Here is a 57671-nt window from a genome sequence, read left to right on the forward strand (position 1 = left end):
AAAGACTCCAACTTTTTATGACTTCTATGGTCTCAAAACTTGGTTGTAATCCTCGTAATGTGATTTTTACTTGTTATTACTAATATATGTAGGTTATTTTTAACCTTACCTGTTTAGTATAGCAGTTATATTTTACTTTTTTTCCAGATTAGATTTTTTGGCATTAATTAAGGAGAAAAGTAAAATATAAATTGGATTTTTTTGTATAAAATACATTCAGTAATCATGCAGCTTTCAATTTAATTTATGAGATAAATCTGTAGCAAGAAATACTATTTTTGAGAAAGTAGGCTATAGTGATGAATAGATTCCACAAACTAGGTAAAAACCTTGGCTGACATAATTGATACTGCCGTTAAGGCTGGTTCTTTCAATACCCTAGTTGCTGCAATCAAAGCTGCTAATCTGGTAGATACTCTCAAAGGTGCTGGGCCATTTACTGTTTTTGCACCTACTGATGAAGCATTTGCTAAACTGCCAGAAGGCACAGTAGATAAATTACTTCAAGACATTCCAAAACTTACGAAAATTCTGACTTACCATGTCGTTTCCGGCAAGGTGCTTTCGGGTGAAGTGGTTAAACTAAAGTCAGCTACTACAATTGAAGGCTCTGATGTGAAAATTGATGCTTCTCATGGTGTCAAAGTAAATGATGCAACTGTTGCCACAGCAGATGTTGCTGCTGATAATGGTGTGATTCACATTATTGATACTGTATTGATTCCTGCCTAAGTAAATGCTTAGATAGTAATGATGAATATGTGGGGCAGTGACTATTTATTTATGGTTACTGCCCCACATAGTTTTAGGTGTATTTTAGGCAAAATTTTTATACAACATCATATTTTCAATTGCATATTAGAGACTATGAAGCAGCAGAGAATTAAAATTATCCATCCCCAAAAGTAATTTTTTATCGCCTTATAACCGAGGAGTTTCTTTTGTAACTAATTTCCAACCTTCGGCTTGATCAATGACCTTCATGGATTTTAGCTGGAGGTTGCGAAGCGCATCTGCATTGAGTAAAAAGTATGGTTTGCTGTCGTAGTGCCAATAATATTGCAGTTCGCCCACATTAGCGGGAATAATAGTGCGATCGCTATAAAAATCTAAGGAAGAACGATGCTGGGGAAAAGATGTATAAATCTTTTTTACAGCGGGATTAACACGGGATATCATCGTCGCTACAGGTTTGACTGGATAAGCTTCGGATAATTCCCAAGCCCAATAATTAGATTTCACTAATAAAAATAGCGAAATATAACTTCCCCAAAATAAAATCTTCAAAAACTGGTTGTCACCGCGTTCTGCTAAAATCGCTGCCAAAATCATGGTGATACCAACTGCGGCAAAAATTAGTTGTAAATCAGTTTTTGGCGGTATACCCCAACTGAAATACATACTACTAGCAGAAGCAATCACAGCAAGAACAGATAAACCACCTACCCAACTACGGGGATAAGATGACAGTAAAGGTAAGTTTGCTGTCTCGGCTAACAGCGCCCCAAAAGCTAAAGCTAAACCTGGGTAAATGGGGAATATATACCAAGGTAGCTTGGCATCTATTAGGGAAATACTTAACAAGTAAACTCCACACCATACCTGAATTAATTTAGCCCAACTCAGGTTACGATTTTCCCAGATGTAACTTACAGTTTGTGGTAAAAACAGTAACCAAGGCCATGTCCACTTCAAAAGCTCAAGAATGTAATACCAGGGTGCTTGAGAACTTTTGATGACAAATGTCTCAACTTGGTTGCGAGATTGATTCTGTAAGCCAACTTCCACAAAAGCATAACCATAATGCCAGAGTTGGGCGGCATACCAACCCACAGCAGGCAAAATCCCGATGCAGATACCTGTCCAGAAATAATAACTGGTAAGCAATCTGGGGGTATCCCAAAACAAAAATATCACGGCGATCGCACCGAGAAAAATGCCTAAAAAACCTTGAGTTAGGCAAATCAAGCCGAAACTTACACCTACTCCCAAGCAATAACGCAAATCACGCCGCGATCGCAATACGCACAGCATCATTACTAGCAAAAAACAGGCTACCACCCCATCTATCATTGCTAATCTGCCATAACGCACCACAGGCAGCATCGTCAAATAAATTAAAGCACTATAAATCGCCGCCCAACGTTGGCGAAATATTTCTCGACCAATGCAGTAAAGCAAAGGTATAGACAGCGCTGTTAACATTGCGCTGGGTAAACGTGTTGTCCACTCATTTACACCAACAACAGAGTAAACCCCAGCAATTAACCAATGGGTCAGCGGTGGTTTGTTATAGTAAGGTTCGCCACCTAAAGTAGGATAAAGCCAACGCATGGAACCTGCGGGCGCACTCCAAATTTCGCGGGAAACTTGGGCGACAGTCCCTTCATCCCAATCTCGCAGCGGTAAGCCTCCCAAATTGATGCTAAACAGTAGCACCGCCGCCACCAGCAATACCAATATCCAGGCTCGATCAATCCATTTTTCCAGCGCACGATGCTGCTTTTCTCGATGACCCCAAATAAAGCTTCCTTGTTGCATATTCTACGATCATCATTTTACTTGCTAGTTTGACTGCATAGAGAGCAAAGTGCATCTCTAAATGTTGCACCCTATTACAACATTTGTCTTGACAATTACTAGATTCCCAGGTTAACTCAATTTTCTCTGATTAGCGATAATTTTTTTTGAGCAAGCATACAATTTTTTTCACTTTATTTAACACTCATTGGTTGATAAAAATGATACAACTGTTACCAAACAGGTGTGCAAATTACTCGTTAGGAAACATCAATGAATCTACCTTTTATACTAGATATAACAATTGGATTAATATTTATTTACTTAATATTAAGTTTATTAGCTTCAGAAATACAGGAACTAATTACAACAATCTTGCAATGGCGGGCTGTTCACTTAAAAAAATCCATCGAAATTCTCATAGCAGGCGATGTCAGTAAATCAGACGATGATAATGTACTTCAATTAGTCAACGACTTATATAATCATCCCTTACTGCAAAGCGTCAATCAAGAAGCAAAAGGATTTTTAACTGTATTACCTCGGAAGTTTATTTGGTTATTATCCTCTCTGCTAAATAAAATTACGCCCCCCGGAGAAAAAAGAACAAAAAGTATTTTTGGCTATATTAGAAATGGTAAAGAGGATGTGAGAAAGCAAAAGCACAGTGCGCCTTCTTATATACCTGCTGATACTTTTGCCACAACACTAATGGACACATTAGGATTGCCAAAATTAGTCCAAAAATTAACAGAATCAAGATTGATAAATTTTACACATCAGCAATTAGATGAAATTCAAACTATCTTATCAAGATTATCAGCAAAAATAGATAATACTGATGATCATATCCGACAGTTTTTAGAAAACACTCATAATGAGTTCAACAACACTGTAGAAGCTAGTTTTAAACTGATTATTGTCGATTTTCAGAAAGATAAAATAGATTTATTAACTAGTCTTAATCGCATGGCTAAGAGTTTTGATAAATATATCGGCTGTTTTGCAGCCGATATGCCCGATCATGAATTAATTAGTAATACTCTCCAGCGATTAAAAGTTTTAAGAACCGATATTTTTGATGATATTGAACAGACAATCTGTTTAAAAGGCTTGCGTCCGAATATTAACGAAGTTGTGCAATTAATTAGTGTTGGTAGTGACATTCAGCAAGAGTTTATCAATGAGTTTCAAGATAAAGATAGCGAAGCATACCAGACATTTCAATACATCAGCCAAAGATTAGAACAGTTCAGTCAAAAACTACCGCCGTCTGTTGTGGGTAACATGGCGACATTAGCAAGACGCGCTCAACTCAAAGCCAAGTCAACGGAGGACGGCGTTAATATATTACGTCGAGAAATTGAGCAAACCTTCAATAACTCAATGGAACGAGCCTCTGGTGTTTACAAGCGTAATGCTAAAGGTGTGGCGCTGTTAATTGGTTTTGCGATCGCAATTCTCGCCAATGCAGATACATTTCATATAGTCAGTAGATTATCGAAAGACACAGCTATCCGCACAGCCATTGTGAATAATGCAGGACAAATTGTAGAAGTTAATACATCGCAAGATTTACAATCACTCAAAAAAGCCACTGACGAAGTTTTGACAGATATCTCTCTACCAATTGGCTGGAACCCAGTTAACCTAGATCAACAACTGCCAAAAGCAACTGATAGCGGCAAATCTAGCATATCTTCGATCACAAACTACTTAACAATGGTTGCTGGTTGGTTCATCAGTGGAATTGCGATTTCGATGGGTGCGCCTTTTTGGTTCGACTTACTGAGTAAGGTTGTCAATGTACGTAATTCCGGTAAAAAACCCCCAGTGACTACTTCTAAACCGACTACTGAAGGAGAAAACACCTATTAGCACAGAATTGAAAAACATCAAACTTTAGAGCATCGATTCACTAATCAAAAACCTAACCCCCCACCCTCTTTCTTAGTAGGTAGGGTGGTTTCATACAACCAGAGAAAAAAATAAACCTAGCTTTCCAAACCTCTCCCACCGTGGGGGAGAGGTTTGGAGAGGGGTTAAAATCTCGGCTACACAACGAAAAATAAAAACGTATAGATTTGTCTTTTTTCGTATGAAACCACCCTGAGAGGGGTTGAGGAAGAGGTTATTCCAGGATTACTAAATTGGTGTTCTAGCAGTCAGATTTGATTTTTTCAAAAATCTGGGGCAACCGGCTGTACCCTGCGGGAACGCTAAGAGCGAACGCCCAGCCCATTTCTTTGGGAAACTATAGTGCAGAAAGTATTTAAAAAACATAAATTCCACTAATTTTAGTGAGAATTGGACAGATATAATACCAAAAATTTTGGTAATTTTAGTCTAGCCGAAGTAAATCTGGTCTTTTCGCTACATATAGTCATACTAGGCTAGACGTTTGATCATGTTTATAGGTAAAATACGGTAAACCAGTCGGCTTACAGTTCTTTGTTTAAAGCACTGTAAAAAATCTGTTCTTCATCTTCAACAAGGATTATCACTTACCACCAAGTGCTAGGCAAGGTACTTGGCGGTAGTTTCTCCTGCGCTGCTGTAGACAGATATGACTTGACTAGCAAACCGCATTTTTGGAAGGAGTATGGATTATTTATTACTGCCAGTATTAAGCTTCTTGGTGGGCATCATTGTGGGTTTAACAGGAATTGGTGGAGCCTCTCTCATTACCCCAATGTTGATATTTATTTTTCAGGTTCCACCATCAATTGCTGTCAGTTCCGACGTTGTAGCCGCCACCTTAATGAAGGTAGTTGGTAGCGTCAAGCATTGGCAACAACAAACTTTAGACACTGAAGTCGTCAAGTGGCTGGCATTAGGTAGCGTTCCTGGTTCGCTATTTGGTGTAGGGATACTACACTACATCAAGCACACTGGAGAGCAGAACCTAGATAGGATTTTGCTGCACTTATTAGGAGTGACAATTTTATTAATTACCGTACTGGCGCTGGTACAACTTTTACTCTTAACGTTCTTTCCTAAGCTCACTTTGCCAGAACTGCCAAAGCTAGACTTAAACACCAATGTAGGGCGTTTTTTAACAATGCTATTAGGGGCAATTTTAGGCTGTTTGGTAGGGCTGACGAGCGTCTCTTCTGGTTCTATGTTTGCCTTGGTACTAATAGGCTTTTTCCGTCTCGATGCACGTAAGTTAGTCGGTACAGATATTACACAAGCAGCAATTTTATTGTTTTTTACCTCCCTCGGACACCTTAGCTTAGGTACAGTTAATTGGAACTTAGTATTACCAATATGGTTAGGCTCTGTTCCTGGAGTATTATTAGGTGCAAAAATCTGCCAAATTACTCCTCAACGCCCACTGCGATTTATTATTTATGCAATATTGATGATGGTGAGTTGGAAGTTAGTTTATCAAGCTTAGTGAATGTAACCGAGACAATCACTATTAACTATTCACCCAAGGTAATAGGCTAAATGTACCTCTTTCGTACATAATGAATAAACCTAAGCCAATTAAAATAAAAGGTACAATAATTTTACCGTAGCGACTCAAGAAATAAGCAATGGTAGTATGTTGGCTTAACCAGTAAGCAACAGTACACCAAACTCCTACCATTAAAAAGAATACAGTTAAAATTACTCCCAAGCTGGCAACATTTTGACCAGCAAATAAGGGAATATAAATACTAATATTATCTCCACCATTGGCAATTGTTACCGCTGCAACTTTATAAGTTTGGGGATGCAGAATACTCAAAATTAAAGATAATACAGAATTAACTGGTGAATGCTGTTTAAACTCAGTGTTTACTGCTTGAATTTCGATAGCTTCTTGTTCTCGATTGAGCAATTGCATTAAACCGATCGCTATTGGTAATATGCCCAATAATCCTATCCATTCTCGTTGTACAACCAAACCACCAAAAAATCCTGGTAAGCTGGCAATGATAATAGCTAAAAACCCCAGATACTGACCAATTATGATATGCCGCCGTCGAAAATTAACATCTACCTGAGAGAAGAGAAGTAGCAAAATCATGATGTCATCGATATTGGTAGCTGTGAAGGCGATTATCCCTTCAATAAAAGATGTACCTAGATTACTCATGCTGAATTTTTCGTCAAAAGTAAATGAATGAGTTAATTACTGCAATTAGCACAGGTGTAGTTGCATTTATCGCCACTAATATTGATGATATTGTGATTTTGCTACTATTGTTTTCGCAAACTAATGCTAATTTTCGACCGGAACATATTTTTGTGGGGCAGTATTTAGGTTTTATTGTACTGATAATTTTGAGTTTATCTGGTTTATTTGGCGGTTTTGTTATAGGGGCAAATTGGACGGGTTTATTGGGATTAATTCCTATTGCTATCGGTATTAGCAGTTTGATTAATCCTGAAGATGAATTACCAGAAGAGTTTGTAGGGGAAAATCTTCTATCTTCAGATGAGTATATTCCTAGTTTTATTGCACCCCAGAGTTATACTGTAGCGGCAGTAACTATTGCTAACGGTAGTGATAATATTAGTGTGTATATACCTTTGTTTGCTAGTAGTCAATTAGCGAGTTTTTGGGTAATTATTGGAGTATTTTTTCTATTATTGGGAGTTTTATGTTACACAGCATATAAATTAACTCATCAAAAAGCGATCGCAGAAATTTTAACTCGCTATATTAATCATCTCATCCCTTTTATTTTAATGGGTTTAGGTATTTTTATTGTCTTAAATACTGGTGCTTTAAGTTTAATCAAATTAGCAGCAAGTTGTTGTTGCTTAATAGTTTTGCTAAGAAAAGACGAAGCAAAGTGAGACTTGACTTTATACCTAATACAATGAAACGAAAAATCAAGGGTTTAGAGCAGAATACAGGTGTATAAGTATGGTAAACCAGTACGCTCTAAACCCTGAAAACTATTATCAATAACTAACTTTGGTGCGTAAGTTCTAAACTTGTGATTAATCGGGAATTGGACAAAATTAAATTCATTGTTAGAGATATGGAACGAAGAAAAGTGTGTTTCATGAATTCTGTTGAATTATCGAGGGTAATTGTTTTAGATTTAGCCATTCCATACAGTTTTTAAATTGATCTAAAGATATTAAATCAGGCATGAAACTTGATTCCCCTATTCACTCTCATCTAATTGTTGAAATAGCGGGGTGCTGAGGTAACGTTCACCGAAGCTAGGCTGTACCATCACAATCAAACGCCCTGCATTTTCTGGTCGTTTGGCGATTTCAATTGCAGCATATAAAGCAGCGCCAGCAGAAATTCCTGAGAGTAATCCTTCTTCTTTGGCTAAACGTCGGCTATAAGCCATTGCTTGTTCATCGGTTACTTGAATAACTTCATCTACTAGTTCTAGGCGGAAAATTGCTGGGATAAATCCTGGGCCGATACCTTGAATTTTGTGTGGCCCTGGTTTTCCGCCAATGAGTACAGGACTGTTGCTTGGTTCAACGGCGATCGCCTGAAAAGTTGGCTTGCGCTTTTTAATTACTTCTGCAACTCCGGTAATTGTCCCACCAGTACCAACTCCCGCCACTAAGATATCTACTTTTCCGTCGGTATCAGCCCAAATTTCTGCGGCTGTGGTTTCGGCGTGGATTTTGGGGTTAGCAGGGTTGCGGAATTGTTGCAACATATAAGCATCGGGGGTTTTGGCGACAATTTCTTCCGCCAGAGCAATCGCGCCGCGCATTCCTTCTACACCAGGAGTTAACTCCAGTTGTGCGCCATAGGCTTTTAACATTGCCCGTCTTTCTTGGCTCATAGTGTCGGGCATCGTTAGAATAAGATGGTAGCCTTTAGCAGCCGCCACCATTGCCAACGCAATTCCTGTGTTACCAGAGGTAGGCTCAACTAAAGTAGTTTTTCCAGGATAAATTAAGCCTGCTTCCTCCGCTGCTGTCACCATACTGATGCCAATTCGGTCTTTTACAGAAGCAGACGGATTCATACTTTCTAGCTTCACGAGAATCTCTGCAACCGCACCAGCAGCTTGGGGAATCTTATTTAATCGGACTAAAGGTGTTCGTCCAATCAACTCCGTAATATCTTGCGCTATTCGCATAGGGACACTCCTTTTGTTAAAGACATTCAAAAATCAATGTTAGTGGTTAAAAAATTATTGACTCTGGACTATTGACCATTGACTATTGACTAGATGTAATACATTGGACTCTGCTGTAAACGAGCTTCTCTTTCTTGACATAAATCTTGGAGTGTATAGCGGCCTAAAACATCCATAGAAGCCACGTTAGCTTGATCCCAAATTTCATACACTAAACGTCTTTCTAATGTCGGCGCTTCAGAGTGTTCTTTCTCTTTGCGTTCGCCTTCTACTAAAGTGACAATCTCCAACACAGTAATTTGCCAAGGCTCACGAACCAAGACAAAACCACCTTTTGAGCCACGTTGACTTTGTACCACACCTGCACGCCGCAAATTGGTGAGAATTTGCTCTAAATAGCGCTCAGGTATAGGTTGTTTAGAGGTGATTTCGCTCATAGTCAGAGGTACTTTTTTTTCATGGTGGTTAGCCAGTTCTAAAAGTGCTAGGAGCGCGTATTCAACTTTGGAAGACAGATCCAGGAGAGCGTAATTTTGGCTATTCAAGATTTGTACTCAATCAAAATACTACGGTTAATCGATGGCTTTTTCGCATTTTATGCGAAATTAATTTTGTCTTGGTGTTGGATGTGATAGCATCCGATTTATCAAAGACTAATAACCATAAACCTATCGCCTTACCGTAGATTATCTTACAAAATGCGGCAAATGAGTTCATCTTTCACAGGAATTATTTTGGTTTCGTGATTTTTACCGCATCTACCCAAAATCGGCCTCAGCCTAGAACACCAATTTAGTAATCCTGGAAGAACCTCTCGCCCGACCCCTCTGTCTTGAAAAGTTTTGCGCCGGGAAACCCGGACGCGCAACGCCAGTTGCTTTATGCCGGGGAACCCGTCCAACGCACTGGCTCAACTTTTCGCTCCGATGCGGAGAGGGGAGTTGAGCTACCTCTTCCCTACTAGGGAAGGGGCTGGGGGTTAGGTTTTTGATTAGTGAATTGATGCTCTAGACAAACAAGCTGACCCTATTTCTTCTCCCACCAACTACAACCTCAAAAGAGTATGCTATTAACTGACTTGCGAACAATTTATGAGCGCGACCCCGCCGCCCGTAACTGGCTGGAAATATTATTTTGCTATCCTGGACTCCAAGCCCTAGTGTTGCATCGTTTATCCCACTGGCTGAATAAAAAAAATGTTCCTTTTTTTCCTAGGTTTATATCTCATCTCAGTCGGTTTTTTACGGGAATAGAGATACATCCTGGTGCAGTGATAGGCAAAGGAGTATTTATTGACCACGGAATGGGTGTAGTAATTGGTGAGACAGCAATTGTTGGTGATTATGCGTTAATTTATCAAGGTGTAACCCTTGGTGGTACTGGTAAAGAAAGCGGTAAACGCCATCCCACCATCGGTAGCCATGTAGTTGTCGGCGCTGGCGCGAAAGTTTTAGGCAATATTAATATAGGCGATCGCGTGCGGATTGGAGCCGGTTCTGTAGTGTTACGCGATGTGCCTAGTAACAGCACCGTTGTCGGGATTCCTGGACGGGTGACTCGGCAAAATAACCTCAATCTTGATGCACTGGCGCATAATAAAGTTCGAGACGTAGAAGCGGAAGTAATTCGAGCGCTATTTGAACGAGTCAAAAATCTCGAAAAACAGTTAGAACAATTAGAAACTCAGCCAGCATTAGAATTACCAACTGATGTACATAATGAACTGGAAATACTCTACAACAGTAAAATAAATAGCGATTCTGTAATTGAAGACTTTCTCGATGGTGCAGGCATTTAGTCAAAAGTAGAGGCGTGATTTATCACGTCTCTAAATATTTTCTGGCAAAAAATAAGGACGGGTAATCAAACCCATCCCATAAACATCACTCCTTAATTGTGCAAGACCAAATTTTAATTATCTCAATAACGCGATGTGCGACTTATTATCAAAACCCTTCTCCAAACCTCTCTCCGCAGCGGAGAGAGGCTTTGAGTATTACTCCCCTTCCCTGGTAGGGAAGAAGTTGGGGGTTAGGTTTGAAATAAAGTTGCACACCGCGTTAAATATTAATAAATTAGAAAATCTGGGCCATAATTACCACTACCATCAGGTAAGGGAATTTGCATAAGTTTAACAGCAGAACCTTGCAAATTATACATTAGACCAATTGCTTGACCAAGTTTAGATTCATCGCCATTAGTCCAGGCAAGTTCGAGGTTATCTAAGACTAATTTAAAAGCATGATTAAATTCATCTAAAAGTGTGCGGACTTCTTCAGATGGATTTGTCCAACCACCTTGAGGAACTTTTGCCATTGGGTATGTATCGGGAAAGGGAATAACCTCACCTGCATATTTCCACTGTCCATCAATTTGCTTTATTTCCCGACCCTGAAGAATTTCATCAAATTTATAATAATGGGCTAGTTGATCACCAAATCCTTCTGCATCTGGTGATAGAGAAGTTCCTTCTCCTTGTACCTTAATTTCAGTAATTGCTTTCTCTACATCAGCCAGTGTTTTTATTGCAAATAGTGCATGACCACCAACATCGTAACCACCATTAGTTAGCTGATTGTTGCCAGTCATTGTTGGCTGTAAATCTTGAAATGCTCCAAGGATGGCATCATAAAAAGCACCGATGGTAGCAAAGGTTTCTTTGGCAAAGCTAATAGGAATGGGATTTTCAGGAAGTTCAATTGGCTTACAAACTTCTTCTAAATAAGTTTTGCTTAAACCTGCTAAATATACAGTTAAACCAGGTCTTACACCTCCTGGTAAACCGCTGGGATAGCTTGGTAAAACTGTGCTGATTCTTGGTGTACCGCCAATAGTTGTTAACATATTGGCGACTAATCCCATGTGCAGCATTTCTTCCATCAAAATGCTGCGAATTAACCCAGCAGCAGACGCACCTAAATCTTTAATAGACCACCACGCACAAAGATATGGTGGTAAAGTAGCTAACTCTAGTTCTATAGCTGCATTTAAACTACTTTTGAGCCAATCAATATCTCTGTTTGCACTTTCAGTTTGTAAAAGCTCAGAAATTGAAGTGTTCTTGATTGTAGTGAAACTCATAGATGCGCCTTGGCTATTTATTGTAGGAAATCAGTCAATACACGGAAATTGCCGTATATTCCGGCTACAGGATAGCTTTAGCTTGATCATTCAGAGTTCAGTGATAGTACTGATAATTTGGTAGATTTAAAGTCAAGATTTATTGAGGAATGTGAATGTTATCGCACAAATGGCGATCGCTTTCTTGTACCGCCGGATTATTCTGGAGATAATCTTGCGCCAAGGGATTACCCCCGATTCACCTTGAACGTCATCAAGAATGGTGTTGCTTAACCCTGATTTAAAGCGCAAACTTACCTGTGCAGCTTGCATTTCCATTGCTTGTCGCAATTAGGCCCCATCCATTGATGACCAACTTTATTGAGCTAGAGAAATATCATTGCAGATTTTGCGATCGCTTCCTTCTACATCATCGCTATTAGCTAAGTAATCTTTTACCCATTCACAAGCACTAGCCAGCAACTTATTTAAGTCAGTTTCTTCAATATTCCACAATCGCACAGTGTTATCCCAACTACCAGAAGCCAGAGTTTTGCCATCGGGACTAAACGCCACAGTAGTAACAAGAGCCTCATGACCAAAATATGTGTTTAAGAGACGACCATCTAAATCCCAAAGTTTGACAGTTTTATCCTTGCTACTAGAAGCCAAAGTTTTACCATCAGGACTGAAAACCACACTTGTTACTTTAGATTCATGTCCTTTTAGAGTATGTAAAGGATTACCATTTAAATTCCAGAGTTTGATAGTTTTATCTTTACTAATAGAGGCGAGAATTTTACCATCAGGACTAAAGACTAGTTGTAGAATTTCACTTTTATCTGAAAATGTTTTTAACAGTTTACCATTTAAATCCCAGAGTTTAATAGTTTTATCTTTACTACCAGAAGCTAGAATGTTTTCCTTGGGACTAAATACGACTTGTGTAACTTCATTTTGATGTCCTATTAAGGTGTGCTTAAGATGACCATTTAAATCCCAAAGTTTGATAGTTTTATCCTTACTACTAGAAGCTAAAATATGACCATCGGAATTAAAGGCTACTTGTGTAACTTCATCTTGATGCCCTTTAAAAGGAGGCTTATCATTACCATTTAAATCCCAAAGTTTGATGGTTTTATCGCTACTACCAGAGGCAATGGTTTTACCATCAGGGCTGAGAGTAATGCTAGTAACCGTAGCTTCATGCTTGACGAGCTTTCCTATAGGTTCTTTAGCTTGTAAATTCCAGAAAATAATATTTCTCCCATTACTAGCAGCAACCAAATGTTTACCATCAGGACTCAATATTATTTTGGCAATGGGAACACCAAATAAATCAGTAAGTTCTTTAGAGTCTACTGATGCAGAATCAAGTTCTTGTGGATTTGATTTATTGCCATCTAGATTCCAAAGCTTGATGCTGCGATCGTAACTACCAGAGGCTAAAGTCTTACCATTACGACTGAAAGCCAAACTTGTAACTGTATCTGAATGCTGAAAGGTTTGCCCAAGTTTTTCAAGCTTCCAAATTTTAATAGTTTTATCTTTACTACCACTCATCAAGATATTACCATAAGGATTGAAAAATACACTAGTAACTGCGGCTTGATGTCCTCGAAAAGTTTGCAGTAGTGTGCCATTTAAGTTCCAATGTTTAATAGTGTTGTCTTCGCTTGTAGATGCAAAGGTATTAGTTTTGGAATTAAAAACAATGCTCGTTACAGCTGCTTGATGCGCTGTTAAAGTATGTAAATTTTTACCTTGGACATCCCAAATTTTAATAGTACCATCCGCACTGCCAAAGATAATCTTACTGTCATCAGGACTGAAAACTACACTTGTAACAGTCGCTGAATGATGTTGAGATTTAATAAATGATGGTGATAGTTTATTCTGCACATTCCAAAGTTTAAGTGTGCCATCTTCGCTACCAGAAGCCAAAATTTGATCATTGTGGCTAAAAGCAATATTTGTAACGGCTGCTTGATGACCTTCAATAGTTTTTAACAACTCGCCTTTAAAATTCCAGAGTTTAATAGTTTTGTCTTTGCTGGCTGTGGCTATAGTTCTATTTTTGTGACTAAAAACAATACTCGTAATTGCATATTTATGTCCTTTAAGAGTATACCGCAAATTACCATTTACATCCCAAAGATTAATAGTATTATCATTACTAGCAGCAGCTAAGATAGTACCACCAGGACTAAAAGCAATATTCGTCAGTGAATAGTTATTGTTTTTTATTGTATGTAATAATTTACCATCTAAGTTCCAGAGAATGATTGTATTATCATTGCTGATAGAAGCTAAAGTTTGATTATCGGGGCTGAAAGCAATATTTGTGACTGCATATTTGTGTCCTGTTAATGTATGTAAAAGTTTGCCATTTAAGTCCCAGAGTTTGACTGTATTATCATCGCTGGCAGAAGCTAAAATTTGACCATTAGGACTAAGAGCCAGACGATTAACTGCTGCTTCATGTCCTGTAAGAGTATTTAAAAGTTTTCCATCTAAATTCCAAAGGATAATAGTATTATCTCCACCTGCTGAGGCGAGAGTTCCAGTATTAGGGTTAAAAGCAACACTTGAGATATCAGCTTGATGACCATTTAAACTAGTTTGTAATTTTTTAGTATTTAAATCCAATATTTGAACAGTTTTATTATCACCATAAGCCAGAGTTTGACCATCTGGACTGAAGGCTAATAAATCTATAGATATATTAATATATTCATTTTTCTCTTGAGTATTACTTGATAGCTTGAATGTTTTTGGTTGCTTACTATTTAACTGCTTTAAATCCCAAATTTTCACTACATTATCAATACTTATCGAAGCCAAGGTTTTATTATCGGGGCTAAAAACTATACTTGAAATTGTATTTTTCTGCGCTGCAACAAATTGAGTAATTTTTTTTGGTTCATTTTCTACACTCCAAAATTCTATAATGCTATCTTTCAGAGGGCTACCATCGAAACGAAAATTTTCACTATTTGCCTTAGCGATCGCTAACATCTTACCATCTGGGCGTAAAGATATACTTGTAATAACATCATTCTCTGGATATTCTGTCAGTGGTATAAGTTCAGAGTTTTCTTTTCTTAAATCCTTAATTCCAACATAAAACAAACTAGCAATGATTAAATTCTGACTATCATGAGTAAAGATGATTTTTGTAACAGGCAATGGTGATTTTAAAACTGGTTTTGAAATTAATTTTTTATTTTTATCCTCCAAATACTCCACATTCCATATTTTTATATCACCATCTTCACTTGCAGAAGCAAGAGTTTTACCATCAGGACTAAAGGCAATGCTTGTAATAGTAGCTTGATGTTCTCTAAGAACTTTTAACTCCTTACCGTGCAAATCCCAAAGCCTAATAGTTTTATCAGCACTACCAGAGGCAATAATTTGGCCATTAGGGCTAAAAGCAATTGTTTGCACAGTAGCCTCATGTTTAATTAGGCGATTGCGTTCTTTAATTTGATATACGGCGTTTTGCAAAGCTTCTATAACTATAGGCTGTGATTGATCGAGTTTTTGCTTGCTCTTGCCGATATTAATTTTTTCTAGGATATCTTTTAATAGTTCAGGAGGATGAATCAGTGATAATGGTTCAGAAAAGAAGCGTTTAAAATTATTTTGTTCTTGTCGTTTTTTCCCTGCTTTAATTGCTAATATGACTGATTTTAACTCTTGATGGGAATTAAACATTGACAAAGAATTTAAACTACTAGCATTTGTTTCATTAACCTCTCCTGTACGCCATAGTTTCACTGCTCCGAATAATAAACCTGTAATAATTAAGGTAATTATTGTACCGCCACTCATGAGGAAAATTGTTGTAATATCACGACGGCGACGATTGATTTTTTCTTGTTCTTGGCGTAAGTGAAATGCTGCACAAGTGGAGATATACTCTGATTCAATTTGATTTAAAAATCCCGATTGTTGTAATAGTTCTTGGGCTTCTTGTAATCTACCGCCGCGATGGGCAAGATAATTTTCGTCTTTTTGTTGTTTATCCCACTCTAAAGCTGCTTGGCGAATTGTTTCGCGGATTTGCAAACTCACACGGTTTTCATCTAACCATGTAATCAACCTCGGCCAGTAGCGAATTAAGGCTTCGTGGGCGACTTCAACTTCTTCTTGAAATGTAGCTGAGTCTACGCTAACTACTATCAGTCGCGCACCTTCACCAGCTAACCGCTTCAAGAGATTTTTAGTTAATGCTTGTTTGTCACCTGCGGGAATTAATTCTTCTAAGCCAACTCTGCGGCGTGTGTCTCTGCGCCTTTCACCTTGAACGGCGTTTTCATCTAAGCGAGTTAACCGGATAAAGATATTTTTGACTTGTTCTTGTTCATCCGCTGACAAACTATTGTAAACTTCATCGGCAGTTTGAGCGATCGCTTTCTGCACTCCCCCAATCGCTTCATATTCAAAAACCCGCAACCACCGCCCATGTCGGCGTTTCCACAACTCTAATAAGGCGTGTTGCAACAATGGCATTGCCCCTGGTTCGCCTTGCACATCATCTAAAATGGTATTACTCAAGCCAGCTTCAAAGCGTAAACCTACTTGCGCGGCTTGCATTTCCATCGCTTTTCGCAATTCCGCCAAGTCCATCGTCCCAATTAACTTTTGGTGAGACTCCATTAACTCTTTAAGTTGGCGGTAATTTGCACATTCACCCCAAAAATCTGCCCGCATGGTGACAATTACGGGTTGTTGCTTGGTTAAGTTTAATAATTGCTGGATAAATTCTAGGCGCTGAGTTTCATCGCTACACAGAGTAAAAAGTTCTTCAAATTGGTCAACTACAATAATTGACGGTTGATTCTGCACCGCTGCTAAACTGACCTGTAATTGTTCCGTGGGGTTATTACTGGGGGTAAGATAAGCCAGGGCTAAACCAGGTTGCTTTTCTTGCAGAGTGGGAATTAACCCCGCCAACACAACTGATGATTTACCACTACCCGACGCACCCAACACCGCCAAAAAGTTATGTTCAGTTAGTTTTTGTTGGAGTTGGGAAATTAATTGTTCTCGCCCAAAAAAGAACTCACGGTTTTGTTGACGGAAAGGATACAAACCCAAAAATGGACAGCGGCTATCGTAAACAGGTAATTGCTTATTTAAAGCAACAGCATTAAAACTCAAATCGAGAACTTCTAACGCCAAGTTGTTAACTTCAATTAAAGCCTGTTCGCGTTCTTGGTTAGCTTGGGGACTTAAAGTTGTGTTATCTGTGCCAAAAGTGTTGATTAATTGTTGTGCTGGGGTGTGCAGCTTGGGGTAAAGTATAGGCGATCGCTCTAACAATAATTTTTTTAATTGTTCTAAACCAAACTCAATTTCTGCCGTTGTCAAGTTTCTATCAAGTTGGTCACTAAATAACGGTCTTCCGCCCAACCGACTAAACAAAGCCGGAACTGTTACGTCTTGTCTTTCTGCTAAAGAAGCCGCCGCCTCTTGTAGCGCCGTGTCTACTTCCCCAGACTCTCGCAGTTGTTTATAAAAATGTTCTCCTAAAGCTTGGGCTGTCTTAACAGTGACTTTCTCTGTCATTGCTATCACTGCCGGCATACCCAAGTCTCGCACCAAACGCTGCCCTAAACCACCTAATCCTGCTTCTGCATCTGGATGGGCGCTTTCGCAAGTACAAAGAAAAGCAAAATGCGGTAGTCCCTTCGCGCCGCGTAATAAGCGCATTCTATCTAACAAGCGTGTGGCTGTAACTGGCTCAACTGTATCATCAGCTTTTGACCAATACAGAACTGTTTCGCCATTATCCAACAATTTGCCGTGACTAACAAAGTGTAGTAATGTATACTGCTTTGTTCTATCAGTTAATTGAGTACAAAGTTCATCTAAAGTAGGTAAACCAATCGCCCCATCAACATTTGCCAAGACATCAGCAGGAATATCACCTAAGGCAGAACGCACACTTTTTACAGTAGCTTCCACATCAAACAAATCTAATTGATACTTTTTAGAATCCGAGGGACTCGCTACTAACACTAAAGCGCGTAAATCTCGCCGTCCAATAGGCGGAAAGCGGCGGTCTGTAGTGGCGGGAATATATAAAGAAAAAGGCACTCGCTGATCAAGTGCTAACATTTGCCAACCTTCGTCTAAAGGAGCGCATAACCTTTCCCAGCGCAGAGTTCGCAGTTCTTTATCTACAGCTTCAATAAACAGCAAAACCCGCAAACAGTCGTCACTCTCGCGGATAGCAGCAGTAAAAGCATCACGGATTTCATCTTGGAATAAAGCTTTCCCCAAGAATGTGCCGTATTTTTGTGGTTGTCCCTGTAAGCTTAGTAGTTGTTGTAAATCTGTCTCAGTTAGCTGGAGATTACCTTCTGCACGCAGTGGTAAAAGTATCCCTGGCCGACTATATTCGACCACAATCGGCCAGCTATCGCCTGATTTACGTTGAATGATAATTTCAAAAGTGTTCATTGGAAGTATGAAGTATGAAATGTGAAGCGCAACCTAAGATTTATCTTGGTGTTAGGTAAAACAATTTGGAGCATTTTAGCTCTGTCGTGCAACTAAAAAAGCTAGAGACAAAGAAATTATCTAGCCCCTAGCTTTAGCCCCTAATACCATTTCTTGATAAAGATGCAATTTATTGGTTGTTGTAGAGACGTTGTATACAACGTCTCTACAATAGAATTGGGATCACTAACGCGATGTGCGACTTACTTTTGAAACCCCTCTCCAAACCTCTCCCCGCAACGGAGAGAGGCTTTGATTCTTGCTCCCCTTCCCTTGTAGGGGAGCCAGTGCGTTGCGGGGGTTCCCCCCGTTGTAGCAACTGGCGTAAGGGGTTGGGGGTTAGGTTTGAGATAAAGTTGCACACGGCATTAACTTCTGAATTAACCCAATTTCTTCAGAGTCTCTAGTAAACTCATCACCGTGGAAACTGTGACTTGGAGTTTTTGAGTGCGATCGCCTGAAGTTTGATCAACGGCTTTGACAAACTGTTCTAGGGCTTGAGTTAAGTTTGTCTGAGCTTGTTGAAGTGCAGGTGTATCAGTTGATGTCTGCGGTGTTGCTGGTGCAGCAGGTAATTTAATGGATTCAATGACAGAGCGATCGCCTGTAGAATTATTACCAACAACCAGCCTAACTGCGGGGTCGCCAATAATTGCATAACTACGAGCATCGTTGTTAGCTGTCCACATTCCCGATAAACTTACGGGATTCGCCATCGCCCCATATTTAATCTCTTCCAGTTCCGTACTTAAATCAGAAGAAAGTTCAGCATAGCGTTCGTTGAAATATTCGACCGCTGAACCAACTGGATGCCCATCTAGCAATCGCTTGAGTGTACTTTGAAAAACAGCCAACTGTTTACCAGTTTTTTCCCAAACGAACGAACAACCCCAAGCGCGTTCTACGTGACCAATGACAGCCAAAGCGCCGCCGTTAGGATGACTGAGTAACCGTCGGGGTAGAGGAGCGATGAAAGATTTAGGTGCGATCTCTAATCTTTGATTAGAATTTTTTTGATGAGCAAATTCATCTAGCTTAGGAGTCCCTGCACCATAACAAGCAAAGTGAAAAGCAATCAACCCTAATAAACGTGCATCTTTGCCAATATCATCAGCAGAGAAGTAAAAATCTTCGGGAATTGCTTCACGCCAAGTCAACGGGCCGGGCCAATCTTGGCACAATAACGCTCCTTGGTGGCGGAGTTGCTTTTCATGACCGTTGGGAAAACCCATACCATGACTAGCAGTAAACAACAGGGCTGGTGTTTCTTCCCCACCTAATAATCTACCTAACCTAGCTTTAGTCGCTTCTTCAGCAAGAATACTATTAACTGTCCACTCATTATCTTTTTGCTCATTTAGCATCCACTCAGCTAAAGGCTGAACCAGATTTTCGGCACTGAGTTGTGTAGCTTGGTCAGCGGCGTTACGTACCCCAAAAAAGCTGGCGCGGCGAGGTAAAGATAAATTAGTGGTTTCTGCTTGGACTACACTCCGGGCATACTGAGCATATTCTTCTGGCGTATCAAAGTAAATTCGACCTACCGCATACTGCACATCCAGTTGATATTGAAAACGATAGGGAATCGCTTCTGGATCACCCACAATTAATAGATAATAAGGCATCTTGTCTGGGTCGGCTGGGCCTGGGCCAACGCCATGACGGGATAAAAATTGATTCTTCGATTCCCCTGGACGATAACCTTTGGGGCCTATGTATTCTTGATAATAATGCTCATGTTTTTGCGTCGCTTGTCTTTGACGATGCTGTAATAATTCTTTGAGAGCTTCTTTAATAGCTGGGTCAGCATTAAAAGCAAAAATTACGCCCCAACCTGTTTCTGCTAGGTTTTTGGGGTCTACCCCTTCCATTGGGGCAAAATGACCCTCTTGATAGCGCGGATCTTTTTGCTGAAGTTCGCTCAGTTCCAAGGGATCAAACTCTTCACCCTGAGCAATTCTCGCTACCTGTTCCGGTGTTAATGGCGGCAATAAATAACTACCAGAAGCCCCATCAATACCGTTGAAATATAGTTCTTCAGTGAGTTGTTCTACACTCATGTTAAGTACACCCTGTGATTTTTATTGTTGAATTAACTACCAAAAGCCGCAGCCCAAACAGCATGAGCTACTTCCGGTTTATCAATGCTGTTGTGAGCGTCGTCATCTTTACCGTCTTTGAAGTTACGGATAAATTCACTGCTTTCTAAGTTGTAAATTTTACCTGCCTGGAAATTGTATGGCTTGTCACAGTTGTACATTTTGAGACTGATACTTTCGTTGATTCCTTGAATGCCAAAAGTACCAATACTGCCATACTCAGGAAATTCTGATTGAGTCTCAGCAAAGTTAATATCTTGACCTTGAAACCTACCTAGTACGCTGGCTGCTGGATACAGTTTGGTGACAGAACTATCGTGAATAGACCGAGTAGTGACAATTGGGCCTGTGACTTTGCGGTCTTTGAGGATAGAGGAAAAACAACCAGGTAAATTTTTGCGGCGGGGAATATCAGGACAGTAAGACCAAAGTGATAAAGCACCTTGAATCAACACTAAAGAATCAACTGGGCGAATTAGCTGATTATTATCTTTCCCGTTGACAATCGAAGAAACCACAATACATCCAAAACTATGTCCCACTAAATGAAATCGGACTGTTTTAGCTGCGGCTTTTTGCAGTTGAGTTAATAACTTAAAGCCACTAGTACTACCAATTTCCCGCGCCCGCGCTTTCATCTTCCAATAAGAGACATAACCTAATACATCCAGAATTTTATTGTCAGCAGCATCACCAATTCCAAAACTAATTTCTTGGGTTTCTGGTTCTTGTGCTATCAAAGATTGATAAATATTTTCTGGGTTTAAGTTTAAGGATGCACCATCTTCTGCATCTTCGTTTAAAGAGGCTTCTTTGATTAACACCTCATAAGCTTGGTTTACTTGCGGCGGTAATGTTTCTGGTGGATTGGCATATTCTATGGAAGCTGCAAAAATTGTTCTCAGTGCATCACGCGCTACTTCCGTATCAGCCACATCTTGAGCATATTCGTCAATTAAATGATTTAACTCTGACCCTGATGTGTCGTAGGAGGTGGTTTTAGGTTGAGCATTTAAGTCTTCATTACCCCAAGGTTTACTCGGCCAATGCAACCCAATTAATAAGGGGCGAAATTCTTGGTTTTGTGACTGGCGTAATTCTTTGATTTTTTGGATATCAGCAGCCCTACTCCCCATAGCTGTTATCCATTTGGTGTATTGTTCTTTCGCCGCGGGAATGTCGCCCATCCATCCGTGGCTAATAAAAAAGACATCTGTGATGGGTTGAGTAGCTAGTATATTTGCTAACTTTTCGCTCATGAAACCAGTCGGTTCAAGACGTTCATTACCGTTAGCGTCAAAAGCAACGAGATAATAGTCTAGCGATAAGGTAGTAGTAGTAATGTTTACAGTTTCAATTGGCATGAAAAAATTTTGGTGTGGGTGTAATTTTGATGTACTGCACCAAGAAAATGAGTTAGCGATCGCAAACTCTCAACGCAGACTCACAAGTGTTGAATGCACCGCATAAGTACAATCTGAATACTCATCTACTTATTAGTCTTGTACTTCATACATACTTAGTTATGCTTACACACTTGAATACACATTAACCATAAAAAAACTGTAAATCCTCAGTGATAATACGTGCTTTTTTGGGAGAGAAAATCAGAAAAAATATTATGTTTGGTTAAGATTTATACACTTAAATTTTATACATAGATCAAAATCTATGTATACTAATTTGTATGAACCAAAAGATACCCGACTTTTTTAAGAAGTCGGGTATCTGCGCCGCTTAATTTGCAAAAATCTAATTAGATGCTTAGACTTGACCTTTTTGCAGGTTATACCGTTTCACTTTAAGGTTGATACATTTAGAGGAGCAGGGGAGCAGAGGGGAAAGAATTTGTATCAGGATTTTAGTAAAATGGTATTACAAGCATTCGCTCCTACTAAAGACAAATCACATCTAAGAGGTTGTTTTAAAAGTGATTTGTCGTAATTTTAAGCACCTATCGATCCCCCCTGCCAGGGAAGAGGGGATCTCAATCGAACTGTATTTCATACACCCCTACACCTGTCAACTGCTCTTCTGCGGCCTCAATTTGCTTTCTTATATGCTGAACAGCTTACTTCCTAATTTCTCAATGTCCAGCCACCATTGCAGGTATGAGAACGGCATCAATTACATGAATCACACCATTGTCTGCCAAAATATCTGTTTGTAGGATATTGGCATCATTGACTTTAAATCCTCCGTTAGCAGACTCAATGGCTAAAACAGATCCTTCCAGAGTCTCTGCTTCTTGAATCTGCACTAAGTCATCAGACCTAACATCGCCAAAAGCAATATGATAGCTAATAATTTTCTTCAGTTTGGCAGTATCTTGCAGTAGTTCATCTAAGGTTCCTTCTGGTAGTTGAGCAAATGCCTCATCTGTAGGTGCAAAGAGTGTAAAAATGTTAAGGCTTTGCAGAGTATCTATAATTTGTGCAGCCTTAGCCGCTTCTATTAAAGTGGTGAAATTGCCTGCATTCACAGCAGTTTCTAAAAGATTAGTCATTATGATATTGAGGTAGTCTGACAAATTAGTTATAAATTGATACAAATTTATCAACCTCTATCAAGGGAGAGGCCGCTGACAATATATATACAAAGCCGTATTTTGTTTAGTACTGCTAAACTGGGGAATGTCCCCAAGAACCATTAATTATGCTCAAGCGTTCTAAGTTCGAGACAACCCAATCTCAGATTATGCACCGTGCCGAGGATTTAATTAGTGCGGCCTCGAATCGCTACCGCATCACGGTTCAGGTGGCAAATCGAGCCAAACGTCGGCGTTACGAAGATTTTGAAAGTTCTGAAGATATTATGATGAAGCCTGTTTTAAGAGCAATCATCGAAATGTCTGATGAATTAACTCAGCCAGAAATTATTGGGGAAATGTAAAAGTAGTCCAGCATTACAGCCTAACGACTAAAGTCGCGGCTAAACGAACAAAACCCGCCTGCGCGGGTTTGAATGCACTTATTGCTGATGGTAAAAGAATAATTCTGCGTTGCTCAATTATCCCGCTGATGGTTGTGAAGTTTAATTCAGCATTAATCGCTGCTTTGGTTATGGGTGGACTTGTTGTGAGTTTAGGCACAAGTCAATTACACCATTCTAGTTTCTTTGGCATTCAGCCTGCCGTAGCTCAAAGAATTAGCCCGTCGGATGTTTGGCAGTTAGTATATCAGCAATTACCCGATCTACCCAAAGAAAACACCTACGTCAACAAAGAAACAGGGAAAGTTGCAGAGACTAACACTTTAGCTAATCGCTTGATCCGCTATCACGTTTATGTAAAAGAGCGATCGCCTATTTATCGCTTAGACTGGAAGCTAACATTAGCTGATTACCTGGGCGCGAATGAAGTGATGTATGACACTACCTATCCAGGTAATGATACATTACGGCAGAATCCCATAGAAGGCGATCGCGCTGCCATTAACCGCCTTAGTCGTCGTCAACGAGATGCTTTAGTCCAAACCTTAGTTGACATCTTTAATCCCCATCTCCAAAATACTAACAACCAACCTAGCCCTAGCACCTCTACGACTCCCCAAAAACCCCAAACAGGCGGCGCTGACCTTCTAAAATGATTTTGAATTTATCATCCAAAATCCAAAATCCAAAATCTAAAATTCAAAGATGGAACGTCTAATTAAAAGCGGTGTAGGTTGGCGGATTGGTTGGAACCAGAATGCACCAGAATATAAAGGGTTAGTGGGTACGGATGATTGGGCTATTGAGTTAACCGAAGCTGAATTGAATGAATTTTGCCGTCTGTTATCACAATTAGCAGACACCATGAAACAACTCACAGCCGAATTAATGGATGAAGAAAAGATTGCCTGTGAGGCTGAAAGCGATTTATTATGGATGGAAGTGGAAGGCTATCCCCATGAATATAGTCTGCGCTTCATCCTCAACACAGGGCGCTGTGCAGAAGGTAAATGGAATGCCTCTGCTATACCTGGTTTGTTGCAAGCTGCTGGGATGTTGAAAGTTTTTTAAACTTACCCCTTGATTCTCATTGAGCTTTGCGATAGAATAATAATTCTGACCGGGGCGTAGCGCAGCTTGGTAGCGCGCCACTTTGGGGTAGTGGAGGTCGTGGGTTCGAATCCCGCCGCTCCGATTGATAAAATCCCTAGTCTGCTAATCTTAGGTTTAAGATTAGCAGGTTTTTTAGTATAGGCGTATTTATCATCAGGAGTCCGAGTCAGTTTACCGCAGGGTATTTTGTGTGACTTGCAACCCTGCGTTCCCAATGCTGAATTCTGATTCCATCACAACTATTTAATTTGTAAATCAGAAACATTCTTATTATTGGCTTCTACAGGGAGAAATCCACCAGCCTGCATTTTCCATAGCCTGTAGTAAGCACCGCCCCGCGCTAACAGTTTGGTGTGAGTACCATCTTCAACAATTCGACCGTGGTCAAATACTAAAATGCGGTCTAAATGAGCAATTGTCGACAGTCGATGAGCAACGACGATGACTGTTTTGCCGTTCATTGCTAAGTCTAGAGTATCTTGAATGGCTTTTTCGGTGATGGAATCGAGGCTAGAAGTAGCTTCATCTAAGATGAGGATGGGTGCGTCTTTGAGAATAACTCGTGCGATCGCAATTCGTTGTCTTTGTCCTCCCGACAGTTTCACACCGCGTTCACCCACCAAAGAATAGTAACCTTCCTTGATTTGGCTGATGAAATCGTGAGCATAAGCTTTGCGTGCAGCTTCAATCACTTCTTCATCGCTTGCTTCCAATCGCCCATAACGAATATTTTCCATCAATGTGCGATGAAACAGAGATGGATCTTGAGGAATTAAGCTGATCTGAGCGTGTAAAGCATCTTGAGTCATATCTTGAATATCGACCCCATCAATGAGAATTTGTCCAGATTGGGGGTCAAATAAACGCAAAATCAAATTCACAAAGGTGGATTTTCCCGAACCAGAAAAACCAACTAAGCCGACACGCTCACCAGGTTGAATAGTGAGCGAGAGATTCTCAAATACTTTTTTACCTTCGGTGTAGTTGAAATTGACTTGGCGAAACTCGATTTTACCTTGGGTGATGGAGTGGGCGATCGCTTGCTCTCGATCAATCAATTCATGGGGTTGGACAATTGTCATCACACCATTGGCGATATTACCAATATGTTCAAAAAATTCTAGAAAGCGGCGGCTTAAATTACGCGCTTCACTGATGATTAACAATGACAAACTAGTTGCTACAACAAAGTCCGCAGTTGCAATCACTCCTTGACTCCAGAGTGTGAGGGAATAATATAACGTGCCAATTTTTAAAATCGCTGCTGAAATAAACTGAAACCAGCGAATTCGCTCAGAGTACCAATTAGACTTTCTTACCTGTTTAAGTTCGCCCTTTAATTGCTCATTTAAATAGCGTCGTTCAAAACCCAGACGCGCAAATAGCCGAGTACTGCTGAGATTTGTCACTGCATCTACAATAATACCAGTAGTCTCACTTCTAGCGGCTGCGGCTCTCCGAGAGTAAATTCGACAGCGCGTAGCCAACCAGAACGAAATACTAATAAACAGCACTGCCCATATCCCCACAAATGCCGCCAAGGGAGGATGGGCGCGATACAGTAAGATTGTCGCAACAACATATCCGACAATCACAGACAAAAATTCTGTAATCATCATTTGCATCGTTTGGGTAACACCCAAAGAAGTTTCACCGATGCGATGTGCTAAAGCTCCAGAAAAACTGCTGCTCAGGTAGCGATGAGAATGATGTTGCAAGTAGGCATATAGAGATCTGACAATGTGCTGTCGGTGGATAGGATGCAGAATAGTTTGCAAAAGTCCAGCCGATCGCCCGAATATTACTTCTCCCACACTCAAAGCGGTGAACAGCATCAGAGGTTGACGAATAACATCAAAAATTTGCTGAGTGTTGTTAGGCGATCGCGTCACACTGCGGATGATTTCGCCAATAGCATAAGGCAACATAATGCCACAAGTGGCGTGCATTATCTCCAGAATTACCATTAATAAATACCACCAGCGAAACTGGTTCACAAAATAGCAAATAAATCCGAAGGTAGTATTTGGTAAATTTGGTGCATTCGCCGCGCGTTGAAAAGATGTGGATTTTCTGATCTTTTTCGTCATGAAAGTCGATATCGTAGCATCGTTTGAATTGATGGGCGGAATAAAAATGGACATTCCCCTCTCGTACTAACGCAGCGAATCTCCTCTTCTGTATTCGGCGGTAATATCGTCGAGTTTTTGTTTCAAATGATCGTCGAGTGTGACTTCCAAAGCTTTGAGAGTGTCACTGAGTTGTTCTGGACGACTCGCGCCAATGATCGGGGCTGTGATAATTGGATTAGCCAAAACCCAAGCTAAGGCTAAGGTTGTCAAAGATAAACCAGCATGATCCGCCACTGTGCGTAATTCCTCTACAGTATTGAACTCGCGATCGCGCCAATAACGCTCTTGATAACGTTCAGCCGCAGTACCCAAGGTAAAACGAGTGCCATCTGTAGGCCCTTGAGCAAAATTGTGTTTCCCCGTCAGTAAACCACCAGCCAAAGGATTATAAGGAATTACACCTAGCCCTTCTTCCTTCGCCAAAGGTAATAATTCTCGCTCAATTTCACGGAATAACAGATTGTAGCGGGGTTGAATTGAAACGAAGCGAGTTAAATTTCGCACATCAGCCCGACCTAAAGCACGGGCAAGACGGTAAGCTAAGTAGTTAGAAACCCCGATGTACCGCACCTTCCCAGCCCGAACTACTGTATCTAGTGCTTCTATTGTTTCATCAAGCGGAGTTGACGCATCATCAGAATGCAGTTGATACAAGTCAACATAATCAGTTCCCAATCTTTTTAAGGAAGCATCGATCGCATCTAAAATATGTTTGCGTGAAGCCCCTTGATCCCAAGGCGCAGGGCCAACCTTGCCAACAGCCTTGGTAGCTAAGATAAAATGTTCGCGCTTACCTTTCAGCCAGCGTCCAATAATTTCTTCGGTACGTCCAGCTGTTGCTAAACCACCGCCCAAGGGATAAACATCCGCTGTATCTAAAAAGTTAATTCCCGCTTCGGCGGCTGTATTGAGGATTTTGATCGAAGTTTCTTCATCTGTCTGTAACCCAAAGGTCATTGTACCTAGAACAAGGCGCGAAACAGTCAATCCAGTTTGACCAAGTTTCGTTGTTGGTAATGTCATAGTTTTGGTTTAGTTGGGGATGAGTATATTCACATCTTGCACCTAGCGACTGAAGTCGCGGCTACACGGACAAAACCCCTTCGGATTCAAGACCCTTGATTTTATGTTAGTCCGCGTGGTGCGCCAGCGCGATAGGCGGACTTCGTTTTTATAGCCGCGAATTCCATTCGTCGGGGCTAGGTACTTCAAACAGCTACAGAAGCACGTCGGCTCTGGGAAACTAGCCACTGTTGCAATTTCAAGTCTGTGTACACTTCATCGGCAATAAAGTGATCACCTTCAGGTAGTACTGTAAAATCTACTGTTCCACCCACTCCCCGTAAGGTATCAACAATCTGCTGTGTACTCTCAATTGATAGTTTTTCGTCCTTAGCACCTTGGAATATTTGGATGGGGATTTCCTTAAGTACATCTAGTTGAGATGTTTCTAAGGTTTGAGGAACGCGACCAGACACCGCTACTAAACCAGCAAAGCGACCAGGATGGGAAGCAGCAATATGCCATGCCCCAGCAGTTCCCAAGCTGAATCCAGAGATAATCACACGGGAAGGATCAATAGGCCGGGAGGCGATAAAATTATCCAACAAAGCAATGACATCTGATTCTCGCTCTACCCAAGTCTGCCCTTCAGGAAGTTGGGGCGCTAAAAAGAAGTATGGTAAAGAGTTTGATTCATTTACGAACCGAGGTAAACCCCATTTCAGCAGCACATTTAAATCATTGCCGCGATCGCGTGCGCCATGTAAAAACAGTACTAAAGGCGCAGGTTTGTTAGCATCTTCCGCAACAGCCGAGAACAGATAAGGTAATAAACCAGAACGGTGTTCGATAGCCATAGTTGTGACTCCTGAAGTGTATGTTTGAGAAATTAGCGGTGGTCAGATACCCGACTTCTTAGAGAAGTCGGGTATCTCGCAGCCTTTCTATCAGATTTAAACTACTACCAAGCTCTTATCCACTTGCGGGGATTCGATGTTACCTACCTTAGATTCAATCGCTGTACCCTTGAAGAAATTGGCGTTAGCTTCGGTGTAGAACTTGTAGGGATTACCAAAGACATAGGCTTTGAAGTCATCTTCAGAAATTACGCCTTCTTTCACCAAATCCCAGCTTTCTGCCAATGGTGAGGTGAGGTCGGGTACATCCCAGTGACCAACGTCTGAAGAATAAATGGCGTTAATCTTGACACCCAATGGATTGGCTTTGTTGTTGAATGCTGCGGCGATGGTGCGATCGTCAGATTCGGAACCAAAGAAGAAGCTATTCACCCAGCGATCGCGGATGTCTTCAATGGTTTCAATTCCAGCAGCAGCAAAGTCTTCAAGTTCGCTACCAATTGGCGCACGGCTATGACGGCTAAAGGAAGAACCAAGTACACTCTTGGTTAATTCTTCTTTACTGAGAGAATATCCTTCGGTAATTTCACCACCGAAACGCTCAAACAACTCGAACAACTCATCAGCATTGGTGAGGTCTGGGTTGTAGTTTTGTAGTGCTTTGAGATTGCGTTTGGAGAAACGATCTACCAAATGAATGTAGACATGAGCGCCCCAATCTGCACCACCTTCCAGCATCCCCACACGCAACTGGGGAAAACGTCTGGTAACGCCACCGAAGAACAACGCCTTGGCAAATGCTTGAGAACCATCGGCAAAGTGACCGATGTGGTTGTTCATGTAGTTACTGATGGAGGAGCGCCCCGTCCAACCTTGGCTACCATAATGGGTAGTAATCGGCACACCCAATTCCACAGCTTTAGCCCAGAAAGGATCGTAGTCGTATTCGCTATCTAATCCGTAAAAGTCAATGTATGAAGCATACCTAGCGACTTCGGGGAATTTATCTGCGGGATATTTATCCGCGATCGCCTTAATCGGACGTTTCACACCACCAGGAATATTAGCTACTTTTAAGCCTAGTGTTTTTACAGCAAACTCTAACTCCTCAATAGCTTCTTGAGGATTACCCATCGGGATACCAGCTACAGGAGTCAGGCGATCGCTATATTTGCGATAGATATCAGCGTGGTAGTGATTGACTGCGCGTTGCAATGCTTGGCGGTTTTCTGGGCTGGCTCCCGCAGGTGCCAGCACATTATTAGGAAACAATACCGAATAATCTGAACCTTGCTCTGCTTGGCGTTCATAGAGTAGTGCAGGCAGAGTGTAAGTAGCTAGATCTAAAGTATTACGAGTGACTCTCGCCCACCAAGGCGATCGAATTGTGCGGTTGTATTGGCGTTCTTCTGGAGTTTGTTGATACCAGTCTTTACCGTTGCTTTTGGAGTTGAGACGAGAAGATTCTGCCTTGCGTAATTCGTCTACAAGCTTTGACCCGCCGTACTTAGCGATGTAATCTTCAAAAGCTGGAGTGAAATCATTAGTGTGAACATCAGTATCGATAACCGGATAATCAAGGGTAGCTCTGATTGCGGCAGAGGGTGAAGTCTTCAATCTGCTATATTCAGTCATATTTTTTCCTTCAAAAAATCACAGGTTTTTCCGAGCATCCAACGGAGCGTAGGATAATGATTTTCAACTTCTGTAGGGTGGTGATCTACAGAAGAAACGCTTTAAAAGATATGGCTTAACCATCTATAAAAAATTGATTTACGCCATTTAGGCACAGGTTTTTTGTGCAGACATGAAAAACTTATTTACGCCAACACTAATCTTTCATCCAGTTGTTTGACAGTAAATTGATTAACTGGACGACGCAGACCTAAATTTTCACGCAAGGTACTACCTTCGTATTCAGTACGGAAAAGTCCGCGTTTTTGGAGGACGGGAACGACTAAGTTAACGAAGTCATCTAACCCTGTAGGTAAGATGGGCGGCATAATATTAAAGCCATCAGCCGCGCCATTATTAAACCATTCTTCTAGTTGGTCGGCAATGGTTTCTGGAGTGCCAAGTATGGTGCGATGACCTCGCGCAGTCGCCAGAGCAAGATATAACTGACGGAGTGTCAGAGTACCACGAGTCGCTAAATCTTTCACTAGTTTTAGACGACTCTTGTTGTTATTGGTCTCGTTGGGTAGTTCGGGAGCTAAATCATCTAAGGAATATTTCGATAAATCGACACCTTTGTAATAGGTCTTTAAAATACCCCAAGCCACATCAGGATGAATTAAAGATTGCAAGAATTCGTACTTCTCTTGAGCTTCTTCTTCAGTCCGGCCAATGATGGGGAAAGCCCCAGGCATAATTTTGAGATCATCTGGAGAGCGTCCGTATTTTACTAACCGACCTTTCACATCAGCATAAAATTCTTGGGCATCAGCGAGGGTTTGATTAGCGGTGAATATGACTTCAGCCGTACGCGCGGCTAAGTCTCGTCCGGCTTCTGATGCTCCGGCCTGTACAATCACCGGATAACCTTGAGGCGGACGACCAACGTTTAAAGGGCCTTTGACGGAAAAATGTTGGCCTTTGTGGTTAAGTGTATGCAGTTTGTCGGGATCAAAATAAATCCCAGATTCTTTATCACGGATAAAAGCATCATCGTCCCAACTATCCCATAGCCCTTTTACCACTTCAACGAACTCTTCAGCCCGTTCATAACGCTGGCTATGTTCTGGGTGATGTTGAAGACCAAAATTAGCTGCGGCGTTCTCATTGCCTGTAGTAACTACATTCCAGCCCGCGCGGCCGTTGCTCAAATAGTCTAGAGAAGCAAACTTACGTGCGAGGGTGTAGGGTTCTTCGTAGGTAGTTGAGGCGGTGGCAATAAAGCCGATATTTTGGGTGACAGCAGACAAGGCCGAAAAGAGTGTGACTGGTTCAAAATGCACTAGTTTACCATTGCGTTTTTGAGTTTCTGGAGCGCCGCCCCAGACTCCTGGGCTATCTGCCAGAAAAACTGCATCGAACAAGCCACGTTGGGCGGTCTGGGTAATTTCTTTGTAATGCTCAAAATTAAACCCAGCATCTGCTTGTGAATCGGGGTGCCGCCATGCGGAAACATGATGTCCAGTCGCTTGAATAAATGCACCTAAACGAAACTTACGTGTTTTGCTCATCTGCTTTTTCTTTTCTATGCGTATAGCTAAAGGCTGTTTGTGCAACGTCAGTCAAATATCTGACGCTACGATAAATTGGTGAATTTTTATGGGTCAAAGCTCGTATGTCTACTCTTGTTTGAGCTTGACAAAACTAGTAATGCTGCTGTTTTGCGTTTGAGCTTTTACCACAAATTGATGTAGTAGTCTGAGTCAGCATATACAGTTTACACATCCAGATACAGAAAAGATGTGCTGTACAACACAATATCATGAAAACCTAATTGTTAGTTAAACGAACATTAAGTATTGCAAACAGGGCTGACGCGGTGAGAGGCAAGATTAAAAGTGTAGTGAAATGTCGTGATGCAGTAATTTATTGGGCATCATAATGCCACGTCTTAGCAATTTAGGCGTTGCTCAAGCATTTGATTTGTAACTTTTTCTGTCTTAAATTCTAGTCATTACAAATGAGCAATATATTTAAATGTGATATTTTTGGATTTCGGGATAGTTTTTACACGGGTTGGATTGGGAATTACCAATATATTCAATGGCAATTAATTTTCATTTTGAGCTTTTGGGCTTTATCTGGAGGAAATTCCCAAGCTGCTCAAGTGCATCAAAACAGAAGTTCATTACTAGCACTAGTCAGCAACTCAACATCAATTGATTCTGTGCTTTTTCACCATCAAGAAAGTCAGGAAATTAAACTTCTTGAACAATTAAATCAAGCACCGATTTTGATTGCTGCACCCGAAAATTTTAATCCTGGGTTGCGAGTACCACCACCATTACCCAAAACACCAGTCATCAAACCACCAGAAACACCTAGTCCACCTCCAGCATTAAAGCCTGGGAAACCAACTAAGCCTGTGGTGTTAGAAGGCATTCAAACTAATTTTCGCAATGATACTGATAACTTCGGTCAACATAATTTGTTTATCGAACCTACATTTCAGTGGCGATCGCCTAATGGCAATAAAATATTTCTCAAAACAGGTTTTGACTTTTTTGAACAACGGGGTGTGGCATCAGTTAGTAATATTCCTTTACAAATTGGTTGGCAAGGAAAAATTGGAGACATAACTTTACAAACAGCAGCTGGGGTTGATTTTTTTGACCGTTTACCCACAGCGATCAATTTCAATACTAAAGTTGAAATCCCAATTGTCCCGCCGAAAGTTTCCTCCACTGGAAAATTACTGTCGGGTTTAATTTTATCAGCCAACTTAGACCACAGCCCTTATAAATTTAACGCTCTTACTTTAGACAATCAAATTACGGCTTGGCGCTTTGGCCCTGATTTATATTGGCAGATTAATCGAGATACTAGTTTATTCTCTTCATTACGCTTGGGTAACTACAACGATGGGAATTCGGAAATTCAATCGTTCAGTCGGTTAGAACGCAAGTTAGGACAGTTTTCTCTAGCGGCTAACTTATTCACCTGGAGTTACGATCGCAATGTAGAAACTACACATGGCTATTTTTCTCCACCAGATTTTTTGGTATATAACGCTGAATTAGCTTGGGAAGGAGACATTGCCGATTTTTTGCGTTGTCGGCTATCTGCAACTTTAGGACAGCAACGTCTTAATGGTGAATTTGATCATGCTTATGGTTATCAAACTCGCTGTACAGCCAAGCTTTCGCCCAAACTAGAAGCTGACCTTGACTATAGCTTTAGTAATGTGCGGAATCAAGACACAGGGGGAAGTGGCTACGGCGGTAACTCTTTAACAGGACAGTTTCGTGTCAAATTTTAAAGTCAGGAATTATGAGATATTAGCCAATATTTGGCGCTGCTGAACTTTGGGATGTTTTTATCTCACGCAGAGAGTGAGAGTTTGAGATATTGAATGGGGAAATTTCATCCTTTAATTCAGTAATACCAAAAGTTTTATACTTATGCCAGTATTTAATCTACGTGTAAATAAATAATCATTAACAATCTGTCGTTGCACTCGCAATGACAGATTGTTAATGATTAAACGGACTTGATATTACTCATGCTTCCTGATTGCTAGTAACCACTAACAGATGTTAGTTAGCGTTGAAAGCTGGGAAAAATGAAGTTGTTAAGAGTTTAACCAAAGGACAATTCAGCAATCAGGAGACAGAATACCCAAACTGTATTCTGTCAAAGCAATGGATAAATTGTGGTTTTCAGTCGCCAATCTTAATTGAGATATGGCGCATTCTGACTCTTTTTCATCGCAAAAAAGAATTACAAAATAAGGCTTTAATCAGCATGAGTTCTGACTTTCAACCACCCCCTAAAGGCTTGTCCATCCTCACTTCTGTAGGCGGGGTGGTTACGGCGGTGATTGCGATCGCAGGGTTAAATTTTTGGTCTGGTCGTATTTCGCAAAAGACACAAACATCTGAAGTAGAAACACAAGCACAAAAAATTGCAAAACTTGATGCGAACTCCGCAGTTTCACCAGGAACACCAATTGCGACTAGTGAACTGACCAGCAAAACACCCTATATTGCGCCGGGCGTTGGTAAACTCGACGCAGCAGATATGGCAGCTGCGCGTTTAGCTTGGTCTTATTTTCAACAAAACTGGAACGAAAAAACAGGCTTAGTGAATTCTGCGGATGGTTTTGCATCTGTAACGATTTGGGATCAAGCAGCTGCGATCGCCGCTTTGGTGAGTGCGAAAGAACTCAACATGATTACTAGCGCCGAATTTGAAGCGAAGATGACTAAGATGTTGCAGACTCTAGCATCTCTACCTTTATATAAAGGTGAACTGCCGAACAAAGTCTACAACGCTCAAACTTTGATCCCTGTTAATTATGGTCAGCTAGATAAACGCGAAGAAATTGGTTGGTCAGCGATTGATTTGGGACGAATGGCCATTTGGTTGAAGATCGTCGAAGCCAAGTATCCCAAAATGCGATCGCCTGTACAAGCTGTTTGGCAGCACTGGAAAGTCAAGCGCCTGACTAAAAATGGTCAGATGTACGGTACTGCTGTTGTTCAAGGCAAAGAACAGTATAACCAAGAAGGTCGCTTGGGCTATGAAAACTATGCCGCCTACGGTTTGAAACTGTGGGGTTTAGATGTCAAGCAAGCCTTAGATTATCAGTCTAATACTGCCTTTGTGAATCTTTACGGTCAAGGAATTCCTTATGATCGCCGGGATGGGAATAACTCTGGGGGGAATAACTACGTCCTTAGTGAACCGTATATTCTGGACGGTATAGAAACGGGCTTTCAAGCATTACCCAAAGCTTATGCCGATAGAATTTTAGCTGCTCAAGCAGCGCGTTATCAAGCCACAAAAGAATTAACCGCCCTAACAGAAGATAATTTAGATCGTCCGCCTTACTTTGTCTATAACAGCTTGTTTGTGAACGGTAAACCTTGGGCGACAATTACCGATACTCAAGTACAACATAATAATTTACGTTTTCTCAGTGCCAAAGCGGCGATCGGTTGGCACATACTTTATCAAACAGATTACACGCGTTCCCTAACTGATACAGTTTTCCAGCAACTGAAATCAGATAAAGGTTGGTACAACGGCTTATACGAATCTCTGCGTCAGCCAAATAAATCTCTCACTGCTAATAATAATGGCGTGATTTTAGAAAGCTTTCTTTATAAACAAGTGGGTAAACCTTTAATTGTTTGGGCGGGAATTAATTGAATAATGACTAATTTGTAATTAAAAGCTTTTATACAAGTTATTAATTACTAATTATTGAAACTCAGAAGTTTGAAGATTAAAATATTTTTTTAATTTTATGTACCAGTACTTTTCACAAAAAATGTGGAGATGGATTGCATTGTTCTTAGTTGGAACATTGATGCAATTTTTGGTGTACATACCTACACCAGTCTTATCTCAAAATGCTAGTAGCTGTAACAATATTACCGCACCTCTGACAGCAGAAGAACAAACTTATGCGCGTGGTGCTTGGCAGTATTTTGTCAAAAATTATCAGCCAGCCACAGGATTGACCAATGCGGCTGGGGGTTATCCTTCGGGGACACTTTGGGATATGGGGAATTATCTGATGGCGTTGAATGCGGCGCGATGGATGAATCTCACAGACCAAGCAGACTTTGATTCTCGGCTGAATAAATTTTTAACAGGTTTAGGCAATCTCAAGTTGTTTGAAGATGCTTTACCCAATAAAGTTTACAATACCGCTACCGGACAGATGGTTGATTATGGCAACAATCCGATTGAGCGAGGTATTGGCTGGTCTGCTTTAGATATCGGTCGGGTTTTAGCTGCATTTGATGTCATTCGTACTTGTCATCCTCAATATAATGATTGGCTTAAAGGAATTGTCGCCAAATGGCAAGTAGGGCGATCGCTCAAAGATGGACAACTTTATGGTGCTACTGTTTTACCTGATAACAAAACATTATTAGTCCAAGAAGGGCGACTTGGTTACGAAGAATATGGTGCTAGAGGTTATCAACTTTGGGGTTTTGCTGCACCAAAAGCTCTGGACTTGGAACCCTATAAAATGGTTGAAGTTAATGGTGTACAAATTCCCGTTGATACTCGTGATTTTCAAAGCACTAACGCTAACAATTACGTTGTTAGTGAGTCTTATATTCTGGATGGAATCGAATTTGGTCTACAAGGTGAATTAGCCGATTTTGCGGCGAGAGTTCTCGAAGTGCAAAAGCGGCGTTACGAAGCGACAGGTCAGCTGACAGCCGTCACAGAAGATAACATCGACCAAGCACCTTATTTTCTCTACAACACTGTTTACGCCAATGGTCAAAGCTGGGCTACAATTACCGACACTAATCAACCTTTTCCCCAGTTCCGCAGTGTGAGTACAAAAGCTGCTTTTGGTTGGCGTTATCTCTACCCAGATAATGCTTACGCCCAAAAACTGTTTGATGCAGTTAAGGATCTCCGCAGTCCTGATGACAGTGGTTATTATGCGGGTATTTATGAGGAATCGAAACAGCCCAATAAAGCCTTAACTGGTAATACCAATGGACTAATTTTGGAGATTTTGTACTACAAAGCCAGAGGGAATCGTTCTTTAATTACTGGTTCTGTAAATGCAACAGCCAAAGCCCCAAGTAACAATACTTCTGCGGCGACTCCCACACCCACAAATCCGCCACAAACATCTGGAAATACCCCTAGAGTGGTGGAGGTAAAAGTTCCTACGCCACCAGCAAATAATTCCCAAGTTGAGGAAGTAACGATTACACCCATCCCCCCAGTTGATAGCCCAGATTCATCATCTAAGTTGAAATTAACTCGACCTTTAACAGTAGTGGAACGACGCTATGCAGAGGCCGCATGGAGATATTTTCAAGCTAATTATCATCCAAAGAATGGCTTAATTGACGATCGCAGCGACTTCAAAGGTACAACTCTCTGGGGATTAGGAGATTATCTCGCCGCACTACACGCCGCGCGATCGCTGGATGTAATTTCCCCGAAAGAATTTGACCAACGCACCCGCCATATATTAGCAGCGTTAGGAAAACTACCGTTGTTTGCTGGTGAGTTACCAAATCGCGGTTATGATACGCGATCGCTTCAACCTATAGACTACGGCGGAAACCCTGTATTAGAAGGTAATGGTTGGTCAGCATTGGATATTGGCAGACTTTTAGCCGGGCTGTATAACTTAAAAAGTTATCATCCACAATATACTAAAGCCGTTGATCAAATTGTCTTAGATTGGTCATACCTCCGGGTAGTCCGGGATGGAGTTCTCTCCAGTGCGACTGTGATGAAAAACCCCCAAGGGCGTTATCTTACCCGCGTCAACCTAGAAACCCGCTTAGGTTATGAAGAATATGCGGCGCGTGCTTTTCAACTGTGGGGATTTGATGTGGAAGGTTCCGCTGTAGGTGGGGAATATCAAACTAGTGTGGTGGAAGGAGTGAAAATACCAACTCAGCGCCAACGCACAGATACTAACTCCAAAGTTAACCAATACACCGTCAGCAATCCTTTCATTCTTTATGGGTTAGAGTTTGGCTTAGATCCGAAAATGCGATCGCTCTTTGAGCCAATTTTCCAAGCCCAAGCCAAACGTTACCTCCGCACCAACACACTCACAGCCTCGGCGACTACCTTAATCGACCGCAAGCCTTACACAGTCCATAGCGCCATTACAGCCCAGGGTAAACCTTGGGAAGCGATAGGCGATGACGGACAAACTTTACCTCAAGGGCGCATGGTTAGTACAGCTGTGGCTTTTGCCTATCACGCTCTCCTGCCAGACAATCAGTATAGTCAAAAGTTAGTCCAAGGAACCACTGACTTATATAACCCACTCACAGGTTTTTACGAAGGCTTTTATGAAACCACAGGTAAAACAGCCGTTGGTTTCACCAGCAGTACCAACAGTATGATTTTGCAATCCTTACTATACACACTCACAAATCAGCAACCCTTAATTTGTGCAACTACTTCTCTCAAATCTCCCTGGTGGGAAACTATAGCCCAAGGAGATTCCGGCCGCGGTCTCCCCAGAATTCCTCAACCAAAAATTAGCTTAATGTCTGATAGTTCTGGAAGTTACTGGGTATCTGGTAGCAAAAATACAAAAGTTACAAAATGATTTAGTCAGAAACAGGAGTGTAGAGCTAGATATCTCCTGTTTCTACCATAATTTTATTTTTGGTGTCACCATGACTTCTGCATCTATTAATAATTCCACCAACGTTTTTGGCAACAGTCGCTCAATCCTCAAAAAAAGAACATTATTATTTCGCTACCTAGCAGAAATTAATTTAATTTTTGGGATTTGGTATTTACAATGGCGCATCACCCATTCCATCAATTTTGATGCTTTGTGGCTTTCAATTCCGTTGCTATTAGCAGAAATTTATAGCTATTTTGGCGGTGCGATGTTTGTCATTGGTTTATGGCGACCATTAGTTCGACAGGTTAAGTCTCTTGACCAAATGATGCCACCTTTACCGCCAGCCGAATGGCCGACAGTAGATGTATTTATCACCTGTTACAATGAACCACCAGAAATTGTTCAACAAACTGCTTTGGCAGCTTTAGCAATAGATTATCCTGCTACTAAGTTGCATGTTTATGTATTAGATGATGGCAACTCAGCTGAAATCCGAGCCATGACAGAAAGGTTATGTATTGCAGATTTGCAATCACCACTCCTACAAAAAGAAGCAAACCGAATTGATACCGAACGCTCACAATTAATAGAACGTCTTCAACAATTAGAGAAGTTAAAATTTAATACTCAAGCTGCGGAAAAATGGTTACAAGAAGTATCATCAACGCAGAATCAAGATAAAACATCTACGGAAGTATTTGTCCAAAGTCTCCAACAGTTTATTTTGTGGTTGCCACCAGAACATCAAAGTATTACTGAACGACTTAAGACTGAACAACAAGCATTAGAAAAAGCTATTTACCGCAAAGAACTAGAATTAGTGGAACTGTCACGATTTCACTATATTGCTCGTCCTAAACCTGTCGGTGTACCTCATCATGCAAAAGCAGGTAATCTGAACTACGCAATTTTTTCTGGTGAAACCTATGGAGAATATATTCTCACTTTAGATGCTGATCATATTCCTAAAGCACAGTTTCTCAAGCGAGTTTTACCTTATTTTTATACATATAATCTTTTTAATGGTAAATACGAACAAAATCGTATTGCTTTTGTCCAAACACCGCAAGATTTTTATAATATTCCTGCTGGTGATCCTTTTGGACATAAAGCTAGTTTATTTTATGGGCCGCTGCAACAAGGAAAAGATGGCATGAATGCGGCCTTTTATACAGGAACAAATGCCGTTCTCCGTCGAGAAGCACTAATTAATGTAGGGCTGCAATATTTTGCTGATGAGTTTAGCAAAGATGAAACAAGATTAGATGAATTTCAATTAGTTGGTGGTGTATCCAGCAATAGTATTACAGAAGATATGAATACAGCGATGCGTTTGCATGGTGCTGGGTGGAAATCTATTTATCATCATGAATTGTTAGCAGAAGGTTTGGCTCCTGATGATTTGAGTTCTACTTTAAAACAGCGACTACGTTGGGCGCAAGGAACTATCCAAGTTTTACTGAGAGAAAATCCCTTTGCAAAACCAGGGCTAACATTTTGGCAACGACTGCAATATTTTAAGACGATGTATAGCTACTTTTCCGGTTTTGCAACTCTTGTGTTTATTTCTTGTCCAATTATTTACTTATTTACAGAAATCGCTCCTGTACAAACCTTTGGATATGATTTTGCTATACATTTTTTTCCAGCTTTTATAATCAATCGACTCACTTTTTTAGCAGTGACTTGGGGTATTCCCGCTGGTGAAGTATGGCGTTCAGAACAATATGCGATCGCACTCTTTCCTTTATTAATTCAAGCTGTATGGAGTGTGTTCACTGGACAAAAAATTAATTTCCAAGTCACACCTAAACAACGGCAATCTGGCATTTATCTCCGGTTGGTTTGGCCGCAATTACTTATCTTTTTTCTCACTATTTTAGGTATGTTATGGATTCTTTATCGTTTGGTTATTGGCAATCTCAATCATCCTTGGGTTCACTTACTAAATAGTGCTTGGGCTATTTATAACTTACTGCTATTGTGGGTAGTGATTCGTGCTGCTATTTGGCAACCATCAAAAGAGTCTTAACGGGACTTTAACAAAAATTACTCATTACTGAATAAAGAAATGATGTAAATTGTATTTTGTAGTCTGAAAGTTAGCAAAAAACTTGCACTTAAAGAATACAAATGCCAAAATATAAAAATGTGAGATTTAATACAAAAAACAGCGAGTAACTAATGAGTTCTAAAATTGAAATAATTCAACCATCGGGAATTTTAAATGGCATTAGTGGTAATCAGTTGCGGCGTGAAGTTAGCGACTTACTCGATAATGGTATAGAAATTTTATTAATTGATTTGAAAGAAGTTACTTTTATCGATAGCTCTGGCTTAGGGTCTTTAGTCTCAGCAATGCAAATAGCAAAAACTGCTAATGCTAAACTATTTGTTTGCTCTGTAAGTGACCAAGTGAGAATGTTATTTGAATTGACAAAAATTGATCGAGTGATTCAAACCTTTACCGATCAAGATGATTTTAAACAACAAGTATTAACAACTCTGTGAACTAATCAGCAATTACACAATTTGATTTAAGCTGCACTCCCAAAATAAATTTTGAGCAAAGATAAATCATCTTCCAGACTTTGTTGAATATTGAGTGTCATAATTTGCATTAATAGATTTTGAATATGGCAATTATTTACTCGGTTATATTTGATTAATATTTCGATGAAAGTATCGAGTCCCAAGATATTTCCATTTGGTTGATTGATTTCATAAACCCCATCGCTAAATATATAGAGAATGCTATTTGCTTCAATATCAAAAACAGCCTCTGCAAAGTCAACTTCTGGCATAAAGCCTATAGGTAAATCCAAAGAACTCAGTTGTTTAACTTGCGAATTAGTATAAGAGTTACCTGATAGCAGTACAGCAGGTGGATGTCCGGCGTTGGCGTAGATAAGTTGATGCTTAATGCGATGATAAACTCCATACCAGATGGTGAAATATTTAGCACCATGATTACTCATCTGAAAGTGATGATTGAGTGCTTTGAGAACTTCACTGGGGTGACAAAAATTAGTGTTGGGTAAAGATTGCGATCGCAGAATATTCAGCACAGATACAGAAAGCAGCGCCGAACCTACCCCATGTCCTGATACATCCAGGAGATAAATTACTAAATGCTCGTCATCTAGCCAATAATAATCAAAGCAATCACCGCCTAACTGTGCAGAGGGAATGAATAGTGCTTCTGTAGTGACTGTTCCCGTAAGTGGTGGTGGTAAGAGCGATCGCACATATTCAGCAGCCTCAGCTAATTCTGCTTCCATAATTTGCTTTTGGGTTTGCAAAGTTTGGTTGAGTATTTCTAAAGCTTGTTTTTGACTTTGCAAATCTTGATTTAGTTGATGTAACCTCAGTCCAGCACGGACTCGTGCTTTTAACTCATTCATCTCGATGGGTTTAGAAATAAACTCATCTGCTCCCGCATCCAACCCTCTGACTCTATCGTCTTCTTCTCCTCTAGCTGCTCCCTTAGCAGTCAGCAAAATAAAAAAAGTAGTAGCTAACTCTGGATCTGCTTTAATTTGCCGACACACTTCCAATCCATCTAGTTTTGACATTACCCAATCACAAATAATCAAAGCAGGGCGAAGTAGCCGCGCTTGAGTAATTCCTTCTTCACCGTTTTTCGCCACAGTTATTTCATAACCCTGATTTTCGAGTGTTCTTTTCAGGACTGCCTGAACAATCGGGTCATCATCAATAACTAGAATTTTTACCATAAATTACAGCTTACTCAATATAACAATAATTAAATATCTTATTCACATTTAAAATTAACTAGATTTTAGTTGTTAATGTATAGTAAAAATACTCAAATTAAATAAATTGAGTTCCGCTTATGATATAAGCTCAACATTTAATAAAATCAAAGTGGATCATAAAATTTGTTTAAAAGTCAATACAGACCTGAATGCCTCGTCTGAGATTTTGTCTTGGTTTGAGCAAATTAACCACGCACAAATGATTAATCAACAAATTTGGTGGCAATGTCAAACTCTGTTAATAGAGGGATTTGCCAACATTGTTGAACATGCTCACAAAAATTTACCCAAAGAAACTCCGATTGAGATAGAAGTTTGCTTGTCAAATCAGCAGATGGAAATACGCATATTATCTCGCGGAGAAGCGTTTGATTTAGAAAAACAGTTACGAGAAGTCTCTGAACTTAAAGACAATGAGCAAGAACGAGGGCGCGGGTTGAAAATTATGTCGGCGATCGCCGATAAATTGAGCTACGAAAAAATAGCGGATAACTATTACTGTTTATTTATTAGTAAATTTTATTAAAAATATTAAACAAAAAAATACTTGACTCTTAGCAAAATTCAAGAATCTCAACCGACTAAATTTTTACAAATTTATTTCTTGTTCCCCAAGTGTACGTCTAAGCTCATAAATCAATAGGATGAAAGCACCATTACCTGATAACGAAGCACAAAGAATAGAGGCGCTTTTAGAATATAAAATCCTCGATACTCCATCTGAGGCAGCATTTGATGACCTGACTCATTTAGCATCGTATATTTGTGGAACTCCGATTGCTTTAATCAGCTTAATTGATCGCAATCGTCAGTGGTTTAAGTCAAAAGTCGGGCTGGATGCACTAGAAACACACAGAGATTTAGCCTTTTGCGCCCATGCCATTTTACAGCCTGACATTTTTACTGTAGCTGATGCAACAGCTGACGAACGCTTTGCTACCAACCCATTAGTTACCTCTGACCCCGATATTCGGTTTTATGCTGGTGTGCCGTTGATTAACCCTGAAGGCTATGCTGTAGGCACACTTTGCGTAATTGATCGTGTACCACGAAACCTGTCTCCTGAGCAGGTAGAGGCATTACGTACTCTCGGCCGCCAAGTCATCAAGCAAATGGAAATGCGGCGGAATTTAGCAAGTTTAGTACTAATTGCTGATGAACGTAAGCATAAACAAAAAGTACATAAGCATTTCTTTAAAAGGGTTGCTGGTGGCTTTGGTTTAGCTTCAGTAATTTTAGTTTTGATAGGTCTAATTTCTTACAAAAATACCAAATTATTTATTAATACAAATCATCAAATTCAAAAAACCCAAAAGCAAATTAACCGCTTAGAAACATTACTGTCTGACATTAAAGATGCGGAAGCTGCACAACAAAGTTACATTCTGACAGGAGACAAATTTTATTTAGTTCCATATCAAGCAGCACTGGCAAACATTGATGAACAAATAACAAATCTGCAAAATGCCACAGCAGAGCAACCTCAGAGAAAACAGCAGCTAATTATTCTGCAACAACTGATAACAAATAAACTTGTTTTGTTAAAGCCAACTATCAATTTGCGCGAAAGTCAAGGGTTTGCAGTCGCATTGCAGAACATGTTAAAAGATAAAAAAAACCACTTAATGGATGATATCCACAAAGCAATTTATGAGATAGAAAAAGAGGAAAAAGAGTTATTAAAAGAGCAATCACAAACTGCAAAAGTCAGTGGTCACCACACGATTTTGACACTGGCTTGCGCTATTTTTCTGAGCTTTGTGATTCTGGCTGTAGTCTACTACCTAATTTATTGTGAATTTACGGCACGCAAATCGATAGAAGATACACTCCAAGAAGAGCGTAACTTTATTTCAGCAGTGCTGGATACAGCCAGTGCCTTGGTAATAGTGCTTGATACTCAAGGGCAAATTGTTCGTTTCAATCAAGCTTGTGAGCAAATCACAGGTTACTCATTTGATGAGGTCAGGGGTAGATATTTCTGGAATTTATTTTTACTTCCAGAAGAAGTAGAACCAGTCAAAGCAGTATTTGCTCAGTTACAAGCAGGTAATCATCATCAAGGCTATCAAAATTACGAAAACTATTGGGTAACTAAAAATGGTAGTCGACGGCTAATTGCCTGGTCAAATACAATCCTCCAAGGCTACGAAGGTGTAGTGGAATATGTGATTGGTACAGGGATTGACATTACCGATAGCAAACGCGCACAAAAACATTTGATTGCACAATATGCAATTACCCGCGTTTTAGCAGAATCAACAACGATCGCCGAAACAATTCCGCAGATTCTCCAAGCTATTTGTGAGAGCTTGGGATGGGATGTGAGTGAAATTTGGATGGTTGACCAGCAAGCAAATGTACTCAGTTTTTTTGACTTGTGGCATCGTGAATCGTTAGATATACAAGACTTGAAAACACAGAGTCAGCAAATCACATTTGCACCAGAAATTGGATTACCTGGTCGTGTTTGGGCGAGTTGTGCAAGTGTGTGGTTGATGGATGCTGCTAGTGATTCCAACTTTTTGCGAAACCAAGCTGTAACTCAATTAGGATTGCATAGCGCTTTTGGTTTTCCTGTTCGCAGTGAACATAAAATTTTTGGTGTGATAACCTGTTTCAGCCATCAAATTCAGCAATATGACGAAAATTTGACAAAAATTATTAATTCCATTGGCGAACAAGTAGGGCAGTTTATTCAACGCAAAAAAGCCGAAGAAGAACTACAAAGGCAAAACTTGCGATCGCAATTATTTACAGAAATTACTTTAAAGATTCGCCAATCTTTGCAAATTGAAGAAATTCTAGAAATCACTGTCAAAGAAGTTCAAAAAATTCTGCAAACTGACCGCGTTTTAATTTCGCAAATGTCCCTCAATAGGGCTGACAATATGTTGGTTGAGGCAGTAGTTCCTGACTGGCCATCAATTAAATCACAAAATATTACTGATTCTTATTTACAAACAGAATATCAACAACAATACTATCTCCAACAGTACCGCCAAAAGCAGATTGAAATGATAGCTGAGTTTGATTTGCTGGGCATTCAACAAAGTCATCTAGAAGTACTGCAACAACTGGGAGTAAAAGCCAACTTAGTTATCCCCATACTCGTCAAAGAAGAACTCTGCGGTTTATTAATTGTTCATCAGTGTGCCTCTCCCCACCAATGGTCAAGTTTTGAAACTCATCTTCTGAGGCAAATTGCTGACCAAGTAGGTATTGCGATCGCTCAAGCCCAATTACTAAAAGTAGAAACAAGACAACGAGAAGAACTAGAAGTGGCTCGTCGCCAAGCCGAATTAGCTTCTCAAACCAAAAGTGCATTTTTGGCTAATATGAGTCATGAAATTCGGACTCCCATGAATGCTGTATTGGGGATGACTAGCTTGATGTTAGAAACTCCCCTCAATCAAGAGCAACGAGATTTTATTGAAACAATTCGCATTAGCGGTGATGCGCTGTTAAGCCTGATTAACGAGATTTTGGATTTATCCAAACTTGAAGCTGGGGAAATGACTTTAGAAACCCTCAATTTTGATTTAGCAACTTGTGTCGAAGAAGTCTTAGATTTATTAGCTCCCCAAGCTCATCAAAAGCAATTAGAAATTGCCGCTTTAATTTATCGCAACGTTCCGACTCTTCTCCAAGGAGATGCTAGTCGCTTACGGCAAATTTTGATGAACTTGATTAGTAATGCGATCAAGTTCACCAGTACTGGAGAAGTATTAGTCAAAGCCGAATTGTGCTGGGAAAATACCACGACAGCTAATATTCGCTTTGCTATTACCGATACTGGGCTGGGTATTACTACAGAAAACCAACGCAAACTATTTACTTCATTTACCCAAGTACATACTGTTAATACTTACAATTATGGCGGTACTGGTTTGGGATTGGCTATCTGCAAACAACTTGTGACCTTGATGAAAGGAGAAATTGGCGTAGAAAGTGAGTTAGGTAAAGGCTCCGAGTTTTGGTTTGAGATTCCTTTTGCCAAACAAATCCAGCCGAATACGGTAACAGACGATCGCGGAATTTTGCGCGATCGCCGTCTGCTTTTAGTGGATGACAACACTACTAACTACAAAATCATCGCTCATCAAGCCATCCGCTGGGGAATACAGGTAGATAAAGCTGATAGTGCAGACGTGGCTCTCAGCACGATGGAAGCAGCTGACCAGCAAGGAAATCCCTATGATGTGGTTTTAATTGATATGCAGATGTGCCAAACAGATGGGATGGCTTTAGCAGAAACAATCAAGGCTCAACCTGCTAAGGCTGAGATACCTTTAGTGATGCTGACATCTACTCAGCAGCGGGAGGAAATACAGCGATCGCTCACAATGGGATTTGCTGCTTATTTAGTCAAACCTGTGAAGCCATCCCGCCTCCTTGATACTCTCACAAATATTTTAGGGTTCCAATTACCACCAGAACAACAGCATCTACCAAGTCATCAGGGTTTAGAAATGAACAATTTGCAAAATAGCCGTCTTCATGTTGCTACTGGCTCCACTAAATTAAGAATTCTTGTTGCTGAGGATAATTTAGTCAATCAAAAAGTTGCTCTTAAACAGCTTAAAAGTCTGGGTTACAATGCCGATGTTGCCGCTAATGGCCAAGAAGTTTTACAACTGTTAGAAAAAATTCCTTACGATGTGATTTTGATGGATTGCCAAATGCCAGTTCTGGATGGTTTAGAAACAACCAAAGAAATTCATCGTTGGCATGAAAGTTATTTTGCTAATCGTCGTCGTCCAGTCATCATTGCTATGACAGCTAATGCCATGAAGGAAGATAAACAATTGTGTTTAGATGCTGGTATGGATGACTATCTGAGTAAGCCTGTGATGAAGGAGAAGCTGGCAGCTGTATTAGAACATTGGAGCCAGTTTTTGGTGGAAATTCACACAGATATTAAATCTGTTCATACAGTTTCTACAACCGCAGAGGATTTAGATACATTGCCCATTGATTGGGAACATTTGCATCAGCTGTCAGAAAATGATCCCGAATTTGAAGAGCAACTATTAGATATCTTTGTGAAAGATATGTACACTCGTTTAGAGTTAACCAAAGAGGCGATCGCCAACAGTGACTTTCAGTTAATGGCGCAACAAGCCCATCAAATTAAAGGCACTAGTAATAATATCGGAGCTAAATCTATGTATTTAGTTGCTGAAAAATTAGAACAACTGGCTATTTATCAAGAACGTAGAGGTAGCACTGAAATAATTTCAGAACTAGAGGATTTTGTCAACCGTATTCAAGCATTTTTAAGCAATAGCCACAATTAAAAGAAAAATCTCTCTTTTTTAAGCCAATGCACTATGAATTGCCTCTTCTTGACCAACTAAAGATAAGTAAGGTGTTTCTAAATATCGATTAGCGGCGGTTTGGGCATCTTCCACACTCACCGCAGCAATTAGCTCTTGAAATTGGCTGTCAAAATTAATGCCTAACCCTAAGATTTCATACCAGCCGTAAATTTGAGCAATTTGCCCGTTAGTTTGTTTACCTAAAGCATACTGTCCGAGAATTTTATTTTTCGCAGCTTGGAAGGCGTTGGCTGAGACTTCTGTAGTACAAAGTAAATCAACTTCTGCCCGCAGTCCTTCAATAGCAATAGTGGTATTTTCTGGGGCTGTACCCATATAGACGACAAAAGAACCTGGATACAACCGAGTGGGGTAAAAAGCAGAGACTTCGTACGCAAGACCGCGCTTTTCTCGCAATTCCACAAATAAACGGCTAGATAAGCCATTGCCTAAATAGGTAGAAAGCAGTTTAAGTGGGGCGTAGTCTGGAGAATTAACGGCTGCACCTAAATAACCCAACATAACAATTGATTGTTGTGTTTGTAGCGGCTTGAGTAGCTGTTGTGGGTTAACTGGAATTTCGGGCAAATGTAAAACTGGTCGTGGTTGTGCAGGTATTTTCCAGTCACCGAATACTTGTTCTACTAATGCAACTGCTTCTGTTAAGGTAATTCTGCCAGCAATACTCACAACCAAATTATCTGGACGAAAATAAGTTTGGTGATACTGCACTAAGTCTTGGCGGGTAATGCGGCTCATTGTCGTTTCATCTCCTAGCAATGACATAGCATAGGGATGATTTTGATATATTGCCCGCCGCATTTGCTCAAAGGCTAAAGTAAAAGGCTGTTCTTTTTGGGAGCGAATATCTTGTAAGGCTAACCGCCGTTCTAATTCTACTTGTTCTTCGGGGAAGGTAGGCGATCGCAAAATTCGCCCTGCTAGTGCCAATATATTCGCAAAGTCTGAAGTGACTGTCTTCAAGGACAACAAAAAATAATCTGTAGAGGTATCAGCACTCAAACTAGCCCCTACAGATTCTACGTGTTCAGCAATTTCAAAGCTAGAAAGCCCATCACAGCCTTTGGTCATGACAGCGGAAAGTAAATGTGCTAATCCCGCCTGTTCTCGTTGTTCGTAACAACTACCAGCCCGGAGAAAAATTCGCCCTGCAATAATATCCGCCGCTGGATTTTCCGCCACCAACACAACAATGCCGTTATTGAGTACAGTGCGATGAATAAAGGACTGAGAAAGGGAAGGTTTTACGGTTGGAGTCATTTTTGAATAGTCAATAGTCATTGGTCATTGGTGAGTCAGTGCGGTCTTGGGGGTTTCCCCCATGAGCAACTGGCGAACCCGAAGGGTCATTAGTCATTTGTTCGCTTCCGCCTTCCTGTTTCCCTGCCTTTTCTAGACAAAAATCTGGACTAACATGGTTTCAGGATAGTCACTGCATAATTTTGCGGTGAAAGATACTGTTTAGCTAATTGTTGCAGTTCTTGCGTAGTAAATGACTGAATTTGCTGCGGATAAGTTATCGCCACTTCAGCTTGGGCAATAGTGTTGTAGTAACCATAAAGTCCTGTCAGTTGATTGGGCGTTTCCGTCGAAAAGGCGTACTCATTACATAACAACCGACGCATTCTCGCTAATTCTTGTTCGCTAATGCCTTCAGTTTGCAAATCATGTAAATGGTTGCGAATTAATTCCTCAACTTTCTCGATGTTTTCTGGTTCTAACCAAGCAGTGATAGTAAATAAACTAGATTCTTTTTGAAGAGAAAAATTACTACAAACTCCATGTACTAACTGCTGTTCTTCCCGTAAGTCACGGACTAAGCGAGAAGTTCGCCCTTCTGTTAAGAATACGGATAATACATCTAAGCCATAAGCGGTGCGGAGTTGCTCAACTCCCGGTGCAGTCCACGCCATCAGCAACCGTGCTTGCTCCATTCTGGGTAAACACAGTTCTTGACGCTGTATCCCTCGAATTACTGGTTGTGTAGCGGGGATAGATGGGGGACAATTAACAGGTTCGGTAAAATTTGCAAATGATTGATTTACTAATTCCCAGGCTTTTGCTTGCTCAATACCACCGACAACTACCACAGTCATATTTTCTGGCTGATAGTGAGCGCGATGAAAACAGCGCATATCATCGGCTGACTGCTGCATCAGTTCCATCTCCGTACCCAGCACCGAACGTCCATAGGGATGGTACTGATAAACGTTTTTGATGAGAGACTGAAATCCTAGCCAGTCGGGATCATCTTGACAAGAACGAATTTCTTCTAGTACTACATCCCGTTCGCGCAAGAATTCATCATCAGGAATTGCCGCATTTACTAGTAGTTCTCCTAGACAAGGCAATGTATCTGCTAAATAAGGTGCAGCTGTGGTCACACAATAATGAGCATAGTCGTGACTGGTGGCTGCGTTGCTCACACCACCACGGTTTTCAATTTTGTGATCAAAAGCTCCAGGGGCTAGTGTAGCTGTCCCTTTAAAAATCATGTGTTCTAAAAAATGAGCCATCCCAAACCACTGTTCTGGCTCTCTGGCTGCTCCAGCACGCACCCATACATCCGCCACAACTACAGGAGTAGTCGGAATTTCTTGATGAATAAACGTTAAACCATTGTCGAGTCGGAAAATGGAGGCTGGAAAAACCGGATGAATTAATTGCTGTGACAATTTTTTGTAGATTTAACCACAATTTAACGTAATTTTGCCATCTTAACTCTTAACGAAACCTAAATTAGAATCATTTGCTACAGATTTAACTTTATTAATAATGTATTTTAAATAATTTAAATTTATGAGTCGTCCTTAAGGAAGTGCTAAGTATAAGTCTATGTTGTGTCACAGACCTTGCATAAATATTTGTTGGGATTATGCAAAGATGCAAATAATTTATGTAAACAAAACGGCTTTTGCCAGCAGTCTAAAGTTTAAGGTCATGAGAAAGGTAGATTCCCTGATACTATGTACAATTTCTGTAGATACCCTTCTTTGCCTTAACTTCATAAACTTATTGTGCTGATTGTCTCAGTATTCAGCCACCGTGTTTATGCTTAATTTTACAAAATGTTTTTCCAGTATAATTCGGTAATTAAGCTTGGTATAATAAAAAATATTGTTTAAGTATTACTGTTTTAATGGGATGTTAGAGAACTAAAAACGGGCGTTAAATATCAGCAGTTCTCACTATAGAACTTAACTATACAATCTGACGAGTAGGCGATCGCCTGACTATAAATCCCACAACATCTTTTTCAACGCAGAGGGTTACTGAGGTAAACGCAAAGGTACGCTGAGACTTTATTTAAGTTTTCGCTTTTATCGCTGGATATTGTTGTAACACCTGCTGTAAATATTGCCCAGTATAAGACTTAGAATTCTTTGCCACATCTTCTGGTGTACCAACTGCAATTACTTCTCCGCCTTTATCACCGCCTTCTGGCCCCAAATCTATTACCCAGTCAGCGCAACGAATCACATCTAAGTTGTGTTCAATGACTAAAATTGAATTGCCTTTATCGACTAATCTTTGTAAGACATCCAACAATTTATGGACATCATAAAAAGATAATCCTGTTGTGGGTTCATCGATTAAATAAAGAGTTTTTCCTGTGGCGCGGCGAGATAATTCTGTAGCTAACTTGACGCGCTGTGCTTCACCTCCAGATAAGGTAGTTGCAGGTTGTCCAAGTTGCACGTAACCTAAACCAACATCAACTAGAGTTTGTAGTCTTGTCACCGCTTTCGGAATGTTTTGGAAAAAGTCTAAACTTTCCTCAACTGTCATATTAAGAACATCAGAAATAGACTTATCTTTGTATTTAACTTGCAATGTGTCGCGGTTGTATCTTGCACCTTTACAAACTTCGCATTGCACGTAAACATCAGGTAAAAAGTTCATTTCAATGACGTTTACACCTTGTCCACTGCAAGCTTCACAACGTCCACCTTTAACGTTAAAAGAAAATTGTCCAGGTTTGTAGCCTCTAGCTTTGGCTTCGACGGTTTGAGAAAATACATCTCGAATTACATCAAAAACACCTGTGTAAGTTGCGGGGTTAGAACGGGGTGTGCGTCCGATAGGAGATTGGTCAATGACAATGGCTTTATCAACTGCATTTAAGCCTTGAATCTTTTCTAATTCTTTCGGTAAAGGTACTTTTTTTGTCAGATGATGTTGTAGCGATGGATAAAGTAATTCGTTAATTAATGTAGATTTACCTGAACCAGACACACCAGTTACAGCGACGAGTTTACCTAGGGGAATTTCGACATCAATATTTCTTAAATTGTTACGATGGGCATTTTTAATAATTAAACTCCGCCCATTACCTTCGCGGCGTTCTGCTGGCGTTTGAATTACTTTTCTGCCTGATAAATATGCGCCTGTTAATGATTTTTCTGCTGTCAGTAATGCTGGCAAATCACCTTGGGCAATAATATGACCGCCGTGAATTCCTGCACCAGGGCCAATATCAACTAAATGGTCAGCAGCCCGGATGGTTTCTTCATCATGCTCAACTACGATTAAAGTATTACCTAAATCACGTAATCTAATTAATGTTTTGAGTAATCTGCCATTATCTCTTTGATGCAAACCAATACTTGGTTCGTCTAAAACGTAGAGAACTCCTGTTAAACCAGAACCGATTTGTGTGGCAAGTCGAATGCGTTGTGCTTCACCACCAGATAAAGTCATGGCGGGACGGTCGAGGGTGAGATAATTTAAGCCAACATCTAACAAAAATTGCAATCTAGCTCTGATTTCTCGTAGTACTAAATCAGCAATTTGTAGCTGACGCTCGCTCAATTTTAACTGAGCAATTCTTTCCTGTGCATCTCGAATTGATACACCTGTTAAATCTAAAATCTGGAATTGTCCCAACCGCACCGATAAGGCTTCTGGTTTTAACCTTTTTCCACCACAAATTTCACAGGGTTGGTCGATTAAATACTGCTCTAATTTTTGTTTAACTAATTCTGAACCACCTTCATATTGACGTTGTAATATCGGCAGAACACCTTTAAATTGAGTTTTTGCTGTCTCTTGGTTTTTATCTTCTCCATTTAAAATAACTTGCCGTTGTTGGTCTGTTAGCTTGCTCCAATTTGTTTGTAATTCAAATTCGTGCGCTTGCCCTAAACTGTACAGCAATTCCAAATAGTAAGAATTTTCTTTTTCTGACCAAGGTGCGATCGCCGCGTATACTGGTGCTTCAGGGTCAGGTATAACTAACTCCGCTGAAAATCTTCTTAAAGTCCCAAGACCATGACAGTGCGGACATGCACCATAAGGAGAATTAAACGAAAACAAGCGCGGCGATAACTCTTCCATCACCGCCCCATGTTCAGGACAAGCGAAGTTTTCGGAAAATACCATTTCTTCTTGCTCTTCTGGATTCTCCGTAGCCAGAGCAACCAAGATAGTTGCAATACCACCAGATTGTTTCAGACACGTAGATAAAGAATCAACTAAACGCTCTTGAATACCGTCTTTTTTCACTAAACGGTCAATAACAACTTCAATGGTGTGGTTAAGATTTTTATCTAATTCAATCGAATCTGATAGTTCCCGCACTTCGCCATCAACCCGCACCCGCACGAAACCTTGGGAAGCTAAACTTGATAACAGCTTGCGATGAGTACCTTTTTTACCCCGCACCACAGGCGCAAGAATTTGGAATTTAGTGCGTTCTGGTAAGTCCATGATGCGGTCTACCATTTCATCAATGGTTTGGGGCGCAATACAGCGATCGCATATGGGACAATGGGGTTCACCAGCCCGACCAAACAACAGGCGTAGATAGTCGTAAATTTCTGTGACTGTCCCCACTGTAGAACGGGGGTTATGCGAGGTAGATTTTTGGTCAATGGATATCGCCGGACTTAAACCTTCGATTGCTTCGACATCCGGTTTATTTAACTGTCCTAAAAATTGTCTAGCGTAAGCACTGAGAGATTCGACATAACGCCGTTGACCCTCAGCAAAAATCGTATCAAAGGCTAAAGAAGACTTACCCGAACCTGATACACCAGTAAACACTATCAGGCGATCGCGTGGCAATTCCAAGTCAATATTTTTCAGATTATGCTGTCTAGCACCCCGAATCCTAATGGTATTTTGACTGTTGTGATGCGCGTGGGGAAGATGGCCATTCAGGAGGGATGCGGCTAACTGATTATCTGACATATTGGCAGGCTGATAGTGAGAGGCAGTATGAAACAGTTCTTAATAATACTATTTTTACTCTGCTTATACTAGAACAATAGTACTGTTTTAAGTAGGGATTGCCCAATATTCAGACTACAGATATCTTTATATATCCGTTAATTGAAACGGATCGCAATTAGAACATCCTACTGAGGGTTGTTGCTCAAGCTTTGAGTTGATAGTCGCACAAAACTCCTGCATTCATCATTCTGGGATATATGAACAACAGCAAGTCACTTGATTTAACGGGAACAGGAAACAGGGGAAAATTAGTCATTGTAAAAAATCCCATTTATTTATTTGATGGAGGTTTCCCTATTACCTGTTAACATCACTTGAGCGAGTGAGCTATTTATCGGAGAAATATCGGATTATCTGTCGTTGTGTCTATGCACAGTTGCTCTATCTGCACATCTCTCGCTATAGCTTGATATTTATATCTGCGGTAAATACAGATTCTCATTGTTATATTAAGTTTTGTAACTATTACACTAAATTCCGTCCAACGGTAGATGTCTTTATTAAAATTTAAACTGTGTCAAGTTATAAACAAGATCGTATTACTACACTACCGTTTCCGAGAAAATTGCGATTTTCTTAACGTAGAAAGAAATAGGTTCTGACCTAAATAGTTACATTAATGTCTTATTGTATCTCTGTCAGAACAAGATTTTTCCGGTAAATGTGGTTGTCACATTGTATATATTCATCAGAAAGGTGAATACCCTCAATAATACAGAGGCTGAACCATGAAGGTATTCGATAATACCACAAAAAAGATTTTTCTTGCAAGCTGGGTTTCAATAAGTCCGGCAGAGGTTAGCAAAACCCACGTAACCCAGCTGCACCATCCCAATTCCCAGTCAGGCTTTGATATTTTCCTCCCTCTACGACGAAGGTTAAACAACATTCAAATCCGCGATCGCGAATTAGCTCATCGTTTGTGCAGAATGATCCCCGCCCAATGTCCTTTTGAACGCGATATTAAATTATTCGGCAAAACCTTACTACACATACCGCCAATGTGCAAGCTCAACCCTTTATACGAGGAAGTCGTGAGTTTGCGTTTCCGGGCTATGTGCTATTTAGCAGATGAATGCGGCGAAGACATTTCGCAGTACTGTTAATACAAAAAGTCAAAAGTCAATAGTCCATAGTCAAAGCTAATTACTCTTGACTATGGACTATTGACTTTTGACTACTAACTATTTTTTTTGCCATTTGCGGATTGCTTCTTGAGCATCTTCGTAAACAGATGTCTCTTCTGGAACTAAGGTAGCTGTGGCAATGGCAGCCTGGGGATCACCTTCAGCCGCGCGACTTTTCGCCAGATCTAAAATTTTCTCACTCCATTTGTTGATTGATTTTTGCGCCAAATCAAATCCTGGTTGACCTTGGGGAACACGCTTGGCAACTTCAATGGCGCGATTATATGTAGAAGCTTGTTCTGGTTTAATTAAGGCATTAGCGGCTTCTAACAAAGTTTTGTTAGCAAGATATTGCTTGGCTTCTTGTCGCCACTGCTTAATGGCTGCTTGCGCTTGGGGATAAAGTGAGCCTTCTTTGCTGATTAATTGCGCTGCGGCGATCGCATTAGCATATTGTCTTTGTTTAGCCCGACCCTCAGCTAGATTGAGGATCATATTACTCCAAATATTGATATTTTCTTGGGCTTGTTCGTAAAGCGGTTCACCCGCCTGAATTTTCCGTGCAGTGGCGATCGCTAAACTCAGATCTGTGGCTTGAGTTTGCCTGAGAGACATTTTCGCCAAGTCCAATACTGCTTGATTGCGACTCTTGGACTCAGACAGAGAGGTAATTTGGGCATTAGACTGATTTTTGGCTGGAATTAACCGATCATGAGGCGAGGCTGATAACGCCTCTCTACCCGCAACAAATTTTTCTTGATTGCGAAGCACAACTACTGTCACTAAAGCTGTTAGCAACATCATGCCACTTCCCCAAAAAGCAAACTGCTGCCACAATGAGTTTTTTATCTTTTTCTGAGATAAACGAGAGACATAGGCTTGGGGAACATCAGGAATGAACCTACCTCCCATACCCGTTTCTGGGGAGGGGATCGATGATTGCGGTTGTTGGTTGCCATACTCTTGTTTGGCTACTAAATCTGGTGATTTAGATAGTTGTTGTTCTCCCAGAGGGAGATTTGGGAAAGTCAGCTGCGGGGATCTAGCACCAACAACAGATTGTATAGCCGGGGATTCTTCCCAAATACTTATGTGTGGAGAATTAGCTGGATTTTTGGGTGATGGTGCTAACGGGGGAGCCGCCAAAGCCATAGCAAAGTTTTCCTCTGGAAAAATACTTCCTTCAGCTTCAGTTGACTCTAATTCATGGGGTTTAGCTTCAGTTGGTTCCAGGGTACTGGGAACTTCTGTAACTGTATGATTCACCTCTAGCTGCGGCAAGATGGTGGGAGGATTAGCCGGTATGATCGCTACTGGACTTTGTGTAGGTCGCCAATAGTGTTGGCATAATTCTGGAGTAAAAACATTTAAATAACTGTTTAAATCCGCCAAACTACTGCCATGACCAGAACGCAAAGCGGCTAACAAAGCAGCGGTAAAAAATCCGTAACCTAACTCACTACTTTCACGGGAAAATTGTTCTGGTTCGCAAGACAAAATCGTAGCTAGTTGTAATTCTTGAGCTAGTTCAATGGTTTCTTGTCCAACAGTCGCATCGGCTTGGGTACTGGAAGCGCGGTTAATATCTAGCAGCACCAAAACATTGAGGTCAGCGATTTGGAGACTTTGCATGAGCGATCGCATTTCTATGCCAGTTTCCTGCACTAACTCAGGATTGCCTTCCACTGGCATCAAGTAATCTTGTCCCCCATAGTTGACACCATAACCGCTAAAGAACAACCACAGATGGTCGCCTGGTTGCCAACAGGCCGCTGCTAAATCTTCTAGTAACAACAGAATATTGTCTTTTGTCGGATAAGTAGATCTATCACTAATAGGCGGCGAAGTATCTGTCATTAATAGACAGCGTTGGGGTGAAAAACCTGTTTCTTGAACCAAAAAATCTTTTAGCGCCTCGGCATCAGCTTGGGCGCAACGTAAGGGTTGAAAGAATTGATATTGATTGATGCCGATTGCGATCGCCCAGTAATTTGCCATCCGCTCTTTGTAGGTTGTGGTTGACTTGCCTAAAATTGCGGTTGGCTTTGCTGAAAAAACAAAGCTAACCTATGTCTTATAGTCTAAGAGTTTCTCAGTGAACCCTAAAAACTAAGTAATTTTTATTGCCTTTAATTTCAGTAAAAATTCTCAGACAATCTCAATTACAGGCCATTAATTAGTCAGGAGCTTTAAGGTTATGACCAGGAATGTTGCTTACCAACTATCATCGATCATTTCCTGTTTATTTATTAGCCAAGTTGCCAAAAAAATCCGGATATTTCCATTAATATTTTTGCTCTTTTCTAGCCTACCTGTATGGATTGTGGCAGAAGTAATTTCACCTCAGATAGTAAGAGCTTACACCGCCAGAGTTGACTTAATTATTGATAGATTACCAGATGAAAGCTATGAAACTACACTCAGGAGAGCCGAAGCAACAGCTAGAGCAGCCGCGCAACGCAGTTTTGATCAAGATATATTAGCTACAGATGTATCGATTATTATTTCCGTACAAAGCTACGGGGCGATCGCACCAATTTTAGCTTTAGAAGTTAGCCGTCCCCAATGGCGTTCTCGTCCTGATGCTCAACGTTGGGCGACTTACTTTAAAACCGCGCGATCGCTTTTATTCTTTGAAACAACTCCCACCAATCCCGTTAATATTCCTCCAATCACCACAGTCGCACCAGCAGCTACCACACCGTAATATTTTTCCTCTTTGCGCCCATCTGCATTGACCTTAGCGCTCTTTTGCGTTTAAAAATTCCTTCCTGGTGGGGAATACCATTGCAGATGCCAATAGATGGCTTAGAATAGAAAGGTTGTCAAAAACTGCGATATCCGCTACTATGGCTGTTCCTAAGAAGAAAACTTCTAAATCTAAACGCGATAAACGTCGAGCTACTTGGAGACATAAAGCTGCTGTTGAAGCTCAAAAAGCTCTCTCCCTGGGCAAGTCAATTTTGACTGGACGTTCTACCTTTGTCTATCCTACTCCTGAAGAAGAGGACGAAGAGTCATAATCTCCAATTGGGAAAAACACTAGCATCACCGAAGATTTGAGCGGTGACTTTTACCGCTCAGGCTTTTCGGCAGTTGATTGTAGATTGCCTGAATAATTAAAAATTTATGTTGAGTGTGTA

At 40.6% G+C, this 57671-nt stretch carries 37 protein-coding genes and 1 tRNA gene; 19 read left to right on the forward strand and 19 right to left on the reverse strand.

Annotated features, from left to right (window positions below; all coding sequences use genetic code 11):
• Window positions 1-330: 330 nt before the first annotated feature.
• Window positions 331-732: a fasciclin domain-containing protein gene (locus NCWK1_RS07355; RefSeq protein WP_103124259.1), complete on the forward strand. Its 402-nt coding sequence runs from the start codon at window positions 331-333 to the stop codon at window positions 730-732.
• Between the two features lie 189 nt (window positions 733-921).
• Here the strand turns inward: NCWK1_RS07355 and NCWK1_RS07360 are convergent, their stop codons facing one another.
• Window positions 922-2541 carry an ArnT family glycosyltransferase gene (locus NCWK1_RS07360; protein ID WP_103124260.1) on the reverse strand — a complete coding sequence of 540 codons (1620 nt, stop codon included), beginning with the start codon at window positions 2539-2541 and terminating at the stop codon, window positions 922-924.
• 252 nt (window positions 2542-2793) lie between these two features.
• Here NCWK1_RS07360 and NCWK1_RS07365 point away from each other — a divergent pair, with 252 nt between their 5' ends.
• Window positions 2794-4398 (forward strand): hypothetical protein, encoded by a 1605-nt coding sequence (locus tag NCWK1_RS07365; RefSeq protein WP_103124261.1) that lies wholly within the window; start codon window positions 2794-2796, stop codon window positions 4396-4398.
• Between the two features lie 724 nt (window positions 4399-5122).
• Window positions 5123-5920, forward strand: a complete 798-nt coding sequence (locus tag NCWK1_RS07370) for a sulfite exporter TauE/SafE family protein (RefSeq protein WP_103124262.1) — start codon at window positions 5123-5125, stop codon at window positions 5918-5920.
• 24 nt (window positions 5921-5944) lie between these two features.
• Here the strand turns inward: NCWK1_RS07370 and NCWK1_RS07375 are convergent, their stop codons facing one another.
• On the reverse strand, window positions 5945-6607 hold the full coding sequence (locus tag NCWK1_RS07375) for a cadmium resistance transporter (protein ID WP_103124263.1): 663 nt from the start codon (window positions 6605-6607) through the stop codon (window positions 5945-5947).
• Between the two features lie 23 nt (window positions 6608-6630).
• Between NCWK1_RS07375 and NCWK1_RS07380 the strand changes: the two genes are divergently transcribed.
• A complete protein-coding gene (locus tag NCWK1_RS07380; protein WP_103124264.1) occupies window positions 6631-7314 on the forward strand; it encodes a cadmium resistance transporter in 684 nt (227 codons plus the stop codon).
• Window positions 7315-7631: 317 nt separating this feature from the next.
• Here NCWK1_RS07380 and cysK read toward each other — a convergent pair whose 3' ends face one another.
• Together cysK and NCWK1_RS07390 are read right to left on the reverse strand one after the other, a co-directional pair.
• Complete coding sequence (gene cysK, locus NCWK1_RS07385; RefSeq protein WP_103124265.1) at window positions 7632-8579, reverse strand: cysteine synthase A; 948 nt, start codon at window positions 8577-8579, stop codon at window positions 7632-7634.
• Between the two features lie 89 nt (window positions 8580-8668).
• Entirely contained in the window at window positions 8669-9124 is a 456-nt protein-coding gene (locus tag NCWK1_RS07390; RefSeq protein WP_096575894.1) for an RrF2 family transcriptional regulator, read from the reverse strand.
• 518 nt (window positions 9125-9642) lie between these two features.
• Here NCWK1_RS07390 and cysE point away from each other — a divergent pair.
• Window positions 9643-10377 carry a serine O-acetyltransferase gene (gene cysE, locus NCWK1_RS07395; RefSeq protein WP_103124266.1) on the forward strand — a complete coding sequence of 245 codons (735 nt, stop codon included), beginning with the start codon at window positions 9643-9645 and terminating at the stop codon, window positions 10375-10377.
• Between the two features lie 269 nt (window positions 10378-10646).
• Here the strand turns inward: cysE and NCWK1_RS07400 are convergent, their stop codons facing one another.
• The 5 genes from NCWK1_RS07400 to NCWK1_RS07425 all read right to left on the reverse strand — a co-directional run bounded on the left by NCWK1_RS07400 (window position 10647) and on the right by NCWK1_RS07425 (window position 22757).
• Window positions 10647-11660, reverse strand: a complete 1014-nt coding sequence (locus NCWK1_RS07400) for a ferritin-like domain-containing protein (RefSeq protein WP_103124267.1) — start codon at window positions 11658-11660, stop codon at window positions 10647-10649.
• 357 nt (window positions 11661-12017) lie between these two features.
• A complete protein-coding gene (locus NCWK1_RS07405) occupies window positions 12018-18113 on the reverse strand; it encodes an nSTAND1 domain-containing NTPase (protein ID WP_103124268.1) in 6096 nt (2031 codons plus the stop codon).
• A 419-nt stretch (window positions 18114-18532) separates the two neighbouring features.
• Window positions 18533-20212, reverse strand: coding sequence for a C25 family cysteine peptidase (locus NCWK1_RS07415; protein WP_103124269.1), 1680 nt, complete (start codon window positions 20210-20212; stop codon window positions 18533-18535).
• 32 nt (window positions 20213-20244) lie between these two features.
• Window positions 20245-21615: a hypothetical protein gene (locus tag NCWK1_RS07420; protein ID WP_103124270.1), complete on the reverse strand. Its 1371-nt coding sequence runs from the start codon at window positions 21613-21615 to the stop codon at window positions 20245-20247.
• Window positions 21616-22337: 722 nt separating this feature from the next.
• The gene (locus NCWK1_RS07425) at window positions 22338-22757 is read right to left on the reverse strand and encodes a fasciclin domain-containing protein (protein WP_103124271.1); all 420 of its coding nucleotides are present in this window, start codon (window positions 22755-22757) and stop codon (window positions 22338-22340) included.
• Between the two features lie 149 nt (window positions 22758-22906).
• Here NCWK1_RS07425 and NCWK1_RS07430 point away from each other — a divergent pair, with 149 nt between their 5' ends.
• The 4 genes from NCWK1_RS07430 (at window position 22907) to NCWK1_RS07445 (ending at window position 24377) form a co-directional block, all read left to right on the forward strand.
• Window positions 22907-23143, forward strand: coding sequence for a DNA-directed RNA polymerase subunit omega (locus NCWK1_RS07430; RefSeq protein WP_015114011.1), 237 nt, complete (start codon window positions 22907-22909; stop codon window positions 23141-23143).
• A gap of 170 nt (window positions 23144-23313) precedes the next feature.
• The gene (locus NCWK1_RS07435; RefSeq protein ID WP_422730845.1) at window positions 23314-23838 is read left to right on the forward strand and encodes a hypothetical protein; all 525 of its coding nucleotides are present in this window, start codon (window positions 23314-23316) and stop codon (window positions 23836-23838) included.
• Window positions 23839-23887: 49 nt separating this feature from the next.
• Complete coding sequence (locus NCWK1_RS07440; protein ID WP_096575880.1) at window positions 23888-24253, forward strand: DUF1818 family protein; 366 nt, start codon at window positions 23888-23890, stop codon at window positions 24251-24253.
• A gap of 50 nt (window positions 24254-24303) precedes the next feature.
• Window positions 24304-24377 (forward strand) — tRNA-Pro (locus NCWK1_RS07445).
• A 157-nt stretch (window positions 24378-24534) separates the two neighbouring features.
• Here NCWK1_RS07445 and NCWK1_RS07450 read toward each other — a convergent pair.
• The 5 genes from NCWK1_RS07450 to NCWK1_RS07470 form a co-directional block, all read right to left on the reverse strand.
• Window positions 24535-26385 (reverse strand): ABC transporter ATP-binding protein, encoded by a 1851-nt coding sequence (locus NCWK1_RS07450; RefSeq protein ID WP_103124272.1) that lies wholly within the window; start codon window positions 26383-26385, stop codon window positions 24535-24537.
• Between the two features lie 66 nt (window positions 26386-26451).
• Entirely contained in the window at window positions 26452-27450 is a 999-nt protein-coding gene (locus tag NCWK1_RS07455) for an aldo/keto reductase (protein ID WP_103124273.1), read from the reverse strand.
• Window positions 27451-27635: 185 nt separating this feature from the next.
• A complete protein-coding gene (locus tag NCWK1_RS07460; RefSeq protein ID WP_103124274.1) occupies window positions 27636-28286 on the reverse strand; it encodes a carboxylesterase family protein in 651 nt (216 codons plus the stop codon).
• 96 nt (window positions 28287-28382) lie between these two features.
• Window positions 28383-29921 carry an amidohydrolase family protein gene (locus NCWK1_RS07465; protein ID WP_096575871.1) on the reverse strand — a complete coding sequence of 513 codons (1539 nt, stop codon included), beginning with the start codon at window positions 29919-29921 and terminating at the stop codon, window positions 28383-28385.
• A 185-nt stretch (window positions 29922-30106) separates the two neighbouring features.
• Window positions 30107-31471: an LLM class flavin-dependent oxidoreductase gene (locus NCWK1_RS07470; protein ID WP_103124275.1), complete on the reverse strand. Its 1365-nt coding sequence runs from the start codon at window positions 31469-31471 to the stop codon at window positions 30107-30109.
• A 449-nt stretch (window positions 31472-31920) separates the two neighbouring features.
• On the opposite strand from NCWK1_RS07470, the gene NCWK1_RS07475 reads away from it, so the two are divergent.
• The 5 genes from NCWK1_RS07475 (at window position 31921) to NCWK1_RS07495 (ending at window position 40557) form a co-directional block, all read left to right on the forward strand.
• A complete protein-coding gene (locus NCWK1_RS07475; RefSeq protein WP_245894853.1) occupies window positions 31921-33219 on the forward strand; it encodes a hypothetical protein in 1299 nt (432 codons plus the stop codon).
• A 485-nt stretch (window positions 33220-33704) separates the two neighbouring features.
• Entirely contained in the window at window positions 33705-35114 is a 1410-nt protein-coding gene (locus NCWK1_RS07480; RefSeq protein WP_103124359.1) for a DUF3131 domain-containing protein, read from the forward strand.
• 160 nt (window positions 35115-35274) lie between these two features.
• Window positions 35275-38022 carry a DUF3131 domain-containing protein gene (locus NCWK1_RS07485; protein ID WP_245894854.1) on the forward strand — a complete coding sequence of 916 codons (2748 nt, stop codon included), beginning with the start codon at window positions 35275-35277 and terminating at the stop codon, window positions 38020-38022.
• 70 nt (window positions 38023-38092) lie between these two features.
• Window positions 38093-40078, forward strand: a complete 1986-nt coding sequence (locus NCWK1_RS07490) for a glycosyltransferase (RefSeq protein ID WP_103124276.1) — start codon at window positions 38093-38095, stop codon at window positions 40076-40078.
• Window positions 40079-40230: 152 nt separating this feature from the next.
• Window positions 40231-40557 (forward strand): STAS domain-containing protein, encoded by a 327-nt coding sequence (locus NCWK1_RS07495; RefSeq protein WP_103124277.1) that lies wholly within the window; start codon window positions 40231-40233, stop codon window positions 40555-40557.
• A gap of 26 nt (window positions 40558-40583) precedes the next feature.
• Here the strand turns inward: NCWK1_RS07495 and NCWK1_RS07500 are convergent, their stop codons facing one another.
• A complete protein-coding gene (locus tag NCWK1_RS07500; protein ID WP_103124278.1) occupies window positions 40584-41783 on the reverse strand; it encodes a PP2C family protein-serine/threonine phosphatase in 1200 nt (399 codons plus the stop codon).
• A 151-nt stretch (window positions 41784-41934) separates the two neighbouring features.
• Here NCWK1_RS07500 and NCWK1_RS07505 point away from each other — a divergent pair, with 151 nt between their 5' ends.
• Window positions 41935-42351, forward strand: a complete 417-nt coding sequence (locus NCWK1_RS07505; protein WP_103124279.1) for an ATP-binding protein — start codon at window positions 41935-41937, stop codon at window positions 42349-42351.
• Between the two features lie 118 nt (window positions 42352-42469).
• Window positions 42470-47125 carry a GAF domain-containing protein gene (locus NCWK1_RS07510; RefSeq protein WP_103124280.1) on the forward strand — a complete coding sequence of 1552 codons (4656 nt, stop codon included), beginning with the start codon at window positions 42470-42472 and terminating at the stop codon, window positions 47123-47125.
• Between the two features lie 18 nt (window positions 47126-47143).
• Here NCWK1_RS07510 and NCWK1_RS07515 read toward each other — a convergent pair whose 3' ends face one another.
• The 3 genes from NCWK1_RS07515 to uvrA all read right to left on the reverse strand — a co-directional run bounded on the left by NCWK1_RS07515 (window position 47144) and on the right by uvrA (window position 53359).
• The gene (locus tag NCWK1_RS07515) at window positions 47144-48427 is read right to left on the reverse strand and encodes a M16 family metallopeptidase (RefSeq protein WP_103124361.1); all 1284 of its coding nucleotides are present in this window, start codon (window positions 48425-48427) and stop codon (window positions 47144-47146) included.
• A gap of 149 nt (window positions 48428-48576) precedes the next feature.
• Window positions 48577-49842, reverse strand: a complete 1266-nt coding sequence (locus NCWK1_RS07520; protein ID WP_103124281.1) for a M16 family metallopeptidase — start codon at window positions 49840-49842, stop codon at window positions 48577-48579.
• A gap of 631 nt (window positions 49843-50473) precedes the next feature.
• The gene (uvrA, locus tag NCWK1_RS07525) at window positions 50474-53359 is read right to left on the reverse strand and encodes an excinuclease ABC subunit UvrA (RefSeq protein WP_103124282.1); all 2886 of its coding nucleotides are present in this window, start codon (window positions 53357-53359) and stop codon (window positions 50474-50476) included.
• A 770-nt stretch (window positions 53360-54129) separates the two neighbouring features.
• On the opposite strand from uvrA, the gene NCWK1_RS07530 reads away from it, so the two are divergent.
• Window positions 54130-54507, forward strand: a complete 378-nt coding sequence (locus NCWK1_RS07530; protein WP_096575843.1) for a Mo-dependent nitrogenase C-terminal domain-containing protein — start codon at window positions 54130-54132, stop codon at window positions 54505-54507.
• 78 nt (window positions 54508-54585) lie between these two features.
• On the opposite strand, the gene NCWK1_RS07535 is transcribed toward NCWK1_RS07530, so the two are convergent.
• On the reverse strand, window positions 54586-56526 hold the full coding sequence (locus NCWK1_RS07535) for a caspase family protein (protein ID WP_103124283.1): 1941 nt from the start codon (window positions 56524-56526) through the stop codon (window positions 54586-54588).
• Between the two features lie 199 nt (window positions 56527-56725).
• Between NCWK1_RS07535 and NCWK1_RS07540 the strand changes: the two genes are divergently transcribed.
• On the forward strand, window positions 56726-57235 hold the full coding sequence (locus NCWK1_RS07540; protein ID WP_096575839.1) for a hypothetical protein: 510 nt from the start codon (window positions 56726-56728) through the stop codon (window positions 57233-57235).
• A 142-nt stretch (window positions 57236-57377) separates the two neighbouring features.
• Window positions 57378-57551 (forward strand): 50S ribosomal protein L32, encoded by a 174-nt coding sequence (gene rpmF, locus NCWK1_RS07545; protein WP_015113744.1) that lies wholly within the window; start codon window positions 57378-57380, stop codon window positions 57549-57551.
• Window positions 57552-57671: the final 120 nt, after the last annotated feature.

Source organism: Nostoc cycadae WK-1 (assembly GCF_002897135.1).
In the GTDB taxonomy this organism is placed as follows: Bacteria; Cyanobacteriota; Cyanobacteriia; order Cyanobacteriales; family Nostocaceae; genus Nostoc_B.

Excerpts from the sequence above, each read along its gene's own strand:
- NCWK1_RS07360 (WP_103124260.1), bottom strand. The coding sequence starts at position 2,541 with ATGCAACAAGGAAGCTTTATTTGGGGTCATCGAGAAAAGCAGCATCGT.
- NCWK1_RS07365 (WP_103124261.1), top strand. The coding sequence starts at position 2,794 with ATGAATCTACCTTTTATACTAGATATAACAATTGGATTAATATTTATT.
- NCWK1_RS07370 (WP_103124262.1), top strand. The coding sequence starts at position 5,123 with ATGGATTATTTATTACTGCCAGTATTAAGCTTCTTGGTGGGCATCATT.
- NCWK1_RS07375 (WP_103124263.1), bottom strand. The coding sequence starts at position 6,607 with ATGAGTAATCTAGGTACATCTTTTATTGAAGGGATAATCGCCTTCACA.
- NCWK1_RS07380 (WP_103124264.1), top strand. The coding sequence starts at position 6,631 with ATGAATGAGTTAATTACTGCAATTAGCACAGGTGTAGTTGCATTTATC.
- cysK (WP_103124265.1), bottom strand. The coding sequence starts at position 8,579 with ATGCGAATAGCGCAAGATATTACGGAGTTGATTGGACGAACACCTTTA.
- cysE (WP_103124266.1), top strand. The coding sequence starts at position 9,643 with ATGCTATTAACTGACTTGCGAACAATTTATGAGCGCGACCCCGCCGCC.
- NCWK1_RS07400 (WP_103124267.1), bottom strand. The coding sequence starts at position 11,660 with ATGAGTTTCACTACAATCAAGAACACTTCAATTTCTGAGCTTTTACAA.
- NCWK1_RS07405 (WP_103124268.1), bottom strand. The coding sequence starts at position 18,113 with ATGAACACTTTTGAAATTATCATTCAACGTAAATCAGGCGATAGCTGG.
- NCWK1_RS07415 (WP_103124269.1), bottom strand. The coding sequence starts at position 20,212 with ATGAGTGTAGAACAACTCACTGAAGAACTATATTTCAACGGTATTGAT.
- NCWK1_RS07420 (WP_103124270.1), bottom strand. The coding sequence starts at position 21,615 with ATGCCAATTGAAACTGTAAACATTACTACTACTACCTTATCGCTAGAC.
- NCWK1_RS07425 (WP_103124271.1), bottom strand. The coding sequence starts at position 22,757 with ATGACTAATCTTTTAGAAACTGCTGTGAATGCAGGCAATTTCACCACT.
- NCWK1_RS07430 (WP_015114011.1), top strand. The coding sequence starts at position 22,907 with ATGCTCAAGCGTTCTAAGTTCGAGACAACCCAATCTCAGATTATGCAC.
- NCWK1_RS07435 (WP_422730845.1), top strand. The coding sequence starts at position 23,314 with ATGGGTGGACTTGTTGTGAGTTTAGGCACAAGTCAATTACACCATTCT.
- NCWK1_RS07440 (WP_096575880.1), top strand. The coding sequence starts at position 23,888 with ATGGAACGTCTAATTAAAAGCGGTGTAGGTTGGCGGATTGGTTGGAAC.
- NCWK1_RS07450 (WP_103124272.1), bottom strand. The coding sequence starts at position 26,385 with ATGACGAAAAAGATCAGAAAATCCACATCTTTTCAACGCGCGGCGAAT.
- NCWK1_RS07455 (WP_103124273.1), bottom strand. The coding sequence starts at position 27,450 with ATGACATTACCAACAACGAAACTTGGTCAAACTGGATTGACTGTTTCG.
- NCWK1_RS07460 (WP_103124274.1), bottom strand. The coding sequence starts at position 28,286 with ATGGCTATCGAACACCGTTCTGGTTTATTACCTTATCTGTTCTCGGCT.
- NCWK1_RS07465 (WP_096575871.1), bottom strand. The coding sequence starts at position 29,921 with ATGACTGAATATAGCAGATTGAAGACTTCACCCTCTGCCGCAATCAGA.
- NCWK1_RS07470 (WP_103124275.1), bottom strand. The coding sequence starts at position 31,471 with ATGAGCAAAACACGTAAGTTTCGTTTAGGTGCATTTATTCAAGCGACT.
- NCWK1_RS07475 (WP_245894853.1), top strand. The coding sequence starts at position 31,921 with ATGAGCAATATATTTAAATGTGATATTTTTGGATTTCGGGATAGTTTT.
- NCWK1_RS07480 (WP_103124359.1), top strand. The coding sequence starts at position 33,705 with ATGAGTTCTGACTTTCAACCACCCCCTAAAGGCTTGTCCATCCTCACT.
- NCWK1_RS07485 (WP_245894854.1), top strand. The coding sequence starts at position 35,275 with ATGCAATTTTTGGTGTACATACCTACACCAGTCTTATCTCAAAATGCT.
- NCWK1_RS07490 (WP_103124276.1), top strand. The coding sequence starts at position 38,093 with ATGACTTCTGCATCTATTAATAATTCCACCAACGTTTTTGGCAACAGT.
- NCWK1_RS07495 (WP_103124277.1), top strand. The coding sequence starts at position 40,231 with ATGAGTTCTAAAATTGAAATAATTCAACCATCGGGAATTTTAAATGGC.
- NCWK1_RS07500 (WP_103124278.1), bottom strand. The coding sequence starts at position 41,783 with ATGGTAAAAATTCTAGTTATTGATGATGACCCGATTGTTCAGGCAGTC.
- NCWK1_RS07510 (WP_103124280.1), top strand. The coding sequence starts at position 42,470 with ATGAAAGCACCATTACCTGATAACGAAGCACAAAGAATAGAGGCGCTT.
- NCWK1_RS07515 (WP_103124361.1), bottom strand. The coding sequence starts at position 48,427 with ATGACTCCAACCGTAAAACCTTCCCTTTCTCAGTCCTTTATTCATCGC.
- uvrA (WP_103124282.1), bottom strand. The coding sequence starts at position 53,359 with ATGTCAGATAATCAGTTAGCCGCATCCCTCCTGAATGGCCATCTTCCC.
- NCWK1_RS07530 (WP_096575843.1), top strand. The coding sequence starts at position 54,130 with ATGAAGGTATTCGATAATACCACAAAAAAGATTTTTCTTGCAAGCTGG.
- NCWK1_RS07535 (WP_103124283.1), bottom strand. The coding sequence starts at position 56,526 with ATGGCAAATTACTGGGCGATCGCAATCGGCATCAATCAATATCAATTC.
- NCWK1_RS07540 (WP_096575839.1), top strand. The coding sequence starts at position 56,726 with ATGACCAGGAATGTTGCTTACCAACTATCATCGATCATTTCCTGTTTA.
- rpmF (WP_015113744.1), top strand. The coding sequence starts at position 57,378 with ATGGCTGTTCCTAAGAAGAAAACTTCTAAATCTAAACGCGATAAACGT.